At 66.6% G+C, this 55,301-nt stretch carries 58 protein-coding genes and 1 pseudogene (2 of these 59 cut by a window edge); 31 read left to right on the top strand and 28 right to left on the bottom strand.

Annotated features, from left to right (window positions below; translation table 11 throughout):
- Positions 1-661: the 3' portion of a pyrroline-5-carboxylate reductase family protein gene (locus F9929_RS20365; protein ID WP_152048381.1), read on the top strand. Its footprint begins 140 nt before the window's first position; the window shows 661 of its 801 coding nt (coding positions 141-801); its start codon lies beyond the left edge, outside the window; it ends in the stop codon at positions 659-661.
- A 25-nt stretch (positions 662-686) separates the two neighbouring features.
- A complete protein-coding gene (locus F9929_RS20360) occupies positions 687-1,295 on the top strand; it encodes a dimethylsulfonioproprionate lyase family protein (protein WP_152048380.1) in 609 nt (202 codons plus the stop codon).
- Between the two features lie 16 nt (positions 1,296-1,311).
- Here F9929_RS20360 and purU read toward each other — a convergent pair whose 3' ends face one another.
- The 7 genes from purU to F9929_RS20325 all read right to left on the bottom strand — a co-directional run bounded on the left by purU (position 1,312) and on the right by F9929_RS20325 (position 10,212).
- Complete coding sequence (purU, locus tag F9929_RS20355) at positions 1,312-2,196, bottom strand: formyltetrahydrofolate deformylase (RefSeq protein WP_152048379.1); 885 nt, start codon at positions 2,194-2,196, stop codon at positions 1,312-1,314.
- A gap of 56 nt (positions 2,197-2,252) precedes the next feature.
- The gene (locus F9929_RS20350; protein WP_152048378.1) at positions 2,253-3,653 is read right to left on the bottom strand and encodes an L-serine ammonia-lyase; all 1,401 of its coding nucleotides are present in this window, start codon (positions 3,651-3,653) and stop codon (positions 2,253-2,255) included.
- A 36-nt stretch (positions 3,654-3,689) separates the two neighbouring features.
- Positions 3,690-4,964 (bottom strand): serine hydroxymethyltransferase, encoded by a 1,275-nt coding sequence (gene glyA, locus F9929_RS20345; RefSeq protein WP_152048377.1) that lies wholly within the window; start codon positions 4,962-4,964, stop codon positions 3,690-3,692.
- Positions 4,965-4,992: 28 nt separating this feature from the next.
- Positions 4,993-5,547 carry a sarcosine oxidase subunit gamma gene (locus tag F9929_RS20340; RefSeq protein WP_152048376.1) on the bottom strand — a complete coding sequence of 185 codons (555 nt, stop codon included), beginning with the start codon at positions 5,545-5,547 and terminating at the stop codon, positions 4,993-4,995.
- A 21-nt stretch (positions 5,548-5,568) separates the two neighbouring features.
- Positions 5,569-8,559 carry a sarcosine oxidase subunit alpha gene (locus F9929_RS20335; protein WP_152048416.1) on the bottom strand — a complete coding sequence of 997 codons (2,991 nt, stop codon included), beginning with the start codon at positions 8,557-8,559 and terminating at the stop codon, positions 5,569-5,571.
- A gap of 83 nt (positions 8,560-8,642) precedes the next feature.
- A complete protein-coding gene (locus tag F9929_RS20330) occupies positions 8,643-8,945 on the bottom strand; it encodes a sarcosine oxidase subunit delta (RefSeq protein WP_152048375.1) in 303 nt (100 codons plus the stop codon).
- Between the two features lie 13 nt (positions 8,946-8,958).
- Entirely contained in the window at positions 8,959-10,212 is a 1,254-nt protein-coding gene (locus tag F9929_RS20325) for a sarcosine oxidase subunit beta family protein (protein ID WP_152048374.1), read from the bottom strand.
- 124 nt (positions 10,213-10,336) lie between these two features.
- On the opposite strand from F9929_RS20325, the gene F9929_RS20320 reads away from it, so the two are divergent.
- Complete coding sequence (locus tag F9929_RS20320) at positions 10,337-11,332, top strand: GlxA family transcriptional regulator (protein WP_235919470.1); 996 nt, start codon at positions 10,337-10,339, stop codon at positions 11,330-11,332.
- Positions 11,333-11,364: 32 nt separating this feature from the next.
- On the opposite strand, the gene F9929_RS20315 is transcribed toward F9929_RS20320, so the two are convergent.
- The 12 genes from F9929_RS20315 to F9929_RS20260 form a co-directional block, all read right to left on the bottom strand.
- Positions 11,365-12,105 (bottom strand): SH3 domain-containing protein, encoded by a 741-nt coding sequence (locus tag F9929_RS20315; RefSeq protein WP_152048372.1) that lies wholly within the window; start codon positions 12,103-12,105, stop codon positions 11,365-11,367.
- 50 nt (positions 12,106-12,155) lie between these two features.
- Positions 12,156-12,542, bottom strand: a complete 387-nt coding sequence (csgH, locus tag F9929_RS20310; protein ID WP_152048371.1) for a curli-like amyloid fiber formation chaperone CsgH — start codon at positions 12,540-12,542, stop codon at positions 12,156-12,158.
- A gap of 10 nt (positions 12,543-12,552) precedes the next feature.
- Positions 12,553-13,281: a hypothetical protein gene (locus F9929_RS20305; protein WP_152048370.1), complete on the bottom strand. Its 729-nt coding sequence runs from the start codon at positions 13,279-13,281 to the stop codon at positions 12,553-12,555.
- Positions 13,282-13,522: 241 nt separating this feature from the next.
- The gene (locus tag F9929_RS20300) at positions 13,523-14,620 is read right to left on the bottom strand and encodes a hypothetical protein (RefSeq protein ID WP_152048369.1); all 1,098 of its coding nucleotides are present in this window, start codon (positions 14,618-14,620) and stop codon (positions 13,523-13,525) included.
- Between the two features lie 799 nt (positions 14,621-15,419).
- Positions 15,420-16,661: a CsgG/HfaB family protein gene (locus tag F9929_RS20295; protein WP_152048368.1), complete on the bottom strand. Its 1,242-nt coding sequence runs from the start codon at positions 16,659-16,661 to the stop codon at positions 15,420-15,422.
- A gap of 75 nt (positions 16,662-16,736) precedes the next feature.
- Positions 16,737-17,309, bottom strand: a complete 573-nt coding sequence (locus F9929_RS20290; RefSeq protein ID WP_193227849.1) for a curli assembly protein CsgF — start codon at positions 17,307-17,309, stop codon at positions 16,737-16,739.
- Between the two features lie 358 nt (positions 17,310-17,667).
- Positions 17,668-17,895 carry a hypothetical protein gene (locus F9929_RS20285; RefSeq protein ID WP_152048366.1) on the bottom strand — a complete coding sequence of 76 codons (228 nt, stop codon included), beginning with the start codon at positions 17,893-17,895 and terminating at the stop codon, positions 17,668-17,670.
- A 169-nt stretch (positions 17,896-18,064) separates the two neighbouring features.
- Positions 18,065-19,312: a Gfo/Idh/MocA family protein gene (locus tag F9929_RS20280; RefSeq protein WP_152048365.1), complete on the bottom strand. Its 1,248-nt coding sequence runs from the start codon at positions 19,310-19,312 to the stop codon at positions 18,065-18,067.
- A 34-nt stretch (positions 19,313-19,346) separates the two neighbouring features.
- Positions 19,347-20,168 carry a sugar phosphate isomerase/epimerase family protein gene (locus F9929_RS20275; protein WP_152048364.1) on the bottom strand — a complete coding sequence of 274 codons (822 nt, stop codon included), beginning with the start codon at positions 20,166-20,168 and terminating at the stop codon, positions 19,347-19,349.
- A complete protein-coding gene (locus F9929_RS20270; protein WP_152048363.1) occupies positions 20,165-21,331 on the bottom strand; it encodes a dihydrodipicolinate synthase family protein in 1,167 nt (388 codons plus the stop codon). The genes F9929_RS20275 and F9929_RS20270 overlap by 4 nt, the downstream gene beginning before the upstream one ends.
- A 14-nt stretch (positions 21,332-21,345) precedes the next feature.
- Positions 21,346-22,506 carry a Gfo/Idh/MocA family protein gene (locus F9929_RS20265; RefSeq protein WP_193227848.1) on the bottom strand — a complete coding sequence of 387 codons (1,161 nt, stop codon included), beginning with the start codon at positions 22,504-22,506 and terminating at the stop codon, positions 21,346-21,348.
- Positions 22,507-22,668: 162 nt separating this feature from the next.
- On the bottom strand, positions 22,669-23,352 hold the full coding sequence (locus F9929_RS20260; protein ID WP_152048362.1) for a TetR/AcrR family transcriptional regulator: 684 nt from the start codon (positions 23,350-23,352) through the stop codon (positions 22,669-22,671).
- A 121-nt stretch (positions 23,353-23,473) separates the two neighbouring features.
- On the opposite strand from F9929_RS20260, the gene F9929_RS20255 reads away from it, so the two are divergent.
- The 6 genes from F9929_RS20255 to F9929_RS20230 are packed head-to-tail and all read left to right on the top strand — an operon-like array spanning position 23,474 to position 29,789.
- A complete protein-coding gene (locus F9929_RS20255; protein WP_152048361.1) occupies positions 23,474-24,757 on the top strand; it encodes an ABC transporter substrate-binding protein in 1,284 nt (427 codons plus the stop codon).
- Between the two features lie 4 nt (positions 24,758-24,761).
- Entirely contained in the window at positions 24,762-25,721 is a 960-nt protein-coding gene (locus F9929_RS20250; protein ID WP_235919468.1) for a carbohydrate ABC transporter permease, read from the top strand.
- Positions 25,711-26,592: a carbohydrate ABC transporter permease gene (locus F9929_RS20245; protein ID WP_152048360.1), complete on the top strand. Its 882-nt coding sequence runs from the start codon at positions 25,711-25,713 to the stop codon at positions 26,590-26,592. The genes F9929_RS20250 and F9929_RS20245 overlap by 11 nt, the downstream gene beginning before the upstream one ends.
- A 16-nt stretch (positions 26,593-26,608) precedes the next feature.
- Entirely contained in the window at positions 26,609-27,619 is a 1,011-nt protein-coding gene (locus tag F9929_RS20240) for a Gfo/Idh/MocA family protein (RefSeq protein ID WP_152048359.1), read from the top strand.
- Positions 27,616-28,689 (top strand): Gfo/Idh/MocA family protein, encoded by a 1,074-nt coding sequence (locus F9929_RS20235; protein WP_152048358.1) that lies wholly within the window; start codon positions 27,616-27,618, stop codon positions 28,687-28,689. The genes F9929_RS20240 and F9929_RS20235 overlap by 4 nt, the downstream gene beginning before the upstream one ends.
- Positions 28,690-28,712: 23 nt before the next feature.
- Positions 28,713-29,789, top strand: coding sequence for an ABC transporter ATP-binding protein (locus F9929_RS20230; RefSeq protein WP_152048357.1), 1,077 nt, complete (start codon positions 28,713-28,715; stop codon positions 29,787-29,789).
- A 45-nt stretch (positions 29,790-29,834) separates the two neighbouring features.
- Here the strand turns inward: F9929_RS20230 and F9929_RS20225 are convergent, their stop codons facing one another.
- Complete coding sequence (locus tag F9929_RS20225) at positions 29,835-30,926, bottom strand: NADH:flavin oxidoreductase/NADH oxidase (RefSeq protein ID WP_152048356.1); 1,092 nt, start codon at positions 30,924-30,926, stop codon at positions 29,835-29,837.
- Between the two features lie 87 nt (positions 30,927-31,013).
- Here F9929_RS20225 and F9929_RS20220 point away from each other — a divergent pair, with 87 nt between their 5' ends.
- The 8 genes from F9929_RS20220 to F9929_RS20190 all read left to right on the top strand — a co-directional run bounded on the left by F9929_RS20220 (position 31,014) and on the right by F9929_RS20190 (position 35,894).
- On the top strand, positions 31,014-31,349 hold the full coding sequence (locus tag F9929_RS20220; RefSeq protein ID WP_235919466.1) for an ArsR/SmtB family transcription factor: 336 nt from the start codon (positions 31,014-31,016) through the stop codon (positions 31,347-31,349).
- 115 nt (positions 31,350-31,464) lie between these two features.
- Positions 31,465-31,713 (top strand): AbrB/MazE/SpoVT family DNA-binding domain-containing protein, encoded by a 249-nt coding sequence (locus tag F9929_RS20215; RefSeq protein ID WP_152048355.1) that lies wholly within the window; start codon positions 31,465-31,467, stop codon positions 31,711-31,713.
- A 5-nt stretch (positions 31,714-31,718) separates the two neighbouring features.
- A complete protein-coding gene (locus F9929_RS20210) occupies positions 31,719-32,105 on the top strand; it encodes a type II toxin-antitoxin system VapC family toxin (protein ID WP_152048354.1) in 387 nt (128 codons plus the stop codon).
- A gap of 76 nt (positions 32,106-32,181) precedes the next feature.
- Entirely contained in the window at positions 32,182-32,358 is a 177-nt protein-coding gene (locus F9929_RS24170; protein ID WP_193227847.1) for a hypothetical protein, read from the top strand.
- 261 nt (positions 32,359-32,619) lie between these two features.
- Entirely contained in the window at positions 32,620-34,119 is a 1,500-nt protein-coding gene (locus F9929_RS20205) for an FAD-binding oxidoreductase (protein WP_152048353.1), read from the top strand.
- Positions 34,116-34,529 carry a DUF4383 domain-containing protein gene (locus F9929_RS20200; RefSeq protein WP_152048352.1) on the top strand — a complete coding sequence of 138 codons (414 nt, stop codon included), beginning with the start codon at positions 34,116-34,118 and terminating at the stop codon, positions 34,527-34,529. Before F9929_RS20205 ends, F9929_RS20200 begins: the two co-directional genes overlap by 4 nt.
- A complete protein-coding gene (locus F9929_RS20195) occupies positions 34,526-35,599 on the top strand; it encodes a hypothetical protein (RefSeq protein ID WP_152048351.1) in 1,074 nt (357 codons plus the stop codon). The genes F9929_RS20200 and F9929_RS20195 overlap by 4 nt, the downstream gene beginning before the upstream one ends.
- On the top strand, positions 35,583-35,894 hold the full coding sequence (locus F9929_RS20190) for a hypothetical protein (protein WP_235919464.1): 312 nt from the start codon (positions 35,583-35,585) through the stop codon (positions 35,892-35,894). Before F9929_RS20195 ends, F9929_RS20190 begins: the two co-directional genes overlap by 17 nt.
- A gap of 2 nt (positions 35,895-35,896) precedes the next feature.
- Here F9929_RS20190 and F9929_RS24330 read toward each other — a convergent pair whose 3' ends face one another.
- Both F9929_RS24330 and F9929_RS20180 read right to left on the bottom strand, forming a co-directional pair.
- Complete coding sequence (locus tag F9929_RS24330) at positions 35,897-36,616, bottom strand: hypothetical protein (RefSeq protein WP_210251367.1); 720 nt, start codon at positions 36,614-36,616, stop codon at positions 35,897-35,899.
- A gap of 115 nt (positions 36,617-36,731) precedes the next feature.
- A complete protein-coding gene (locus F9929_RS20180) occupies positions 36,732-37,370 on the bottom strand; it encodes a hypothetical protein (protein ID WP_152048350.1) in 639 nt (212 codons plus the stop codon).
- Between the two features lie 165 nt (positions 37,371-37,535).
- Here F9929_RS20180 and F9929_RS24165 point away from each other — a divergent pair, with 165 nt between their 5' ends.
- Positions 37,536-38,027 (top strand): PRC-barrel domain-containing protein, encoded by a 492-nt coding sequence (locus F9929_RS24165; RefSeq protein ID WP_193227846.1) that lies wholly within the window; start codon positions 37,536-37,538, stop codon positions 38,025-38,027.
- A 61-nt stretch (positions 38,028-38,088) separates the two neighbouring features.
- Here F9929_RS24165 and F9929_RS20170 read toward each other — a convergent pair whose 3' ends face one another.
- Positions 38,089-38,322, bottom strand: coding sequence for a hypothetical protein (locus F9929_RS20170; protein WP_152048349.1), 234 nt, complete (start codon positions 38,320-38,322; stop codon positions 38,089-38,091).
- 200 nt (positions 38,323-38,522) lie between these two features.
- The gene (locus tag F9929_RS20165) at positions 38,523-39,083 is read right to left on the bottom strand and encodes a hypothetical protein (protein WP_152048348.1); all 561 of its coding nucleotides are present in this window, start codon (positions 39,081-39,083) and stop codon (positions 38,523-38,525) included.
- Between the two features lie 261 nt (positions 39,084-39,344).
- Between F9929_RS20165 and repA the strand changes: the two genes are divergently transcribed.
- The 9 genes from repA (at position 39,345) to F9929_RS20120 (ending at position 49,607) form a co-directional block, all read left to right on the top strand.
- Positions 39,345-40,592: a plasmid partitioning protein RepA gene (gene repA, locus F9929_RS20160; RefSeq protein WP_152048347.1), complete on the top strand. Its 1,248-nt coding sequence runs from the start codon at positions 39,345-39,347 to the stop codon at positions 40,590-40,592.
- 82 nt (positions 40,593-40,674) lie between these two features.
- Entirely contained in the window at positions 40,675-41,724 is a 1,050-nt protein-coding gene (repB, locus tag F9929_RS20155; protein ID WP_152048346.1) for a plasmid partitioning protein RepB, read from the top strand.
- Between the two features lie 229 nt (positions 41,725-41,953).
- Positions 41,954-43,180, top strand: coding sequence for a plasmid replication protein RepC (repC, locus tag F9929_RS20150; RefSeq protein ID WP_152048345.1), 1,227 nt, complete (start codon positions 41,954-41,956; stop codon positions 43,178-43,180).
- A gap of 121 nt (positions 43,181-43,301) precedes the next feature.
- On the top strand, positions 43,302-44,144 hold the full coding sequence (locus F9929_RS20145) for an ABC transporter substrate-binding protein (protein ID WP_152048344.1): 843 nt from the start codon (positions 43,302-43,304) through the stop codon (positions 44,142-44,144).
- Positions 44,141-45,274: an LLM class flavin-dependent oxidoreductase gene (locus F9929_RS20140; RefSeq protein WP_152048343.1), complete on the top strand. Its 1,134-nt coding sequence runs from the start codon at positions 44,141-44,143 to the stop codon at positions 45,272-45,274. The genes F9929_RS20145 and F9929_RS20140 overlap by 4 nt, the downstream gene beginning before the upstream one ends.
- Positions 45,271-46,110 (top strand): ABC transporter permease, encoded by an 840-nt coding sequence (locus F9929_RS20135; protein WP_152048342.1) that lies wholly within the window; start codon positions 45,271-45,273, stop codon positions 46,108-46,110. The genes F9929_RS20140 and F9929_RS20135 overlap by 4 nt, the downstream gene beginning before the upstream one ends.
- A complete protein-coding gene (locus tag F9929_RS20130; RefSeq protein ID WP_152048341.1) occupies positions 46,107-46,835 on the top strand; it encodes an ABC transporter ATP-binding protein in 729 nt (242 codons plus the stop codon). The genes F9929_RS20135 and F9929_RS20130 overlap by 4 nt, the downstream gene beginning before the upstream one ends.
- Positions 46,832-47,785 carry an ABC transporter substrate-binding protein gene (locus tag F9929_RS20125; RefSeq protein ID WP_152048340.1) on the top strand — a complete coding sequence of 318 codons (954 nt, stop codon included), beginning with the start codon at positions 46,832-46,834 and terminating at the stop codon, positions 47,783-47,785. The genes F9929_RS20130 and F9929_RS20125 overlap by 4 nt, the downstream gene beginning before the upstream one ends.
- Positions 47,786-48,206: 421 nt before the next feature.
- Complete coding sequence (locus tag F9929_RS20120; protein ID WP_152048339.1) at positions 48,207-49,607, top strand: FAD-binding oxidoreductase; 1,401 nt, start codon at positions 48,207-48,209, stop codon at positions 49,605-49,607.
- 64 nt (positions 49,608-49,671) lie between these two features.
- On the opposite strand, the gene F9929_RS20115 is transcribed toward F9929_RS20120, so the two are convergent.
- The gene (locus tag F9929_RS20115) at positions 49,672-50,283 is read right to left on the bottom strand and encodes a LysE family translocator (protein ID WP_152048338.1); all 612 of its coding nucleotides are present in this window, start codon (positions 50,281-50,283) and stop codon (positions 49,672-49,674) included.
- A 122-nt stretch (positions 50,284-50,405) separates the two neighbouring features.
- On the opposite strand from F9929_RS20115, the gene F9929_RS20110 reads away from it, so the two are divergent.
- Positions 50,406-50,633 (top strand): hypothetical protein, encoded by a 228-nt coding sequence (locus F9929_RS20110; protein ID WP_152048337.1) that lies wholly within the window; start codon positions 50,406-50,408, stop codon positions 50,631-50,633.
- Positions 50,630-50,941: a type II toxin-antitoxin system RelE/ParE family toxin gene (locus F9929_RS20105; protein ID WP_152048336.1), complete on the top strand. Its 312-nt coding sequence runs from the start codon at positions 50,630-50,632 to the stop codon at positions 50,939-50,941. Before F9929_RS20110 ends, F9929_RS20105 begins: the two co-directional genes overlap by 4 nt.
- Positions 50,942-50,996: 55 nt before the next feature.
- Here F9929_RS20105 and F9929_RS20100 read toward each other — a convergent pair.
- Positions 50,997-51,407 (bottom strand): annotated as a pseudogene (locus F9929_RS20100) (inorganic phosphate transporter); the annotation flags it as partial.
- A gap of 147 nt (positions 51,408-51,554) precedes the next feature.
- Here F9929_RS20100 and F9929_RS20095 point away from each other — a divergent pair.
- Both F9929_RS20095 and F9929_RS20090 read left to right on the top strand, forming a co-directional pair.
- Complete coding sequence (locus F9929_RS20095) at positions 51,555-52,430, top strand: glycerophosphodiester phosphodiesterase family protein (RefSeq protein WP_193227845.1); 876 nt, start codon at positions 51,555-51,557, stop codon at positions 52,428-52,430.
- Positions 52,427-53,188 (top strand): inositol monophosphatase family protein, encoded by a 762-nt coding sequence (locus F9929_RS20090; RefSeq protein WP_152048334.1) that lies wholly within the window; start codon positions 52,427-52,429, stop codon positions 53,186-53,188. Before F9929_RS20095 ends, F9929_RS20090 begins: the two co-directional genes overlap by 4 nt.
- 40 nt (positions 53,189-53,228) lie before the next feature.
- Here the strand turns inward: F9929_RS20090 and F9929_RS20085 are convergent, their stop codons facing one another.
- Together F9929_RS20085 and F9929_RS20080 are read right to left on the bottom strand one after the other, a co-directional pair.
- Positions 53,229-53,690 carry a chemotaxis protein CheW gene (locus F9929_RS20085; protein ID WP_152048333.1) on the bottom strand — a complete coding sequence of 154 codons (462 nt, stop codon included), beginning with the start codon at positions 53,688-53,690 and terminating at the stop codon, positions 53,229-53,231.
- Between the two features lie 21 nt (positions 53,691-53,711).
- Positions 53,712-55,301: the 3' portion of a methyl-accepting chemotaxis protein gene (locus tag F9929_RS20080; RefSeq protein ID WP_152048409.1), read on the bottom strand. Its footprint extends 345 nt past the window's final position; the window shows 1,590 of its 1,935 coding nt (coding positions 346-1,935); its start codon lies off the right edge, out of view; the stop codon is at positions 53,712-53,714.

Raw genomic sequence — 55,301 nt, 5'->3', positions numbered from 1 at the left:
GCTCCCTATCGGCAACGCCCATCGCACGATCGACAACGCAGAGCTGGCGGCGCGCTCCGACGTGATCGTCCTGTCCGTGCGTCCCGACCAGTTCGGCGACATCGACATCGATGCGGCGGGTAAGCTCGTGATCTCCGTGATGGCCGGCGTTCCCGCTCGCGCCATTGCCGAGCGCACGGGGGCGGCGCAGGTCGTGCGCTCCATCCCGAACGCCGCCGCCGCGATCAAGCGTTCCTTCACGCCCTGGTTCGCGCTGGAAACCGTGACGCCGGAGAACCGCGCGCTGGTGCAGCAGCTCTTCGAGTCCTGCGGCACGGCGGCGGAAGTCTCCGACGAAAGCCATATCGACTATTGCGCCGGAATGACCGGCACGGGCGCGGCCTTTCCGGCGCTGCTCGCCGAAGCGCTCGTCGCCCATGCCGTGTCGCAAGGCCTGCCCCGGCCCTTCGCCGAAAAGGCGGCCCGCAGCCTTCTCACCGATGCCAGCCAGTTGTTCGCCGGCCCGGACGGCGACACGGCCCGGATCGTCAAGGAGATGATCGATTATCGCGGCATGACGGCAGCCGCGCTCCAGACCATGCTGGACCAGGGCTTCAACCAGGCGGTCGGCGCTGGGCTCGACGCAGGCCTCGCCAAAGGCGCGGCGATGGCGGCCGGTTGAAACGCGGGGAGGGAGGAGAACGGCGATGACAGAGCGCAGCCCGGAAATGGCCGAGTTCATCGAAAGCCTCGCCGAGGCCTTTGCGGCGGCGGAGGTCGACCCGCAATCGAAGGCGGCGCTGGCGCGGATCTTCGCGGCCCTCGAAACACCCGCCCCGGCGGGCGACCGCGCACCCCAGCGCCTGCCCGTCTGCACCCATCTCGGCGAAGCCTTGAGCATCGCCCGCGAAGCCTCGCCTTCCATGAAGACGCTGGCGGATGCCTTCGCGGCGGTGGAGCCGTCGATGAACTGGATGCGCCGTTCGTCCGGCGGCCCGCATTCCAGCGAGAACTGGCCGGACGGTCACGCCAACGCCACCATCCTCGGCCCGGCCGGGGTGGAGAACCGCAAGGATCTGTCGATCGGCGTGTCGCTTCTGGCGCCGAACGTGCGTTACCCCGACCACCATCACGGCCCGGAGGAGGTTTATCTCCTTCTGTCGCCGGGCCGTTTCCAGCATGGGGAATCGGGCTGGTTCGAACCGGGGACAGGCGGCACGCTTTATAACGAGCCGCATATCCGCCACGCCATGGCCTCCGACGAAGCCCCGCTCCTGGCGATCTGGTGCCTTTGGATGGACAAGGCGGCGGCCTGAAGAAGCCGCCTCCGTTTCACCCCATCCGCTCGGAAGCGTATTCGTCCGGGGACGCCGGAAACACCACCGTCCGGTCGCCGTTCAGGAAGACCCGGCGGTGGATATGCGCGTGGATCGCGCGCGACAGAACCTGCGCTTCCACATCCCGGCCGATCGACACGAGATCGGAGGCGCTCTGCGCGTGGGTGATGCGGGCGACGTCCTGCTCGATGATCGGCCCTTCATCCAGATCCGCCGTAACGTAATGGGCCGTCGCGCCGATCAGCTTCACGCCGCGCGTATGGGCCTGCTTGTAGGGGTTCGCCCCCTTGAAGCTCGGCAGGAAGGAATGGTGGATGTTGATGATGCGGCCCGACATGCGGCGGCACATCTCGTCCGACAGGACCTGCATGTAGCGCGCCAGCACGATCAGCTCGGTGCCCGAACTTTCCGCGATGTCGAGAATGCGTGTCTCCGCCTGGGGTTTGTTTTCCTTGGTCACGGGCACGTGGTGGAAGGGAATGTCGTGGTTCACCACGACCTTCTGGTAGTCGTGATGGTTCGACACGACGCCGACGATGTCGATCGGCAGCGCCCCGATGCGCCAGCGATAAAGGATGTCGTTGAGGCAGTGCCCGAAGCGCGACACCATAAGCAGCACCTTGGTGCGCTTCAGCGGATCGTGGAAGGCGAAGTCCACCGACAAGGGCCGGGCGATGTCCGGGAAGTTTGCCTCGATCTCTTCCAGGCTGACGCCGCCTTCGGAGCGAAAGCCGATCCGCATGAAGAAGCGGTCGGCCTCGCGGTCGATGAACTGCGCCGAGTCCACGATGTTGCAGTCCCGATCCGCCAGATAAGCGGCGATGGCGGCCACGATGCCGCGCTTGGACGGGCAAGAGGCCGTCAGGACATATTCGGACATGGACGAACCCTTCGGGGGAGAAAGCGCGCGGGAAGCTTGAGGCAAAAGGCTCGAGGTCAGCATTCCGGCAGGTTCACCGCGAGCCCGCCGAGACTGGTTTCCTTGTAGCGGTGGTCCATGTCGCGCCCGGTCTGGCGCATGGTCTCGATGCAGGCGTCGAGCGGCACGAAATGGAGGCCTTCCGCCTTCATCGCGAGCGAGGCGGCCGTCACCGCCTTCACCGCGCCGAACGCGTTGCGCTCGATGCAAGGCACCTGCACGAGACCTTTCACGGGATCGCAGGTCATGCCGAGGTGATGCTCGAGCGCGATCTCGGCGGCGTTCTCCACATGGGCGGGCGTCCCGCCCATCAGCGCCGCGAGGCCTGCCGCCGCCATGGCGGAGGCCGAGCCGACCTCGCCCTGGCACCCGACTTCCGCGCCCGAAATCGAGGCGTTGCGCTTGATCAGGCCGCCGATCGCCGCCGAGGTCAGGAGAAACTCGCGCATATGCGCCTTGCCGGCCTCGGCGTGGAAATGGCGGAAATATTCCATCACCGCCGGCACCACGCCCGACGCGCCGTTGGTGGGGGCCGTCACGACGCGCCCGCCGCAGGCGTTCTCCTCGTTCACCGCCATGGCGTAGACCGACAGCCAGTCGTTGGCGATCAAGGGCTGGAAGACGTTGCGGGCGGCGTCCGCCTGGAGCCGGTCGTGGATGGCCTTGGCGCGGCGGCGCACGTTCAGCCCGCCGGGCATCACGCCTTCCTGCCGGATGCCGCGCCGCACGCAGTCGCGCATGGCGTCGGCCACCGCGTCGAGCCGCGCGTCGAGTTCGCTCGGGGACAGGAACACGAGTTCGTTGGCGCGCTGCATTTCCGCGACGCTCTTGCCGGAGCGCTCGGCCATCGAGAGCATCTCGGCTGCGGAAGCGAAGGGATAGGGCACCGTTTGGCCGGGCTCGGCCGGGGCCGCCACGTCGCGGCGCTGCAGTTCCTCCTCGTCCACCACGAAGCCGCCGCCGATCGAATAATAAACGCGCCGGAGCAGCATCTGCCCGTCGCGGTCGAGCCCTTCCACCGCCATGCCGTTGGCGTGGCCCGGCAGCGGCTTCTTGCGGTCGAACACGAGATCGCGCGCCGGCTCGAACTGGTAGACCGGGTGTCCTTCGGGCTGGACGGTGCCGGTGCGCGCCACCTCGCCGACGATCTCGTCCACCCGGTCGGGATCGACATTGGCGGGCACATAGCCGCACAGCCCGAGCACCACGGCGCGGTCCGTGGCGTGGCCGACGCCGGTGAAGGCGAGCGAGCCGTGGAGCGTGACGCGCAGCCGCGTCACCACCGCATCGTGCGGGCGTGGCCAGCTTCCGCTTTTCAGTTCGTTGAGAAAGCGCGCGGCGGCCGTCATCGGCCCCATCGTGTGCGACGACGAGGGACCGATGCCGATCTTGTAGAGATCGAAGACGGAAAGAAACATGAAGGGTCGATGCCTCCGGCCGCTGCGTTGGATCGTTCAGCGATAGATGGGGAAGCGCCCGCAGAGTTCACGAACTTCAGCGAGAACCGCCGCTTCCACGGCGCTGTCTCCTTCCGGGCCGGCCACTGCGAGGGCGTCGAGAACCTGGAGGATCAGGGCGCCGACCTTGCGGAACTCGGCCTCGCCGAAACCGCGCGTCGTGCCCGCCGAGGTGCCGAGCCGCACGCCGGACGTCACCGCCGGCTTCTGCGGGTCGAAGGGGATGGCGTTCTTGTTGCAGGTGAGGCCGGCGCGCTCCAGCGCCTTTTCGGCGTCCTTGCCGGTGACGTTCTTCGGCCTCAGATCCACCAGCACCATGTGGCAGTCGGTGCCGCCCGACACGATGTCGAGACCGCCGGCGACGAGCGCATCCGACAGCGCCCGCGCGTTGGAAACCACCGATTGAGCATAGGTCTTGAAGTCGGGGCGCAGCGCTTCGCCGAAGGCCACGGCTTTCGCCGCGATCACGTGCATCAGCGGGCCGCCCTGGTTGCCGGGGAAAACGGCCGAGTTGAACTTCTTAGCCAAAGCCTCGTCGTTGGTGAGGATCATGCCGCCGCGCGGCCCCCGCAGCGTCTTGTGGGTGGTGGTGGTCACCACATGGGCGTGCGGCAGCGGGTCGGGATAAATGCCGGCGGCCACCAGCCCGGCATAATGGGCCATGTCCACCATCAGATAAGCGCCGATCTCGTCGGCAATAGCCCGGAAGGCGGCGAAATCGATGTGGCGGGGATAAGCGGAAGCGCCGGCGACGATCAGCTTCGGCCGAGTTTCCAGCGCCTTGGCGCGCAGCGCGTCGTAGTCGATGAGCTGGTCGCTCTCGCGCACCTCGTAGGACACGACCTCGAACCACTTGCCCGACATGGTGACGGGCGAGCCGTGGGTGAGGTGGCCGCCATGGGCGAGCGACATGCCCATGATGCGGTCTCCGGGCTGGAGCAGGGCCAGGAACACGGCCTGGTTGGCCTGCGCGCCCGAATGCGGCTGGACGTTGACGAAGCCCGCTCCGAACAGCTCCTTCGCCCGCTCGATGGCGAGCGTCTCGACCTCGTCGACATATTCGCAGCCGCCATAATAACGGCGCCCCGGATAGCCCTCGGCATATTTGTTGGTGAGAACCGAGCCTTGCGCCTTCAGGACATCGGCCGACACGATGTTCTCGGAAGCGATCAGTTCGATCTGGTTCGCCTGCCGGTCGAGCTCGCGGGCGATGGCGTCGGCGATGGCCGTGTCGCCGAGAGGAGCCTCAAAGGCGAAGTTCAAGCTATCCATGGGGTCCCCCGGAGCGCGAAATGATGGATCAGTGTTCGGTAGCGATCTCGCGGCCGACCGCCGCCAGAAGGCCCCAGACATGCGATGCGAAAGACTGCCAGACCTCGATCCGGTAGTGGTGGGCCGAGTGCTTGACGAGAACCGCTTGCGCCTTGTCGAGGATCGTGCGCGTCGCCGATCCCTCCGGCATGGCGTCGAGATCGAGCACGCAGAAGGAGGACAGCGCCAGCGTCGCGTCCGAGCCCCTCACGTCGATACCGATCTCGCGATGGCTGACATCCACCAGGCTGTGCGGACCGCTGAGGCCGACGGCGAAGCGTTTGCAGATCGCGTCCACCTCATTGGCGGGGGCGAGAAGATACCATTCGTCCGGGCCGAGGCAGATCGCGGTGCGCCCGTCCGCGGAGTGGACGCCGCCGATGGTTTCGGGCAGCGCGACCCCGAAGACCTCGCCCGCCGCCGCCCGGCTTGCCGCCCGGACGCGCAAGGAGAAGCGGGCCTGATCGGGCGCGAGCGAGACCGCGAACCGATCCGCGACGCTCGGCAGCCGCGTGCCGGAAAGCGTCTTCCATTCCTGCAACATGGGTGTCGCCTCCCTTTCGTCTTACGCGGCCAGCCGCTTGTTTTCCGGGTCGTAGAAGATGCAGCCGCCGATCACCGCCGCGTGGGTGGCGTCCGTCATGGGCACGTAGATCGTCTCGCCCTGCTTCGTCTTGCCCCCTTCGATCACCGCCATGGCGATGGAGCGGCCGAGCGTTTCCGACCAGTAGGAGGATGTGACGTGGCCGATCATGCGGCGCGGCAGCGGACCGTCCGCTTCCGCCGTGATCTGCGCGCCTTCTTCCAGCACCACCTTCGGGTCGGCCGTCAGGAGACCCACAAGATGCTTGCGGTTGGGCTTCAACATATCGACACGCTGCAACGAGCGCTTGCCGACGAAGTCCGGCTTCAGCTTGCCGACCGCCCAGCCGAGGCCCGCGTCGTCCGGCGTCAAGGTGCCGTCCGTGTCCTGGCCGACGATGATATAGCCCTTCTCGGCGCGAAGGACGTGCATGGTTTCCGTGCCGTAGGGCACTATGCCGTATTGTGCCCCGGCTTCCCGGATCGCTTCCCACAAGGCCCGGCCGTAGCGCGCCGGCACGTTGACCTCGAAGCCGAGTTCGCCGGTGAAGCTCACGCGGAAAAGCCGCATCGGCACGCCGCAGATGCGCCCTTCCCCGACCGCCATGTGCGGGAAGGCTTCGGCCGAGATGTCGATGCCCTCGACCAGGGGCTCCAGGACTTTCCGCGCGTTCGGGCCGTTCAGGGCGACCACCGACCATTGCTCGGTGGTGGAGGTCAGCCACACGTCGAGATCCGGCCATTCGGTCTGGAGATAGTCCTCCATCATGTTGAGAACCCGCGCCGCGCCGCCCGTCGTCGTGGTGACGTGGAAGCGATCGCTCGCCAAACGCCCGATCACGCCGTCGTCGCGGATGAAGCCGTCCTCGCCGAGCAGCACGCCGTAGCGGCAGCGGCCGGGCTCCAGCTTCGTCCAGGCATTGGTATACATGCGGTTCATGAAGGTCGCCGCGTCCGGGCCGACGATCTCGATCTTGCCGAGCGTCGAGGCGTCGAACATGCCGACGCTTGCCCGCGTCGCCTTGCATTCGCGGTTGACGGCGGCGTGCATATCCTCGCCCGCCTTCGGGAAGTAGCGCGCCCGGCGCCAAAGCGAGACCGGCTCGAACACCGCGCCGGCGGTCTCGGCCAGCGTGTCGATCGGCGTCTTGCGCGTCACCTCGAAGAGTTCGCCGCGATTATAGCCCGCAAACGCCCCGAAGGTCGTCGGCGTATAGGGCGGGCGGAAGGTGGTGAGGCCGACCTGCGGGGCCGGACGCCCAAGCGCGTTCGAGGCGATCTGCAAGCCGTTGATGTTGGAGGTCTTGCCCTGGTCGGTCGCCATGCCGTTGGTGGTGTAGCGCTTGATGTGCTCCACCGAACGGAAACCCTCGCGCACCGCGAGACGGATGTCTTTCGCCAGAACGTCGTTCTGGAAGTCGACGAAGGCCTTGGCGAAGGAGGAGTTGCGGTCGGTCGGCAGGTCCAGGCAGGTTTCGCCCTCCATCGGCCCTTCCTTCTCGACGGAGAAGGCGGGAACGGAAGCGGAGCGCCCGACAGTCTCGGCCGCAGCCGCGCCGGCCTCCGCGCCATCGGCGAAGGCTGCGGCGAGGCCGAAATGACCGGCCCCCGCGCCGACGCAAGCGCAGTCCTTCGTCGAGCGACCCGGCAGGAAGGTCTGCATCTCGGCGTTCCAGTCGAGCTTGCCGCCCGTATGGGAGAAGAGATGAAGGCTCGGCGTCCAGCCGCCCGACATCAACAGCGCGTCGCAATCGACCCAGCGCCCCGCGCCGACGCGCCCTGAGCCGTCCACCGGATTGACCCGCACCTTGGAAACGCGAAGCCGCCCCTTGGTGTCCGTCACCGTGCCGCCAATGAGCGTCTCGATGCCCAAGGACCGCGCTTCCATCAGGAGGTGCTCGGCGACCTTGCGGCGCGTGTCCACGAGGATCGGAACGATCGTGCCCGACCGCGCCAGATCGAAGGCGGCGGCCCAGGCGCTGTCATGCGAGGTGACGACGGCGGCGCGCGTGCCCACCTTCACGCCGTAGCGGTTGAGATAGGAGCGCGCCGCGCCCGCCAGCATCACGCCCGGACGGTCGTTGCCGGCAAAAACCAGCGGCTTCTCGATGGCGCCCTGCGCGAGGATCACGCGGGCCGCGCGCACCTTCCACATGCGCTCGCGCGTGGCTCCCGCCGGCACGTCGGCGCGGTGGTCGGTGAGGCGCTGGCAAAGGCCGAGGAAGTTCTGGTGATAGAAGCCGATCGCCGTGGTGCGGGTGAGCACCGTGACGTTCGGCATGTCCGCGAGCGCTTGCAGCGTCTCGGTCAGCCACGTCCAGGCCGGGCGGCCGTCGATGGCGACATCGGGCTCCGACAGGAGCCAGCCGCCGGCTTCGGCCTGCTCGTCGACGAGCATGACCTTCGCTCCGCTTCTGGCCGCCGCGAGAGCCGCCGACAAACCGGCCGCGCCCGCGCCGACGACAAGCACGTCGCAATGGGCGAAGCGCGAAGCATAGTTGTCGGGATCGGTCTCGGACGGCGAAACGCCGAGGCCCGCCGCGCCCCGGATCACCGGCTCGTAGACCTTGTTCCAGAAGCTCTTCGGCCACATGAAGGTCTTGTAGTAGAAGCCCGCCGAGAACAGCATGTAGAGGCTGTCGTTCACCGCGCCGACATCGGTTCGCAGGGACGGCCAGCGGTTCTGGCTATTGCCCTTGAAGCCTTCGAAGATCTCGGCGACGGTGGCGCGCGTGTTCGGCTCGAAGCGCCCCGCGCCCCGGTCCGTGCCGATCAGCGCGTTCGGTTCTTCGCAGCCCGCCGACAGGATGCCGCGTGGGCGGTGATACTTGAAGGACCGGCCGACGAGATGGACGCCGTTCGCCAGAAGCGCGGCGGCGAGCGTGTCGCCTTCGCGCCCTTCCAGGCTCTGGCCGTCGAAGGAAAAGCGCACGGGCTTCGCGCCGGACGCGCGGCCTTTGCCGGACACGCGCATCGCGCCGGTGCGGCCCACCGAGGCGCTGGCGGGATGCGCCGTGGAAACCGCCCCGGCCGGGGCGTCGGTCACGCGATATTGGCTCATGCGCCCGCTCCTTCGCTGGCGGCCACGACCGGGCGCGGTTCGCCGGCCTTGTAGGTGGTCTCGAACTTGTCCGTCACGGTGTCGCGGATCGCGTTGAAGAAGCGCCCGCACCCATGGATGTGGCGCCAGCGCTCATGATGACGCCCGCGCGGATTGGAGCGCACGTAAAGATGGTCGCGCCAGTCGTCGTCGCTCAAGGATGAGGGGTCGAGGGGCCGCGCGATATGCGCTTCGCCGGCATAGGCGAATTCGACCTCGGGGCGCGCGGCCTGGCAATAAGGGCAGGTGATCAGCAGCATCGGGTCCGCTCCTTCAGTGCGCGACGGCGGCGGCGGCGGCTTCGTCGATGAGACGGCCGGTCCTGAAACGATCGAGGGTGAAAGGCGCGTTGATCGGGTGCGGCTCGTCGCGCGCGATGGTATGCGCGAAGACGTGGCCCGAACCCGGCGTCGCCTTGAAGCCGCCGGTGCCCCAGCCGCAATTGACGTAGAGCCCCGGCACCGGCGTCTTGCCGATGATCGGCGAGCGGTCCGGCGTGACATCGACGATGCCGCCCCATTTGCGCAGCATCCGCATGCGGGTGAACATCGGGAACACTTCGCAGATGGAGGCCAGCGTGTGCTCGATCAGCGGCAGCCCGCCGCGCTGCGAATAGGACACGTACTGGTCGGTGCCAGAACCGATCACCAGCTCGCCCTTGTCGGACTGCGAAAGATAGGCGTGAACCGTGTTCGACATCACGACGCAGGGGAAGATCGGCTTCACCGGCTCCGACACCAGCGCCTGGAGCGGATAGCTTTCCAAGGGCAGGCGCACATCGGCCGAGCCCATCACCACGGAGGTGTTGCCGGCGGCCGAGACCGCGACCTTCTTGGCCTTGATGAAGCCCTTGGCCGTTTCGACGCCCGTCACGCGGCCGGTCGCGTCTCGCCGGATGCCGAGAACCGGGCAGTTCTGGATGATGTCGACGCCGCGCGCCGCCGCGCCCCTGGCATAGCCCCAGGCCACCGCGTCGTGCCGGGCGACGCCGCCCCGGCGCTGCAGGGCCGCGCCCACCACCGGATAACGGGCATTGGCCGCGATGTTCAGCGGCGGGCAATATTCCTTGGCTTCCGCCGCCGTCAGCCATTCGTTGTCGATGCCGTTCAGGCGGTTGGAATGGATGTGGCGCTTGAAGACCTGCTCGTCATGCACCGTATGCGCCAGCATCATCACGCCGCGCTGCGAGAACATCACGTTGTAGTTCAGCTCCTGGGACAGGCCTTCCCAGAGCTTCATGGCGTGCTCGTAGAGATGCGCCGACTCGTCGTAGAGATAGTTCGAGCGGATGATCGTGGTGTTGCGGCCGGTATTGCCGCCGCCGAGCCAGCCCTTGTCGATCACGGCGACATTGGTGATGCCGTGCTCCTTGGCCAGATAATAGGCCGCGCCGAGGCCGTGCCCGCCGGCCCCGACGATGATCACGTCATATTCGGCCTTCGGCTCGGCATCGGGCCATTGCGGCTCCCAGGTCTTGTTTCCCTTCAGCGCCTTGGCGATCAGGACGGGCAGCGAGAAGTGGGTCATGGCGCGCTTCCATCGGCAATGACCGGCAAATTATCGCCTGCCCGTCTTGCGTCGCAGAACGGATGCGTCAGACTAACGGGATATTTGCGCCACCCGGAAGAAGTGTCCGATGCCCTCTCCCGCCATGCCCAGGCCCCGCGCGCCCTCGCAGGCGCGGCTTCGCGTCGGCTTCATCCTGGCGCGGCGCTTCACGCTCTGCGCCTTCGCCAATTTCGTGGACGTTCTGCGGCTCGCCGCCGACGAAGGCGACCGCTCGCGCCCCATCCTGTGCGAATGGTCGATCCTGTCGGACACGATGGAGCCGATCGCGTCGAGCTGCGGCGTGGTGGTGCAGCCGACGGCGCGGCTCGGCGACCCGAAGAGCTTCGACTACATCGTGGTGGTCGGCGGCTTGATGCAGGAAATCCCGAACCTCGCCCCGGCGACGCTCGCTTATCTGCAGCGGGCGGCGCGCGAGCACGTGCCTTTGGCGGGCGTTTGCACCGGGGCCTTCATCCTGCACCGCGCCGGGCTGATGGACGGTTATCGCTGCTGCGTAAGCTGGTTCCACCATGCCGATTTCCTGGAGCAGTTCGATGGCTTACGCCCGGTTGCCGACCAGATCTTCATGGTGGACCGCGACCGCCTCACCTGTTCGGGCGGCGCAAGCTCGGCGCATCTGGCGGCCTGGCTCGTGGAAAAGCATGTCGGGATCGGGCCGGCGCGCAAGAGCCTTCAGATCATGATCATCGACGAGGCGCTCAGGGGCGAGAAGCCGCAACCCGCCACCCCGATCGATGTCTCGTCCAGCGACGACGCGGTGCGCAAGGCCATTCTCCACATGCGGCAGAACGTGGAAACGCCGCTTTCGGTGGAGGAACTTGCCCGCCGGCTCGGTCTGTCGCGGCGCAGCCTGGAGCGCCATTTCGAGAAGGCGGTCGGCCGCTCGCCGAGCGCCTACTATGTCGCGCTGCGGCTCGATCAGGCCGATCTCCTGTTCCGCACGAGCCGCCAGACGGTGGCGGCCATCGCCGCCGCCACGGGCTTTTGCGACGGCTCGCATCTGGCGCGCGCGTTTCGAACGAACGGACGGGCCATGCCGCAAAGGCCGGCGACATCCGCGCCGGCCTCGATGCCATGATGGGCCGCGAACCCGTCGCGGCGAGCCGTGCCTTATGAGCGGCAGCCGGCGGCGAAGGTTAGAACCGGCCAGCGTCCGTCGCGCACCGCGCGCTGCCTGATCCAGCCTTCGAAGGTGGAAACCTTGGCGCGGCACCAAAGGCCGTCCGAGGCGGTGGTGCAGCGATCCACCTGCACGCAGGTTCCGGCGGGAATGGTCGCCACGATGGCGGCGTCGGGCCGAGCCTCGGCGCGCGCGTTCAACCGCACCAGAACGCCCGCGCTCGCATTCGCGCCTTCCGTTGTTTCCTTCGGGGAGGCGAGATCGGCCGGGGTCGCGCAGGTCGCGGTGTAGCCGATATAGATGCAGGACTGCGCCGTGCGAACGGGCGCGGCGTCCGCCGGGGCGGCGGCGGGTGCGGCGGCCGCGAGGCGCTCGAACACCACGGGCAGCTTGTCGGCGGTGTCGCCGCTGATGCGGTTCTGGTTGCCGCCGAGGCGTGCCACCACGTCGCCCGTGCGTGACACCAGCCCGAGCTGGTTTTCCACGATGCGCCAGGATTCCAGATCGTTCATCGCGCCGCCGCAATGGGCGGAGGACAGGGAATAACCCTGCCCCTTGGCGTCGCGGCCGAGCGTCACGCGGCACGCGCCGCCATCGGCAAAGGCGGGGTCGAGCGTCTGCCAGTCGCCGGAGAAGGCGCGCACGAAATCGCTTTCACTCTGTGCCAGCGCCGGCATCGCCAGGCATCCGACGACGAAAGCAGCGAGCGCGCTGCGAAGCATCATCCGCATGGTTCGTTTCCCCTTGAGAATAGCGCCCGCCAGCCCCCCGGCGGCGGCGCCTAGATGCGGTTGTCGCCGACGACCAGCGTGTTGCGCGCCACTTCCGCGCCGTTCTCGCCCGTCAGCACGAGTTCCACCTCGAGCCTGTCGCCCGGCGCCATCGAAAGGCCCACCGTCGCAACGCTGGAGGATTTGCCCGCGTCGAGTGTCGCGGAGCCGCCTTGCGTGGTGCTCGAGCGTCCCGCCGGCCCGCTTTTCTCCACCCGCATGGTCGCCTCGAAGCGCCCGGCGGAAAGGGCGAGCGCCCGGCCCGAGATGCGAACGCCGTTCGGGGCAGCTTCCACGTCGATCACCGCGACTGCCGCCGCCGGTCCCGCCGCATGCGTGGGCGAGGAAGCGCTCATGAGCGCGACGGCAAGGGTTAAAGCACCGGCGAAGACCTTCATCGCGTCACCATTACCGGCCTGAACCGATGCCGGGCAGCGCGGTCTGCGTGATCTGCACGGAAGTGGCGTTGGAAATCACCTGGACGCCGGTCGGCAGTCCCGTCGCCCCGGACGCCACCGCGCTCGCGATCGCCGCGTTGGAACTTGCGTCCGACAGGCCGCTGCCGTTCTGCACGACGCTGACATTGGCGCTGCCTTCGACGTTGAGGCTGCGCGTGTTGTTGCTGCCGTTCTGGATCAAGGTGCCGCTGCCTTCGCCCGCGACATCGACGCTGCCGGTATTGCCGTCGCCGTTCTGGAGAAGCGTGCCGCGACCGCCGAGATCGCCGGTGACGGTCACCGTCCCGCGATTGCCCGCGCCGAACTGGCCGATGGCCGATTGCGAAAGGCCGTTGGCCCGGATGTTCGCGACGTTGCCGGCGCCACCGTTCGCGTTGTTCTGTTGAAGGCCGACATTGGCGCCGCCTCCGTTGACGATCACGCTCGCCACGTTGCCGTCGCCCGCTTGCCGCGCGATGTCGTCCGCGTCGATCGCGAGGATTCCGGACGTCGTGTCTGGCACCACGAGTTCGAGCCCGCCGATGGCGGAATTGCTGGCGTTGGATTGATCGACGCTCAACGTGTTGTTGGAGCCCGTTTGCTGGATGACCAGCAGATTGTTCTGCGCCGTGGCTACGCCGGTTCCGATCCAGACGGAACCGAATGCCAACAAGGAGACCGCAAGATCGACGCTTCTCATCAGCCTGCTCCTTGCAAAAATTACCCTAAGGGCGAACCAACAATATATTGAAAGAATGCCGAAACCGGAAGAACGTCGGGACCCGTTTCCAAGTCGACCAACCGGTTGCATACGGCGGAGATCGTAAGATATTTTCCCTATCCGCCACCGGGCGGAACGAGTTCGTGCCTTTTCAAGCCAATGAAAGGCCCGCCCCCATGAAGGAGGCAGGCCCGTTCTTGATCGCTCGATCAGCTAAGTCTTACTGGTTGACGTTGCTGACGTTGAAGGAGCCGACCTGCGTGACGACGGCCGTGTTGTTGTAGGAGGCGCCGCTGATGGTACCGACGCCGACATTCGCGGTGTTCTTGAAGCCGGTCTGGAACACGCCGACATCGTTGTTGTCGCCATTGACGGTCACGTTCGCCTTCTGACTCCGGTCGTACTGGGTGATGGCCGTCTCGTTCAGGCTGCCGCTGATCGACGCGACGATCTCATTGTCGGAGCCGGACTGATCGAAGCCGAACATGTTTTCGTTGCCGGTGACGGTGACATCCAGCTTGTTTCCGTAGCCGAACTGGGAAACGTCGTTGCCGTCCCCGAAAGCGGACTTGAACCCAGCGATGTTGAACTCGCCGTTCGAACCGTTGCGGTCGCCGCTGAAGGTCATCTTGGCGGTGTTCTTGGAGCCGAAGGTGTTGCCCTGATAGACGCTATCGACGACGTTGCTGTTTCCGGTCTGCGCGATCGTGAGCTCGTTGCCGGCGCCCCCGTAGTTGGCCTGATAGGTCGAGTTGATCCTGTTGCCGTCGCTGCCGCCCTGCGTGATCGTCAGTCCGTTGCTGTTCCCGTACTGCTCAACCTTGGCCACGACGTTGTTCGACATGGACTGGGTGATCGAGGCCGTGTTGGTGCCCATGAACGAGTTGTTCTTCTGGTGCACGTCCTCGACGATGTTGCCGTTGCCGGACTGGTTCACCGACAGCTTGTTGTTGCCGGCGTAGCCGAAGAACGAGCCGCTTTCCTGGAGAACGGTGCGGACATTGTTGCCGTTGCCGGTCTGCTTGATGTCCGCGCTGTTCTTGTATCCGTCCTGCTTGAAGCGGCCGTCCGCTGCGCCGACCTTCTGATCGTTGCCATCCTGGTCGATCGTCAGGGTGTTGTCGCTGCCTTCCTGAAGGGCGGCCCGTCCAACCGAACCGACCTCCGAGGAACTGGCCTGGTCCTGATAGATCGTGAGTTCGTTCCGCTTCCCGTCCTGCTTGGTGAAGGACTCGTTGCCGTTTCCGCCTGCGAAAGCGGCGCCGCTGAACATGGCGAGGGCGGCAGAGGTCAGCAATACTTTCTTAAGATTCGTCATTGTACTCTCCAGTTACAGGGCCCGGCCGTCCAAAGCATCGGGCAGGTTGAAATCATGCACTTCGCGGACCGGTCAAAACGATCGGGCCCCGCGATCTGCGGATCAAGCAAACCACCAGCGTTCGCAGCGATGAAGTACATCGCTCCGTTGTGTGTCGCGGTTCTCTAAATCCGCCTATCGTCAGACAAACCGATCCCGTTGGAACCAAGCGCTGCGCTTGGGCCCTGCGATCGTCTCACCCTTATTTTCTGGAAGTCTTGGACTTGGTCCCGCCTTCCCCCCTTCGGAGTTGGGAACGCCTCGTGAAGGCTTTTCCTCAATCTCCTTAACAAATGCTTTACTCTTTTCCCTGACCAAACGTCAACACAATCCATGCGCGACCCCGCCGTGATAGCGGTGTTAGAGTTAAGTTGTGTTCTTGCGGACACGCGTAAGCAAAGTCCTTGAAAGAGCACTTCCCGCCCTATCGACTGCGTCCGACCGAATCTATTCAAATTGTTCGCAAATTCGCAGCGGCTCTTGCTGCTTGAGCTAGGTTACGGGCTCGATTGCGAAATTTCCGACGCAAACTCGTCCGATTTCTGTCGCAAGGGCAGCACATCGCCGCCGCTCTCGGTGTTCCCGCAAGCGCTTCGGGCATCCGTCCGGTCGACTGCACATCGCGAAACGAGCAAATGACTTTTTTCGCCTGAAAATTTCGGCTGGTGATCGGAAAGGGCCGAAATGCGAAACGGCGTCGTTCCGATCAGGAAGACGACGCCGTTCGCCGATTCTCCGTAAGCCCGTACGAGCCCTCGGTTTAGCTCGGGAAGCCGGTGAGCGCGGCCATCTGCCGGTCGATGCTTTTCTCGTCCAGCTTGCCGAGCGCCGGTTCGTCCTGGCGCGGCGCGGGCGGCAGCGCGGGCGGCGCGTTGGATTGCGGCGCGCGCGGAACGGGGGCGGTGTCGGTGCCGTTCGGCACGAAGCCGACGCCGGGCACCTGTCGCACGCCCGACTGGCCGGCGGGCCGCGTCACGGCGCGCGGCAGGCCGTTGCCGCTGCCCGACCCGACCTCGCCCGGCATGATCCGCCGCACCGTCACCGGGCGCGGGCCGGTGGCGATGGTTTCGGTGATGCTGGCCGGATCGCGGGTCAGGGGGCGCGGCAGGTCGTCGGCGCCGGGCGTGATCTTGTCGCCGTAGGTCTGTGCCTTGTAGGCGTCGATATAGGCCGCGCCCGCCGCATGGTCGGCGAAGTTCCAAAGGCCGAGCTCGGCTCCCTCGACGATGAGGCTCAGCACGGCCATTTCCATCGCGGACTGCACGGCGATCTGTTTCGGCTCGTTATAGGTGGTGCCGGCTTCCGCTTCCAGGATATCGGTGAGCTTCACATAGCGGAACGCGCCGCCCTGCAGCGAATAGGAAGCCACGGCCTTGCGCGTCGTGACGCTGGTCAGCACTTCGCCGGTCTTGGTGGAAATGGCGCGCAGCGTGACCGTCACGACGTCGCGGGAATATTTCGTGTCGCCGCCGATGCCGAGGAAGCGGGCGCCGAGCCCGCCGGTCACGATGTTGGAATCGTAGCCGATGATGCCGCCCTCGATGATGATCCCCGCATGGAGAAGCGGCGGCAGGGCGCTCGCGTCGATCTGCGTTTCCTGGTTGTAGATGCGGCGCATCTCGGTGAGGATCTGGCGCTCGCGCAGGAGGTTGTCGAGTTCCTTGCGCTCCAGCACCGTGAACCAGCGGCGCTCGCCCGCATCCTGCAGCGCCTTGATCAGGATCGCCGCGCCGCCCTGCGTCACCGCGCGCGACAGAGACTGGACGTTCTCGCGTTCCTTGAACTGGCCCGTCAGGTCCTCGATGTCGTAGACCGCGAGCACGGTGCGTTTTTCGGGCGGCGGCACGCGGCGCAGGTCGTCGTTCGGACGGCTGACCTTGGCGACCACCGGCCGCGTGTCGATCCGCGACTCCTCGGTGACGCAACCGCCGAGCGTGAGAAGCGACAGGCCCGCGATGAACCCCCGCGCGGCCAGCGTGCGGCAGCGAAGCCTGGACGCCATGATATGTAGTCTCCCCTGATGACCGGCGCGTTCCCCAACGCTCGGTCGCTCGCTCGTCCGGTTACGGCTGGCTTTTCAATAGATGCCGCTGGCGTTGCTGCCCGACAGCGTCCCCGTGATGGCGGCGGCCGAGGACGAGGTGCCGGCGGTTCTGGCCAGCGAGTTCGCCGACGAGCCGGCGGTCAGCGCGGCATTGCCGTTGGTCACCAGTTGCGGGACGACGATTTCGGTCACCGTTCCGTCCGCCGCGTTGACGATCGTCAGGCGAATGGAGCCGCCCGTGCGATCGAAGGTCACCGTGGTGTCGCCGAACTGGACCGTGCCGTTTTCCTGCGGATTCTCGCCGAAGATCGCGTCCGTGACTTGCGCTGCCAGCGCGGAAAGCAGCCGCCCCTGCAACTGGCGCACGAAGAGGTCGGCATCGGATGTCGAGGTGCCGCCGGGATTGGTGCCCGTCGCGGTCGTGGGCTTCTTGAAATCGCTGGCGGTGGATTCGCGCTGGGCGCTCGCCAGACCCAGAAGATGCGCCGAATTCAACGGGCTGCCGCCGAAGGACGGATTGACCGGGCTGTAGATCAGTTCGCCCGCGAAGCCGGACGAGGTGATCAAGGTCAATCCCGCAATCGTCAAACCAATCAGCTTCGTCATTACACTCAACCCTCGAAATGTCGTCATTATCGATGAGGGGGCTGTATCGAAGCAAGCGGAAAGTGGAAAACGACAATTTGGACTAAGATTGTTGCAAAAATAGCCCTAGGGAAGATGCTTAACTCTTTGGACCAGACCAATTTCCGAAAACTTGAGTGAACCTCGCGAAGGGGAAGGTTAAGCAACTTTAGCAATTGATGAATTTGTCCACGGACCCTGTCGTTTGGACATGACGTTCTCGAAAATGGCTGGTCTGGTCGCGCGACTGTAACCTGTGGATGCGCCAAAGGAAATCGCTTTTCCGGCCGGCGCGGTCCCGATCAAAGGTGTGCCGGCCGTTCGAGGCGGCGGCGTCCCGTCACGTCCGGCCGCGCAAAGCCTGTTTTCCCATATACAGGAGATGGCGCGCCCCGTCGGCCACCGACACCTGCCCGACGGCGATGGATTCGGCCGCCACGCGCATGACGGCGCGATCGAACTCGTTGGCCCGGATGGGCGCCGGCGGCGGATGGGCGATGACCTTGTCGCGTAAGGAGGCGACATAGGTCACCGTCTTGCGCTCGGTGGGGTTCAGCCCGGCCTCCACCGCCTGGCCACGCCCGGAAGCAAGGGCACGCCGCGCTCGACGCCGAGAATCGAGCCTGCGGCCGGATCGTTCACGAAGAAAGAGATGAACCGCGCCGCCGCTTCCCCTTGGGTCGAGGTCGACGATCCGGCCGCCTTCCGGCGCGACGCGGCCGTGTTGCGCGCGCTTCTCAGCGCATGATCTCCGCCGACAACGGCTCGATCTGCACCGCGCCGCCACCGAGCGAGCTTTCCAGCGCCGCGAGCCCGCACAGCACCGACATCGCGCCCGCGCGCGAGCCGGCGCGCTGGCGCAGCCGGTCGTTGGAGCCCGGCTTGAAGATCATGTCGCGCATCCGGTTGTCGCCGCCATAATGCCCGCCCGGCTCGTGCGGCACCCAGATGCGATCGACGCCGCCGCCGAAGCTCTTCATCACCACGATCTCGTCCGCCGGCGGCACGCTCCAGGGCTGCTTCTCGTATTGCCGAAGCTCGATGCGCCCGCGATGGCCGTTGAAGGCGATATGGTGCCCTTCGATCGGCATGTAGGTGTTTAGCGAATAGGACACCTGAACGCCCGAGCGATAACGGATGGAGGCCGTCATCGTGTCGGGGATGTCGATGTCCTCGCGATAAACGCAGGCGTCCCGCACGTAGCCATCGACCTGCGAGGGCTCCTCGTAGAGCGCGTCCAGAAACGGATCGGCGGCCAGATCCATGTGGTAGTCGCATTCGGCCGCGTGGACGCAGGTGCGGCAGCGCTCGCCCCGGAACGGTCCGTTGCGGCCGTAATGAAGAAGCTGGCCGAAGCCCTTCACTTCCTCAGGGTCGGAATCGAGATACCAGTTCAGAAGGTCGAAATGGTGCGTCGCCTTGTGGACGAAGAGCGAGCCCGAATGGCGCGTGAACGCGTGCCAGCGGCGGAAGTAATCCGCCCCGTGCTGGTTGTCCAAGTACCAGTGGAAGTCGACGGAGGTGACGGTGCCGATGGCCCCTTCCTCGATCAGTTCCTTGATGCGCGCGGCGGTGGGCGAAAAGCGGTAGTTGAACGAGACGTCCACCCGCCGGCCCGTGCGCTTCTCGGCGTCGCGGATGCGGGCGATCTTCTCACGCGTCGTGGTCATCGGCTTTTCGGAGATGACGTCCGCCCCGCCTTCCAGCGCGCGCACCACGATGTCGTCATGCGTGTCGTCGGGCGTGCAGACGATCACCAGCGAGGGCTTCAGCTCGGCCAGCATCCGGTCGAAGTCGTCGTAGAGCGGGGCGGCCGAGCCGATCATCGCGCGGGCCCGTTCGGCCCGCATCAGGTTCACGTCGCAGATGCCGACGAGTTCCACGAACTCGCTCCATCCCGCCAGAAGCTCACGCCCCCACATGGTGGTGCCGCGATTGCCCGTGCCGACCAGCGCGTAGCGCGTGCGGCCTTTCTCGGTCTTCATTCTCGTTCTCCCGGCAGTCCTGTTCGGTCCCGCCTCAGCACACCGTCCGGTAGCGCTCGACGCAGGTTCGGATCACCTCGTCCACCGGACGCGCGCCCCATTTGTGCGAAAAGATCTCGACTTCCTGGGGCCCACCGAACCCGGCCGCCTCGATGCTCGCGCGAAAGGCTTTGAGGTCGATCACGCCGTCGCCCATCATGCCCCGGTCGTGGAGCGGGTCGGTGGTCGGCACCAGCCAGTCGCAGATGTGATGGGCGAGGATACGCCCATCCCGGCCCGCCCGCGCGATCTGCGCTTCGAGTTCCGGGTCCCACCACACATGGTAGACGTCCACGGCGACGCCGACGCCGTCTCCCAGCTTGTCGCAAAGGTCGAGCGACTGTTTCAGCGTGTTGATGCAGGCGCGGTCGGCCGCATAGGCCGGGTGCAGCGGCTCGATCGCGAGCGGCACGCCGGCGGCGCGGGCATGGGGCAGAAGCTCGGCCATGCCGTCCGCCACCATCGCGCGCGCGCCGGGGAGATCGCGCGAGCCCGCCGGCAGACCGCCCACCACCATCACGAGGCAGGCCGCGCCGAGCATTGCGGCTTCGTCCACCGCGCGGCGGTTGTCGTCGATCGCCGCGCGCCGCCCGGCCTCGTCGGGGGCGGGAAAGAAGCCGCCGCGACAATGGCCGGTGACGCGCATGCCGTTGGCACGCACGATGCGCGCGGCTTCCGCGATGCCGACTTGCCCCACATGCTCGCGCCAGGGCGAGATGGCGGTGACGCCGTGGCGAAGGCAGGCGTCCACGATGCCGCCGAACGTGCCGCCCTGCCGCACCGTCGCGAAATTGATGGAAAGACCCTCGACGCTCATGCCATCCCCCGCACCGCTAGGAACTGCTTCATCCGCCGCGCCGCTTCGTCCGGGTCAGCGAGCGTGTTGGCGCGGTCGGCGAGGCGGAAGAGTTCCGCGAAATGAAGGGTCGAGCGCGCGCTTTCCTGCCCGCCCACCATGGTGAAATGGTTCTGCAGGCCGTTCAGCCAGGCCAGAAACACGACGCCCGTCTTGTAGAAGCGCGTCGGCGCGCGGAAGATGTGGCGCGACAAGGCGACGGTCGGCTCCAGCGTGTCGTGGAACTCGTTCAACGAGCCACGCTTCAAGCTGGCGAGCGCGGCGGAGGCCGCCGGCGCGATCGCGTCGAAGATGCCGAGAAGCGCGTCGGAATGACTGTGCTCGTCGCCGGCGATCAGTTCGGCATAATTGAAGTCGTCGCCCGTATACATCCTGACGCCCGCCGGCAGGCGGCGGCGCATGGCGATTTCCTTTTCCTTCGACAGAAGCGAGATCTTGATGCCGTCGATCCGGGCGGCATTGGCCTCGATCATCGCGAGGCAGGTGTCCATGGCCGTATCGTGGTCGGGCGAGCCCCAGTAGCCTTGGAGCGCTGGGTCGAACATCTCGCCGAGCCAGTGGATGATCACGGGTCTCCGCACATTCGCGAGCACGCGGCCATAGACGTCGAGATAATCGTCCGGTCCCTTGGCGCTTGCCGCCAGCGCGCGGCTCGCCATCAGGATGACGCGCCCGCCCTCCCCTTCCACGAAGCCGACCTGTTCCTCGTAAGCCGACACGATGTCGGAAAGCGCCAGATCCGGGTTCGGCGCGAGGTGGTCGGTGCCCGCGCCGCAGGCGATCAAGGCGTCGTCGCGCGACTGGGCTTCCTTGAGTGACCGGCGGACCAATTCCTGCGAGTCGGTCCAGGACAGGCCCATGCCGCGCTGCGCCGTGTCCATGGCCTCCGCGACGCCGAGGCCGAGATCCCAAAGCCGGTGCCGAAAGCGTAAGGTGGCGTCCCAGTCGATCGCCGGCTCCAGCCACGGGTCGGAGTGCTTCAAGGGGTCGGCCACCACATGGGCGGCGGCATAGGCGATGCGGTCGAAATCCGCCGCGCGCCGGCGGTGGAGCGGGATGGGACTACCGGCAAGACGGTAGAACTCGATCTCGCCGTTGTCGATGGGAAGCCGAAGCTCGGTCAAGGCCGTGTCCTCCTTCAGGCCGCGAGCGAGCGCTTGGCGAGCGAGGGCACGTCGAGCCAGCGGCGCTCGCGCCAGGAGCGCAGGCCGAGTTCGGCGAGCTGCACGCCCTTCACGCCTTCCATCAGCCCGTAGGGCCAGGGGCCGTCCTCGGCGAGATGGCGCACGAACATCTCCCACTGCGCCTTGAAGCCGTTGTCGTAGGTGACGTTGTCGGGCACCTCGTCCCAGGTGCGGTAGAAGTCGATGGTCTGCGGCTGGTCCGGGTTCCACACGGGTTTGGGCGTGTTCACGCGGTGCTGCGTCCAGCATTTGGTGAGCCCGGCCACCGCCGAGCCGTGCGTGCCGTCCACCTGGAAGGTCACGAGATCGTCGCGGCGCACCCGCACCGCCCAGGAGGAGTTGATCTGCGCGATCGCGCCGCCTTCCAGTTCGAAGGTCGCATAGGCCGCGTCGTCGGCATCCGCCCGGTAGCTTTGCCCGCGCTCATCGACGCGCGTCGGGATATGCGTCGCGCCGAGGCACGACACGGCCTTCACCTCGCCGAAGAGGTTGTCCATGACGTAGCGCCAATGGCACAGCATATCGAGGATGATGCCGCCGCCGTCCGCAGTGCGGTAGTTCCAGGACGGGCGCTGCGCCGGCTGCCAGTCGCCCTCGAAGACCCAATAGCCGAACTCGCCGCGCACCGAGAGGATCTTGCCGAAGAAGCCCGAGTCGCGCAGCATCGCGAGCTTGCGAAGGCCGGGCAGGAAGAGCTTGTCCTGCACCACGCCGTGCCGGACGCCGGAGCGCTCGGCGAGTTCGGCGACGCGAAGCGCTTCCTCCATGTTGTCGGAGATCGGCTTCTCGCAATAAACGTCCTTGCCGGCTTGAATGGCTTTCGTCAGGAGCGCGCCGCGCATCTGCGTCGTGCCGGCATCGAAGAACAGCGTGTCTTGCCTGTTGGCGAGCGCGGCGTCGAGATCGGTGGTCCAGCGCTCGATGCCGTGACGCCGGGCGATCTCCTCGATCTTGGCCCCGTTGCGCCCGACAAGGATCGGGTCGAGCATCACACGCTCGCCGTTGGACAGAAGCACGCCCCCATGCGCCCGGATCGCCACCACGGAGCGCACCAGATGCTGGTTGTAGCCCATGCGGCCGGTGATGCCGTGCATGATCACGCCGATGCGTTTCATCGATGGTCCTCCCCTGGGGCGCGGTTCGCGAACCCCGATGCGGCACCCCTTCGCGGGATTTGTAACCGTTTGGTTATTTGTGGGGAAAAGCGCGGCGCCTTGTCAACCGCCTTTCGCTTGGAGCCTTCCGGTTTTTCGGAAGCCGGGTTCTCTTGGGCGCTCTCAGGCTCTCACGGAAGCCAGCACCGTCGCGACGATATGGTCACCCCACCGGTCGTTCTCGGCGCGCGACTGGAGATCGCGGCGGAAGATGGTGGACAGGGTGTAGCGGTTCGACTGGTGGAACCAGGCCAGCGAGGCGATGGTCATGTAGACGTTCACGGGGTCGAGCCCCGGCTTGAACACCCCCGCTTCCGTCCCCCTTGCGAGCACGTCCCGCAACTCGTCGATGAAGTTCGAATGCATCTCCGCGATGCCCGGCGACTGGCGCAGATAGCGCGCGTGGTTGAGGTTCTCGGTGGACAGGATGCTGAGAAATTCGGGGTGATCGAGATAATAATGCCAGGTGAAGAGGGCGAGCTCCGCCAAGCCGTCCGCGGGTTCCCGATGGGCGAGGTCGAGCCGGCGCTCGGCATGGCGGATATGCCGGTAGGCTTCCTCCAGAACGGCGAGGTAGAGGCCGTCCTTGTCGCCGAAATAATGGTAGATCATGCGCTTGTTGGTGCCGGCCCGCCGCGCCACCACGTCCACCCGCGCCCCCGCCAGCCCTTTTTCGGAAATCTCGCGCCGCGCCGCTTCCAGGATCGCGGCGCGCGTCCGCTCCGGGTTGCGCGTCGCCCGTTCGTCCCGCCCCTCCCCCCGCCGGCGGCCGGCGGCCGGTTCGGGCGTGTCTTCTGCCTCGCTCATTTTCGACTCTTGCTTGACAAGTTGGGGGATCGATGGTCACCCTTGTAACCAATCAGTTATAAGTCGGCAACAAGGCCGGCATCGGTCGGCCCCATCGCGGGCCGCCATCGGGAGGAATGCCATGACCGTGTCCGTCACCCGGAGAAGCGTCCTGCAAGGCGGCGCGGCGGCTTTGACGCTGGCGGCGTTCGGTGGCCGGCCGGCTTTGGCGCAGGCGCAGCGGCTGCGCTTTCTCTGGTGGGGCAGCCAGGAGCGCGCCGACCGCACCCGCAACGCCATCGCCGCCTTCAAGGGCGTTTCGCCCGACACCGAGATCGTCGGCGAGTTCGCGGGCTGGTCGGACTACTGGCCCCGCCTCGCCACGCAGGTCGCCGGCCGCAACGCGCCCGACCTCATCCAGATGGATTACCGCTACATCTTCGAATATGCCCGTCGCGGCGCGCTGATGCCGCTCGACGAAGCCGTCGGCAAGGCGCTGAAGATCGAGGATTTCGGGCAGGCCAACATCGACTCAGGCCGTGTCGACGGCAAGCTCTACGGCGTCAATCTCGGCGTCAATTCCTCCTCCATCTGCTTCAACGCCAAGATGTGGGAAGACAACGGGGCCGAGGCCCCCAAACCCGGACAGACCTGGGAACAGATCGGCGAAAGCGCCGCCACCTTCGCCAAGAACCGCAAGCGCCCCGGCGTCTTCGCGCTGGCCGATGCCGGGGGTGTCGAGCCGAGCTTCGAGCTTTGGCTGCGCCAGAACGGCAAGGCGCTCTACACGGATGGCGGCCTCGCCTACGAGCCGAAGGACGCGGAAGGCTGGTTCGCGCTCTGGGCGGGGCTTCGCGAGCGCAAAGCCTGCGTTCCCGCCGATATCCAGGCGCTCGACCAGTTGAGCATCGAGACCAATCCGCTGACGTCCGGTAAGGCGGCCACCGCCTTCATGCACTCCAACCAGTTCGTCGGCTTCCAAGCCCTCAACAAGGCCAAGCTGACGCTGGGTCCCTACCCGAAGCTCTCGGGCGAGGCTCCGTCGGGCCATTACCTGAAGCCTTCGATGCTGATCAGCTTGTCGGCCAACGCGCCGGCGGAAGCGGCGCTGCGCTTCGCCGATTTCCTCGTATCCTCGCCCGAAGGCGTCAAGGCGCTCGGCGTCGAGCGCGGCGTGCCGGCCTCGCAAGGAATGCGCGAAGGGTTGACCCCGCAATTGAACGAGGTCGACCGCGCCATGGTGGAATATATCGCGTTGATCACGCCCGATGTCGGCGCGCTTCCCCCTTCCCCGCCCCCCGGCGCGGGCGAACTCGCCTTTGTTCTGAAACGCCTGAACGAGGAAGTCGGCTTCGGGCGCAAGACGCCGGCCCAAGCCGGCGAGGACATGGTCCGGGAAGCGAATGCCATTTTGAAACGGGGCTGACGCCATGTCCCTCCCCATCGAGGCAGGGAGCCTGCCACGCGCTTCCGCGCCGCCGGCCGCAGCGTCGTCCGGCGCGGTTCGGCGGTCCTTGCGCCGCAACGTGCCCGCTTATCTGTTTCTTCTGCCCTGGCTGATCGGCTTCTTCGGCCTGACGCTCGGCCCCGCACTCGCCTCGCTCTACCTGTCCTTCACCAATTACGACCTGATCCGCTCGCCCGATTGGGTGGGCGCGGCCAACTACGTGCGGATCGCCACCGACGACCCGAAATTCGCGGCCTCGATGCAGGTGACGTTCATCTACGTCCTTTTGTCCGTGCCGTTGAAGCTCATCTTCGCGCTTCTCGTGGCGCTGGCCTTCAACCGGGGCTTGAAGGGCCTGCCGGTCTACCGGGCGATCTTCTATCTGCCCTCGCTTCTGGGCTCCTCCGTCGCCATCGCCGTCCTTTGGCGCCAGCTTTTCGCCTCCGACGGCTTGGTGAACCTCGTTCTATGGCAAGCTTTCGGCATCGAAGGGCCGAGCTGGATCTCCAACCCCGATTATTCGCTTTATACCCTGGTGGTGCTGGCCGTCTGGCAGTTCGGCTCGCCGATGATCATCTTCCTCGCCGGCCTTCGCCAGATCCCGACGGATATGTACGAGGCGGCCGAGATCGACGGCGCATCCAAGACGCGGCAGTTCTTCCGCATCACCCTGCCGCTCCTCACGCCGGTGATCTTCTTCAACGCCGTGATCCAGACCATCGACGCCTTCAAGGCCTTCACCCCGGCCTTCATCATCTCGGAAGGCACGGGCGGGCCGATTAACTCGACGCTCTTCTACACGCTCTACCTCTACCAGGAGGCCTTCGGCTTCCTTCGGATGGGCTACGCCTCGGCGCTCGCCTGGATTCTGGTCGCGATCGTCGCCCTGTTCACGGCCTTTTCCTTCCTGTCGGCTCGCTACTGGGTGCATTATGACGATTGACGCCGCGAGCGCCCTGCCGCCGCCCAAGCCCGCCACTCGCCGTTCCCCCTGGCGCTCCGCCCTGATCCACGCCGCGCTTCTGGCCGCGTCCTTCGCGATGCTCTACCCCATCCTCTGGATGATCTCCGGGTCGGTGCGCCCGCAGGACGAACTCTTCGGCACCTCGTCCCTGATCCCCTCCTCCGTGGATTTCGGCTCCTATGTCAGGGGCTGGACGGGGCTGCAGGTGAGCTTCGGGCAGTTCTTCTGGAACTCGCTCTTCATCTCGGTCTTCGCCACGATCGGCAACGTGGTGGGCTGCTCGCTCGCCGCCTTCGCCTTCGCGCGGCTGCGCTTCGGCGGGCGCAACTTCTGGTTCGCGCTGATGCTGGGCACCCTGATGCTGCCCTATCATGTCGTGCTGATCCCCCAATACATCCTGTTTCTGGAAATGGGCTGGGTGAACACCTCGCTGCCGCTGATCGTGCCGAAATATCTCGCCACCGATGCCTTCTTCATCTTCCTGATGGTGCAGTTCTTCCGCGGCATCCCGCGCGAGCTGGACGAGGCGGCGATCATGGACGGCTGCTCGCCCTGGCGGATCTACTGGCGCATCATGCTGCCCTTGTCGCTGCCGGTTCTGGCGACGGCCGCGATCTTCTCCTTCATCTGGACCTGGGACGACTTCTTCGGCCCGCTGATCTACCTCAACGACATCAACACCTACACGGTGCAGCTCGGCCTGCGCTCCTTCGTGGATTCCACCGGCTCGTCCGACTGGAGCTCCCTTTTCGCCATGTCCAACCTGTCGCTCGTGCCCGTCTTCCTGTTCTTCCTTTTCTTCCAGCGTCTTCTGATCGAGGGCATCGCCACGACAGGCATGAAGCGCTGAAGGGATGCACCATTCCATGACCATTCGTTTCGCCGCCATCGGCATCAACCACGACCACATCAACGGCCAGGTGAACTGCCTCCTCACTGAAAACGCCGAGTTCGTCGCCTTCTTCGCCACCGAAGACGACCTCGCGGCCGATTTCGCGACGCGCTACCCGCAGGCGAAACGCGTGGACGACCCGCGCCGCATCCTGGACGATCCCGCGATCGACCTCGTGGTGAGCGCCGCCATTCCCGCCGAGCGCGCCGGGATTGCGGAGGCCGCGATGCGGGCCGGCAAGGACGTGATGCTGGACAAGCCCGGCATGACCACGATGGACCAGTTGGAGCACCTGCGGCGAGTGCAGGCCGAAACGGGCCGCATCCTCTCGATCCTTTATTCCGAGCATTTCGAGAACCGCGCCACCGTGAAGGCCGGCGAACTCGTGAAGGCCGGCGCGATCGGGCGCGTCGTTTCCACGGCGGGCTTCGGCCCCCACCGCATCCGCAAGGCGGAGCGCCCCGCCTGGTTCTTCGAGCGCGACCGTTATGGCGGCATTCTGGTCGACATCGCCTCGCACCAGTTCGAGCAGTTCCTGTTCTTCGCCGATGCCGGCGACGCCGAAATCCTGTCGGCGCGCGTCGCCAACCGCGCCCATCCAGACCGCCCCGGCCTTCAGGACACGGGCGACGCGCATCTCGTGGCGGGCGATGTCACGGGCTTCATCCGCGTCGACTGGTTCACGCCGGACGGTCTGCCGGTCTGGGGCGACGGCCGCCTGTTCATCACCGGCACCGAAGGCGCGATCGAGCTGCGCAAATATGTCGATGTCGCGGGGCGGCCTGGCGGCGACCACCTGTTCCTGACCGATCGCCGGGGCGTGTCGCATATCGACTGTTCGAACGAGCCCCTGCCCTATGGCCGACAGCTCATCGCCGACATCCGCGACCGGACGCAAACGGCGATGCCGCAGGCCCATTGCTTCAAGGCGATGGAACTCGCCCTGCGCGCCCAAAGCATCGCCGAAGGAGGTGCCGCCCGATGACGAAGCGTTTCAATGTCGCCGTGATCGGCTGCGGCATCGGCCGCTCGCATATCGTGGAAGGCTATCTTCCCCATCCCGCCCGCTTCGAGGTGGTGGAGCTTTGCGACCTCGACGAGGCCCGCATGAACGCCGTCGGGAACGAGTTCGGCATCACCGGGCGCTCCAAGGACTTCGACGCGCTTCTCGCCCGCCCCGACATCGACATCATCGACATCTGCACCCCGCCCGCCCTGCATCGCGAGATGATCCTGAAAAGCCTCGCGGCGGGCAAGCACGTCGTCTGCGAGAAACCGCTCGTCGGCTCGCTCAAGCAAGTGGACGAGATCATCGAGGCGGAAGGCAACGCGCGCGGCCGCCTCATGCCAATCTATCAGTATCGCTACGGCGACGGCGCGATGCAGGCTAAACGCATCGTGGACGCGGGGCTGGCCGGCAAGCCCTATGCGGGTTCGGTGGAAACCTTCTGGAAGCGAACCGCCGATTATTACGACAATCCCTGGCGCGGACGCTGGCGCACCGAACTCGGCGGCGTCCTGATGACCCACGCCATCCACAACCACGACCTCGCGACCTTCCTGATGGGGCCGATCGCGCGGGTCTTCGCGCGCACCGCGACGCGCGTCAACGCCATTGAGGTGGAGGACTGCGTGTCCGCTTCCTTCGCGATGGAAAGCGGCGCGCTCGTATCCGCCACCGCGACGCTCGGCAGTCAGGACGAGATCAGCCGCCTCCGCCTTCATTTCGAGAACGTCACCTTCGAAAGCGGCACGGAAGCCTATTCGCCCGGCGACGGGCCCTGGCGCATCCTGCCGGCAAACGACGGGATCGCGGAGCGGATCGGGGAGGTGCTCGAGAACTGGGAGCCGGTCGGGCGGCGCTTCGAGGGGCAGATGAAGGCCTTTCACGACGCCCTTCTCGCCGGCGACCCGCCGCCCGTGACGAGCCGGGACGCCCGGCGCTCGCTGGAGCTCGTGTCGGCGATCTACCATTCGGCCGAAACCGGCGCCGATGTCGCGCTGCCGATCGGGCAAACCCATCCGAAATACGAGAGCTGGCAGCCGCAAGGCTGAGCGGCGGCAAGGGAGGATCGACAATGGCGACCAGCATCACCCTCGACCGCGTGAAGAAGAGCTTCGGCGGCTTCGACGTCATCCACGGCCTCGATCTCCAGATCGATCCGGGCGAGTTCACGGTCTTCGTCGGCCCGTCGGGCTGCGGCAAGTCCACGCTTCTGCGCATGATCGCGGGGCTGGAGGACATCACCGACGGCGAGCTTCGCATCGACGGCGAGCGCATGAACGAGGTGCCGGCCTCGAAACGCGGCATCGCCATGGTGTTCCAGTCCTACGCGCTTTATCCGCATATGAGCGTCTACAAGAACCTCGCCTTCGGGCTGGAAACGGCGGGCTACAAGAAGCCCGAAATCGCCGCGCGCGTTCAAAAGGCCGCCGACGTCCTCCAGATCGGACCGCTTCTCCAGCGCAAGCCGAAGGCCTTGTCCGGCGGCCAGCGCCAGCGCGTCGCCATCGGCCGCGCCATCGTGCGCGAGCCGAAAATCTTCCTGTTCGACGAGCCGTTGTCCAATCTCGACGCCGAGCTTCGCGTCCAGATGCGCGTCGAGATCGCCGACCTCCACCAGACGCTCGGCAACACGATGATCTACGTCACCCACGATCAGGTGGAAGCCATGACCATGGCCGATAAGATCGTGGTGTTGAAGGAAGGCCGCATCATGCAGGTCGGGCGTCCGCTCGATCTCTACAACCGCCCCGCCAACCGCTTCGTCGCCGGCTTCATCGGCTCCCCGAAGATGAATTTTCTGAGGGCACGCGTGGCGGAAGGCGATCCGTCGCGGCGAACCATCGACGTGTCGGGCCTGAAGCTGACGCTCGACCATCCGGTGGAAGCGCGGAACGACGAGGACCTCGTCTTCGGCGTGCGCCCCGAGCACCTTCGCCCCGGCGAAGGCCACAAAGGTCTCGGCCAGGCCCATGTGCAGCTCGTGGAACATCTCGGCGGCTCGACGGTGGTTTATACGAAGACCGACACCGGCGAGACCACCACGGTGCTTCTCGACGGCCAGCAGCCGATCCGCTCCGGCGAAACCATTCCGCTCAGCTTTGACCCGTCGCAAAGCCACCTTTTCCGCGAAGATGGCCAGCGCATCTGACGGCATCGGCCGCCGCATTTTCGCGGCAGCCGAACGGAATCGACCTCAAGCGGCGCGGTAACGCTCCAGCCAGTGGGCATAAGGGGCGGGAAGCGTCCAGGCAGCCTTGTCGACGCCAAGCTCGATCGCCGCCTTGTAGGGCCAGTGCGGGTCGGCGAGAAGCGGGCGGCCGAGCGACACGAGGTCGACCTTCTCTTCCGCCACCAGCGCGTTCGCGCCGGCCGGGTCGCTGATGAACCAGCTCGTGGTCACCGGCAGGCCGGTTTCGCGGCGAACGCGCGCGGCGATCGGCGCCATGAAGTTCGGTCCCCAAGGGATGTTGGCGCTTTGCGTCGAGAAGCCGATGCTGACATCGATGAAGTCGAGCCCGCCGGCTTTGAACCGCCGCACCATCTCGATGCCTTCCTCGAGATCGTCCGATCCGTCGAACTCGGTGACGCCGAAGCGCGCCGTCAGCGGCAGGTTTTCCGGCCAGACCTCGCGCACCGCCGCCAGCGTTTCGAGGAGGAAGCGCGCCCGGCCATCGAACGAGCCGCCATAAGCGTCCTCGCGCTTGTTCGACCAGGTGGAAAAGAAGCTCTGCGCCAGATAGCCGTGGGCGAAATGGAGTTCCAGCCATTCGAAACCGGCGTCGCGAGCGCGCCGGGCGGCGGCCACGAAGTCGGCCTTCACCCGGTCGATCTCCGCCGTATCCATCGCCTTCGGCACCTTGGACAAGCCGCCGCCGAACGCGATGGCGGAGGGCGCGATCGTGTCCCAGCCGCGCGGGTCATCGGCGGCGATGTGGTCGTCGCCTTCCCAAGGGCGGTTGGCGCTGGCCTTGCGGCCGGCATGGGCGATCTGGATGCCGGGCACCGCGCCTGCCGCCTTGATGGCCGCGACCGCGCCGCGCCACGCTTCTCCCTGCTCGTCGTTCCAAATGCCGGCGCAGCCGGGGGTGATGCGACCTTCCGGCGAAACGGCGGTGGCTTCCGCGATGACGAGCGCCGCGCCGCCGCGGGCAAGACCGGCGAGATGCACGCGGTGCCAGTCGTTGATGAGGCCGTTCTCGGCCGAATACTGACACATCGGCGACACCACGATGCGGTTTCGCAATTCCGCATCTTTCAGGCGGAACGGCGTGAACAAAGAGGACATGAAAGAATTCCCGGATTGGGCCGGCGGGGATGGCCGGCTTTATTCGATAGTTCGAAAATAGTCGAACATTGAGCCGGCGACAAGCCCGTGCTAGTTTGGCCTGTGCGCACGATACGTCACCCCCCGATCGAAGACATCGCGCTGACCGCGGTGCTCTACGCCCTCAGCGACCCCGTTCGCCTCTGTGTCGTGCGGCAACTGGCGCGCGACGGCGAAGCGACCTGCTCGGCGCTCGATGGCGGGCGCCCGAAATCCTCGATGTCTCACCATTTCCGCGTGCTGCGCGACGCCGGGCTCGTCCGAACCCGCACCGACGGCCCCGCCCACATGAACGAGCTTCGACGCGGCGACATCGAAGCCCGCTTCCCCGGCCTTCTCCAGGCGGTGCTGGCGGACGGATCGGATACCGACATCGCGCCTTGAACTGGCCGCCCGGTAGGTGGCTTGTCTTCCCAATCTGCATCGGAAATGCCATTCTGCCCCTCCGGCACGGGAATGGTTCCCGCGTGAAGGCATCGTCCGGTCGGAGAAGTGCACCATGGTTGCGACCAAGGGCAAGATCGTCGAAGGGGGACGGGTGATCCTTCCCGCCGCCTTCCGCAAGTCCATGGGCATCGCCAAGGGCGATACGGTTCTGATGGAACTCCATGGCGAGGAGGTTCGCATTCGCCCCGCGCGCTCCGCCATGAAGCGCCTTCAGGAAAAGCTGCGCGCTTATGCACCGGAAAGCGGCCACGTGTCGGACGAGCTGATCGCCGACCGCCGCCGCGAAGCGGAAGAAAACTGACGCGAATGCCGGTCGTCCTGGATGCGTCCGCCGTCCTGTGCCTGCTTTTTTCCGAACCGGGCGCGGATAAGGTCGCAGCCCATCTTGGTGAAGCGAGCATCTCGGTGGTCAACTATTCGGAAGTCCTCGCCAAGCTCGTGGACCGGGGGCTGGATGCCGAGGAGGCGATCGCCGATCTCGCCGAACTCGACATGGTGGTGGTGGCCGTGGATCAGCGGATCGCCGAGGAAGCGGCACGTCTTCGATCCCTCACCAGAACGGCGGGCTTGTCTCTTGGCGACCGCTTCTGCCTGGGTCTTGCCCGCCATCTCGCCGCACCCGTGCTGACCACTGACCGCGCCTGGAAGGACATCGCCGCCGCCAGCAAGGTGACGGTCGAACTCGTGCGCTGATCGCCGGCGTTGCGGGTGTTCCGCGCGCGAAACGGTCGGCCTTATGCCGACTCTTTGAAAATGGAGACTGGAAAGCGTGAGCGGCGACGAGAGGGCCGACGGCGGGAAGGCCGAGACGGTGGAGGAGAAGACCGCCCGGCTGAAGGCGGCGCGGTTGCAGGCCGAGCGCGACAAGCACGCCCGCACGGATCGCGCCTTCCGCAAGGCGGCGGCGCGGCGCAAGATATTGGGCGACGATAAGCCGGCGAAGTGACGGCCGGACGCCCCTCCCCTTCCCCAAACGCCTTGCGCGAACGCCCCTTTCGGGCGTGGCTTCGGCGGCCCGCGCCGGTTGACTCGGGGCCGAGTTCCATGGAACCCCTTGGCAGGTCTTCAGGTGGGCAAGGACCGGCTTTCCGATCGGCGGCGCAGCGCTGGCGCCGGCTCGGTGAGCGCGCGTCGGGAAGGGGGAGCGGATGATCGAAGGCTTGCCCGGAAAACACGCGAGGGCGTCGAAGCCCATGCGGTGCCGCCCATGAGCAAGGGCACCAGAGCGCTCACCCGCCGCACCCTTCTCGTCGGCGGCGGCGCGGTTCTGGGCGCCGGCCTCGTCGTCGGGCTCGGGGCGGAACCGGCGGTCTTCGGCCGCCCGCCCGACGCCCCTCCCCCCGGCCCCGACATCCTGAACGACGCCAGCGGTCTCAGCCCCGTGAAGGTCGCGCGGCACGTCACCGTATCGGATTCGGGCGACGCGGCGCTCGCCGCGCTTCGCCGGGAACTCGGCGACGCCAAGAGCGCCGGACGGCCCTTCATCGCCAGCGCCGCGCGCCATTCCATGGGCGCGCAGAGCTTGGCTCATGAGGGCACTGCAGTCACGCTCCACCAGAACGCGGCCGAGATCGACACCGCGAACGAACTCTACCGCGTGCCGGCGGGGGCGCGCTGGATCGAGGTGATCCGCCGCCTCGACGCCGCCGGCTGGTCGCCGACCGTGATGCAGTCCAACAACGATTTCGGCGTGGCCAGCACCTTTTGCGTCAACGCCCATGGCTGGCCGGTCGCCCACGGCCCCTTCGGCTCCACCGTTCGCTCGCTGCGTCTTTTGACCGCCTCCGGCGAGGTGGTGGAATGCTCGCGCGAGCGCGAAGCCGATCTCTTCCGCGCCACGATGGGCGGCTATGGCCTGACCGGCGTGATCCTCGACCTCGATGTCGCGATGACGCGCAACATGCTGCTCCAGCCGCGCTTCGAGACGATGCCGGCGGCGGAGTTCGGCACCCGCTTCATCGAGGCGGCGAAGGACCCCGTCGTCCGCATGGCCTATGGCCGGCTCGACGTGACGCTGTCCTCCTTCTTCGAAGAAGCGCTTCTCGTGTCCTATCGCCCGGCCTCGGAGGAAGGCACCCTACCGGAAGCGGTCGGCTCGGGCTTTCTCAGCCGCGCCTCGCGTTACGTGTTTCGTGAGCAGGTCGGCTCGGACGCCGTGAAATCGCTGCGCTGGGGGATCGAGACACGCGTCGCGCCCAAGCTCTACGGCGGGGCGACGCGCAACAGCCTTCTCAACGAGCCGGTGGCGACGCTCGACGACGGCGATCCGTCGCGCACCGACATCCTCCACGAATATTTCGTGCCCCCGGAGCGCTTCGCCGATTTCGTGGCCGCCTGCCGCGAGGTGATCCCCTCCTCTTATCAGGACCTTCTCAACATCACGCTGCGCTTCGTCGCCGACGATCCCGACAGCCTGCTGCGCTACGCGACCGGGCCGCGCATCGCGGCGGTGATGCTGTTTTCGCAGGAAATGAGCCTTCGAGCCGAACAGGACATGGACCGCATGACGCGCGAGTTGATCGAGCGGGTGCTGGCGCTGGGGGGCACCTATTACCTGCCCTACCGCCCCCACGCGACGCCGGACCAGTTCCGCCGCGCTTATCCCGACCACGCCCGTTTCGCTGCCTTCAAGCGCAGCGTCGATCCCGCCCTCACCTTCCGCTCCCCGTTCTGGGACCGTTACCTTGCCGAGGACGCCGCCACGTGACGAAGCTTCGCCTTCTGTGTTTCGCCTATGCCGCCGCGCTCCTCGGGGCGGCGAGCCTCAACTACGTGCCCGGCCTGACGGATGCGGAAGGCCGCGCCTTCGGCATCTTCGCGCTCGACATCTATGACGATCTTCTTCACCTCGCCTCCGCCCTTTGGGCGCTGACGGCCGGGCTCCTGTCGCATCGCGCGGCGCGCTCGTTCCTCCTCCTCTTCGGCACCCTCTACCTCGCCGATGGTCTGCTCGGCCTCGCGACGGGCTCGGGGTATCTCGATCTCGGCATCCTGAACTACGGCTTCCAGGACCTGCCCTTCGGCTTCAAGATCCTCGCCAACCTGCCGCACATCACGCTCGGCGGCGTCGCGCTCGCCGCAGCCCTTCTCGACAAGCGGCGCGGGTTCGCGGCGTGAAGCGCCGCTGGAAATTCGCCACCGGCCTCGGCCTTCTTCTTCTGGCAGTGCTCGGCCTCGTCGGCGCGCCGATCGCCATTGTCGAGACCGCCTGCCGGGGCGAGTCGGCGGGGGAGGCTTACCAACCGATCATCACGGACGCCGCGTGGCAAAGGCCGGAAGCACGCACCTTTCTCACCTATCCCGAATGGCACATGGTCTATGCCTACGAGGATTTGGCAAAGGTGCTGGAGCGCGGCGACGAGCACGATTTCGGCTACCTCCGCGCGATGGCGTCCTTCTGGTCCTCCTACTGCGCCCTCAACCGCGAGGCCGACGCGCATGGCGGGGCCGACGGGGCGACGCGGCAGATGATCTACACGATCGGCACGAGCTTCGACCTCGAGTTGGGGCTGAAGGCGCTCTACGAAAACACGCTCGGGCGGCTCGCGACCTTGGTGCGGGGACCGGAAAAGGTGCCGCAGGATCAAGTCGCGGCCGAAATGGCCCGGCAATATGGCGCCTTTCTCCACCAGACGCCGTGGTACAAGTTTCCCTTCGCGGAATGGTCGGACCGGCTTTGGACAGCGCCGGTGACGGGCGGGCTCCGCTCGTGGGAGCGCCGGCTGGCGCTCGGCGGCGAATGGAGCGCCAAGCAGTTCTATGCCGGGGCGATCGAAAGCGCCGTCGCGGCGACCGGCCAGGACCAGTTGCGCATTCGCAGCGTCGTGCGTGGCCTGTCCACTGACGCGCTGGCCGCCATTCCGGGCGTCGCGGTGGTGGCGGAAAGCGAGAAAGGCACGGTGATCGAAACCGACCGCTACGCCGCCTTCACCGCGATCCTGAAGACCCTCGCCGATGCGGGCGCGACCGTGGTGGAGATCGCCGGCAATGACGACATCATGCTGTCCACCCTGCAGCCGCCCTCCCCGCCTCCCCTCTCCGATGGCGTCCGGGCGGTATACTCTTTTGATGCGCGGGAAGGCGGGACGCGGCGGGTGCTGGTGCTCCTCAAGGTCGCCGCCTTGTCGGATATTTTGCGCGCGGCGGCGGGGAGCGGCGTGACGGTGGAGCATGTCTTCGATTATTGAGCGCCGCATCAAAGGCGCGGCGCGGGTGCTTGGCATCGCGAGCCTCATCGCCGGCGGTTGGATGCTGGCCAATGCCGCGATCTTGGCTGCCACCGAAAAGGCCGACGCGGTTCTCGTTCTCTTCGCCGGACCGGTCGGCTCCTTTCCGCTGCCGCCCGGCGTCGCCATTCTGGACTGGGATGGCCGCTCGGGGCGCTTCGTCGGCACTGAGCCCGGCTATGTCGCCGATCTCTATCGCTCGGGCGCGCTTCTGGTTCTGCCTGCGCGCGGCGGCGGGTGCGTGGCGTTTCGTTAAGGTTAATTCGCTTTTGCCGCCCGCCGCTCCATCGCTTCGCGCGCGAAATGCTCGATGCTTTGTCGACCGCTCGGATCGACGGCGGCAAGGAAGCGCCGAAGCTCGGCGGGCTCGGAATGGAGGGTCGCTTCCACCATGCGGGCGAAATCCTCTCCCGTCACTTCCGCGCTGCCCCGGACCATGGAGCGTTGCAGCACGACATGGGCGGCGACTTCCAGAACCGCGCGGCGGTAAGGGCCGGCGAGAAGGCGGTCCAGATCGCGCGCCGTGATCGGAAATGAAAAGGACGTGCTGAAGAAGCCGGAATCCACCGGCAGGGAATAGATCAGCCGCCCCGCCACCTCGTCCACATGCGGCTCGTAGCCATCGCCCATGCGGCGAACCGGGGGCGGGTGGCTTCGCTCATAAGCGCAGAAGATTTCGACAAGCGCGGCCGAGGGCGGGCCGAAGACCTGCACCAAGGCGTGGAACATCGCGACATGCCGGCGCTGGAGGTTGTCGTATTCGGTCCAGCCCGGCTTGCCGCGCCCGCCCGGATAACCGCCGCGCCCTTCGGCGATGCCGGCGCTCGACGCCAGATGGACAAGCCGGGCGAACAGGTCGGCGGGCGTTCGCGGCAACGGCTCGTCGCCGGAGAATGCCTCCGCGAAGAAGGCGCGGGGTTCAGGCGGCAAGGGCGCGATCAGGTTGGCGAAGGCAGCGCGTTCTTCCGCCGAGGGCATGGCAGGCTCCAGGGGCTTCGGGCGGCGGAAAAACTGGCGAAGCGAAAACCTCATCGCGGCCGATCGTGCCACGGATGACGGATCGGCGTCACGCGCGAACCACAGATGCCTCCGCTCACCGCAGGAGGCCGTCCAGCGCGAAGGCATCCCAGCCGTCGAGCCTCGGCTTCGATGCGGGCTCGTTCTTCTCCCGTGCCGGGCGAGCGGTTTTTTTCGCGCCCCTGCCGGCTCTGGTTTCAGCGGCGCGGGCGCTGGCGCGGCGGCGGTTCTCAACCGCAGCCTCCCGGTCCTCCTCGCGCCAGATGGCGGGCTGGTCGCGGTCGGCGAGATCCTCGATATGGCGCGGATCGAAGACGTGGAAGGTGACGGCCTTTTTGCGGCCGCGCAGTTTCACGGTTCTGGTGCCGGCGCTTTGCAGGCGGCCGTCCTTGGTCCATTTCAGCCGCTCACGCGGCGCGATCGCCAGGATGTCGTCGACTTCCCGCGGCAACATGGGAAGGGCCTCGATCCCTTGAAGCGCGCCTTCCACCGCGTCGCGGCCCGCCACGAACCGCTCTTCGTCGCCGTCCGGGACGGCGAAGCGGATCGTGCCCTGCGCCACAGTGAGGAACGGGCGGGAAGGCCAGGACAAACGCGCGCGGATTTCCTGTTCGATGCCCTTGGCGCGCACAGCCGAGCCGAGCGCGGCGGCGCTCGGAAAGGGCCATTCGGCAATCAGAAGGGACGCGGCGTTGCCGCCCGGCTCGGTGGTCATGCCGCTTCAACGCCGATCCCGCCCGATCTTTCCCTTTGGAGTCCTCGTCAAAGGAGGCCGTCGCGAAAAAGCGGGTGCGACATTTGGAACCCTCCCCCCGGTCCCGCCCTTACTCAGCCGACAACGGCGCCGCTGGCGTCACCGACCCTTGTTCCAGGAGTTCTCATGAAGACCCGCATTCTCGCCGCCTGCCTCGCCACCGTTTTCGCGGCGCCCGCCGCTTTCGCGCAGCAGACGACGGTGACGCCCGGCGCCGCGCCGACGCAGACCACCGCGCCCGGCACCACGACCGCCGCGCCCGCGACAGCCGCCGCCGGCGGTCCCTTCTACACCGTGCAGGCGCCCGCCGCCGGACAGATGGCGATGAGCCATCTGGCGAGCGACATCGAGGGTTTCGACGTCTACGGCGCGAACAACGAAAAGATCGGCGAGATCGAGGATCTTGTGGTCAACAGCGACGGTCGCGTCGCGGCCGCCGTGATCGAGGTCGGCGGCTTTCTCGGTGTGGGCGAGAAGAACGTTCTGGTGAACTTCGACGCCCTTCAGATGCGGATGGAAGGCAACGAGATGCGCGTGTCGATCGACGGCATGACCAAAGATTCGTTGACCAATGCGCCGAACACCGATCTGAAGGCGGAGTTCCCCGATCACGACTGATCGGCATTTCCTAGATTTCGGAGGGCGCGTCTCGGGAGCGAGGCGCGCCTTTTTCGTTTGTTCAGAAGGATCGCCGCCGCAGGACGTGGACATTGCTCATGTCCGGCTCGGGCACCGGTTCGACCTGCTCCAGCTTGTCGCGGTTGAGAAAGTCTTCCAGGATTTCCGCCGCCCGTGCCGCGAGATCGGAGGTCAGGCGCGTTTGCGATTTTGCGGCCCCGGCTGCTTCGCGCGCCGCGAGCCTGAGTTCGACCAGCGTCATCCACGCTTCTGTTTGAAAATCGGGATCGTGCATCCATCATCTCCCCTCGCTTGGCCGTATCGAACCATCGAAATGAGGCCTCGGTCCGGCGAGGCCATGGAATGCTGTGGATTGGCGTTCCGCCGAAGGCGACGTTCCGCGCGCTGCTTCGATCATGGGCCGGAACGAAACGCCGTGTCATCCGATGAATCGCTACTTGGCTAACCTAGCGGAAGGCGGCGACATCGAGCGTCTCAGGAACCCGGATCGTAGATTGCCGTCGCGATCACCTTCACGGCGCGCGTTTCCGGCGGCACGTCGAGCCGGCGCGACAGGGTGAGCGTGAACTTCGGCTCCTCGCGCGAGCGAAAGGAGGTCGAGGACACGCCGGAGGGTGAGGGAAGGTCCTCCAGCTTTTCCCAGCGCGCCGCAAATTCCGGGGAAGCGATGACCGCCTCGATCGACGACGCGAAGTCGCCCTCGCCCTGGCCGACGACGTGGCAGATCGGAAGGGCGTCGGACACGGTCAACACGAAGCCGGCCTTCGGTGAGACCGGCACCTTCCAATGCTTGAGACCGCGCCGCAACTCGGGCGGCGGCAGAGCGGAGGGCGGAACCTTCGCCAAGCTCGTCACCCGGTTGCCGAGGCCGATGGCGGCAAGGAACGGGCCCGGTCCGTCGTTCCAGCTCGCCGGTTGGAGCGCCCAGGCTTCGCAGCCGCGCAGAGCCGCCGCGAAGCCGGTTTCGTGGGCGGGGTCGGCTTGTGCCGGTGCGGCCGACATGAGCAAAGCAAGGAGGAGAACGGCTCGTTTCATAACGGCGGGCGACCTCATGTTCGGGCGCGATCAAGCGCTTTTCGCAGCGCTCCCCACGCTCTCGCAGCCTGCGTTGACACCTGTCAACGACCGGCATTGGATGAATCACTGGCTGCCCCTTGACTCGAATCGGATAAGAGTCGCTAACTCGTTAAAGTTACGCTTAAGGGCCGCAGTTTTGCCTTCTCGCGTAACCCGCGTGAGACCGGCGCAAGTCACGAATCGTAGACGCGGATCGTGGCGCGCGGCAAGCGCGGACGAATGACGAGGACGGGCAGCGTGAAGGCTGAAGCGAAACGAGACAGGCGGCCGCGAACCGCCGACGAACAGATCGCCGAGGATGCGAAGCTCTTGTCGAGCCAGCTCTCGGCCATGCGCACGCGGCTGTTTCCGCCGACCGCCTCGAAGAGCCTGCGCTCTTTCACCTCTGGCGAAGCGGCGAAGCTCATCGGCGTGTCGGACGGGTATCTGCGCCAGCTTTCCATCTCGGGCGAGGGGCCGCAACCGGAAATCGGGGCAGGGGGCCGCCGCTCCTATACGCTGGCCGATATCGCGGCTTTGCGCCAGCACCTCGCCGGCCAGCACGAGCCGGGCAGCGCCAAGGCGCGGACATACTTGAAATGGCGCGACGAGGCGGCGGGCGAGCACTTGCAGGTCATCGCCGTTACCAACTTCAAAGGCGGCTCCGGCAAGACCACGACGGCGGCGCATCTGGCGCAGCACCTCGCCTTGAAGGGCTATCGCACGCTGGCGCTGGATCTCGATCCGCAGGCCTCCTTTTCCGCGCTGCTCGGCTATCAACCGGAACTGGATCTCACCGGCAACGACACGCTTTACGGCGCGATCCGCTACGACGAGAACCGCGTGCCGATGTCGGCGGTGATCCGGCCGACCTATTTTCACGGGCTCGATCTCGTGCCCGGCAATCTGGAGCTTCAGGAGTTCGAGCACACGACGCCGCGCCAGCTCGCCGAAGGGGCCGGGGACGGCACGCCCTTTTTCGCGCGCGTGCAGGAGGCGATCGCCTCCGTTGCCGAGAACTACGACGTCGTGGTGCTCGACTGCCCGCCGCAGCTTGGCTTCCTGACGCTCGGCGCGCTTTGCGCGGCGACCTCCGTGGTGGTGACGGTGCATCCGCAGATGCTGGATGTCGCCTCCATGAGCCAGTTCCTGTTCATGACCTCGGACCTTTTGTCCGTGGTGCGGGAGGCCGGCGGCACGCTGAATTTCGACTTCCTGCGCTATCTCGTGACGCGCTACGAGCCCCATGACGGGCCGCAGGCGCAGATCGCCGGATTTCTGCGCGCCCAGTTCGGCGACCGCGTCCTCACCCATCCGATGGTGAAGTCCACCGCGATCTCGGATGCCGGCCTCACCAAGCAGACGCTCTACGAGGTCGCTCGCGAGAACTTCTCTCGCCTCACCTACGACCGCGCCATGGAAGCGTTGACCGCTGTCAACGGCGAGATCGAAGCGCTCGTCATCGAAGCCTGGGGGCGGAGCGCATGAGCGGGGCTTGCGGAAAATCTATCCCCGCCTGGGCCCCGTCGCTTTCAATGCGGCGGACGGAACCAAGAAGGAGGGTTGATTCGTGAGCAAACGCAAGGACGAGCTTCGCGCCCTTCTGTCAAGCACCGGCCCGAAGGCGGAGGACGAACGCGCCCCGGAAATCAAGAGCATCGAGGGGTTGCAGCCGGCGCCCGAGCCACGACCGGAACGCGCCACTTCCGGCGCGGTGAAGGCGATGGGCCTCGCGCTCGGCAATTTGCGCGGCGGCGCGGAGGAAGCGCGTGCCTTGCGCGAAAGCCTCGCCAAGGGCGCCCATGTCGTGGAAATCGACCCGGCGCTGATCGAACCGGCCTTTCTGTCGGACCGGCTGTCGCGGGCAGGGGACGGCGACGAGAGCTTCGAGGCGCTGAAGGCCTCCATCGCGGAAGGCGGACAGGAAGTGCCGGTGCTCCTCCGCCCGCACCCCGATGCCGCCAAGGCCGCGAGCGGCCGCTACCAGACGGCTTATGGCCATCGCCGCATCGCCGCGCTCGCCGCGCTGGGTCGCAAGGTGCGCGCCGTGGTGCGCCCCTTGAGCGACGAGGAACTGGTGATCGCGCAAGGCAAGGAAAATTCCGAGCGGCGCGACCTGTCCTTCATCGAGCGGGCGATGTTCGCCAAGGCGCTGATCGCGCGCGGCTTCGAGCGGCGCACGGTGCAGGCCTCGCTGGCGCTGCACAAGGCCGAACTGACGCGGCTTCTTCAGGTCGCCGAGGCGATCCCCAGCCACTTCGCCGCCGCCATCGGCCCCGCGCCGAAAGCGGGCCGCCTGCGCTGGATGGCGCTTGCCGAACTCATCGCGACGGAAGCGGGGCATGAAAAGGCGCAGGACGAGATCACGCGTCCGAGTTTTGGGCAAGCGGCGAGCGACGAGCGCTTCGCCATGCTGCTCGCCCGGCTGACGCGCACTTCGCAAAAAACGCGGGGGGGAAGCGAAACCCTGACGGGGGAGGGGGGCGCGCGCATCGCTGCGCTGCGTCGCTCGACCAAGGCCGTCACCATCGAGATCGCGGCGAAGGATTTCGCCGATTACGTCGCCGCCGAGTTGCCCGCCCTCTACGCCGCCTTTCTGGCGCGAAACAAGGACGGCTGACACGACATCACTCATTCCGAGACGGGCAACATAAGCCCGCCGGATGAACCGACCCGCAACCAGCCCGCAAAGGAGCGATATCGAGGAAAAGAAAAAGGCCCCCAGAACGTCACCGCCCGGAAGCCTCTCAAGATGTAGCAATCCAAGAGAATCATTTCCGGGACTCGAAGTCAAGAGTCCGGTCCGTTCCGGAAACGCCTCCGCTTTGCCTCGATTCGGCGTGTGACCCATGACCGGACGACAATGGAGTTCGCCTTTCGGCGCGCGGCCGCTTTCGGCTGCCCCGATGCTGGCGGAAATGACCTTGCGCGCGCGCCAGGATGCGGCGGCGCGCGACCAGATGAACGGGGAGGGCGGCGGCGGCAACGACATGGCGCTCGCCGACAAATGGCAGTTCCTGCGGGCGCTCACGGAAGCGCGGGCGCGCTTCGGCCTGTCGGACCGCACCATCGGCGTTCTGGAAGCGCTTCTGTCCTTCCATCCCGGCAAAAGCGTCGACGGCGCTCGGGCCGTCGTGGTGTTTCCCTCCAATCGCGAATTGTCGCTGCGCTCGCGCGGCATGGCGGCTGCGACGCTGCGCCGGCATCTGGCGGCGCTGGTGGACGCCGGCCTCGTGCTTCGCCGCGACAGCCCGAACGGCAAGCGCTTTCGCCGTCCCGGCATGGATGGCGAAGCGGAGGAGGTCTTCGGCTTCGATCTCTCGCCAGTGGCGGTCAAGGCGGGCGAGGTCTTCGAGGCGGCGGAGGAGGAACGCCGCCGCTTCCGCGCCGCCGCGCGTCTGCGCTCGGCAATCTCGCTTCTTCGCCGCGACATCGCCAAGGTGATCGAGGCGGCGCTGACCGAGAGCCGCGCCGGCCCGTTCGAAAACTTCGCCGCGCGCCTCGCCACGATGGTCCCATCCCGCCGCGCGGAGCTGGCCGATCTGACCGCGATCGAAGCGGACCTGACGCGCCTCTGCGCTGAAGTGGAAAACGCATATCTTTCCGCACTATCGGAACAGGAAATGAGCGCCAATGAGCGCGAAACCGAGCGTCACCATGAGAATTCAAACGAAGAACCCAATCTTGAATCAATCGGCCACAGACTTGGAAAAAAGGCGGAACCGGCTGAGCCCGACATCGAAGGGCAGGGGCGGCGCCAACCGGGGGCCGATCTCGGCACCGTGCTGAGGCTCTGCCCGGACATTGCCGACTATGCCAAGGACGGCATTCACGATTGGGGAGCCCTGCAACGGGTGGCGCAACTCGTGCGCGGCTTTCTCGGCATCTCGCAGCCCGCCTGGAAGGCCGCCGAGGACGCGATGGGCGGGGTGCAGGCTTCCATCGTCGTTGCCTGCATTCTCCAACGCGCGTCCCGCATCCGCTCGCCGGGCGGTTACCTGCGCGACCTGACGGAGCGCGCGAAAGCGGGGCGCTTCACCGTGGAGCCGATGCTGCGGGCGCTGGATGGCGGGTGAGGGCGGTGCAAATTTATTCCAGGAGAGGGCGGATCGACGCGGTGTGCGTTCTTTCACCGACCGGGCGCGGTGGATATATCTGTCCATACGACGAGTGGATAATCGGGCGAGGCGAGGCGGTTTGCGGATAGGCACTCACCCGAACAACCTGCATCTGACGCTGGCGGCCCGCTGGCCCGGAGCCTTCGCGGATCTCGGCGCGCGCTTCGTGTTCTATCCCGAAGGGCGGGACACGGCGGCGCTTCTGGCACGAGGCGAGATCGATGCGGGGGGCACCGGCTCGACGCCGCCGATCCTGGCGGCCGAGGCGGGGCACGCTGTCGCCTATCTCGCGGCATCCGCGCCCCGGCCCGCCAATGGCGCGATCCTCACCCGCGCGAATGGGCCGGTCCGCGATGTCGCCGATCTGAAAGGGCGGGCGGTGGCGCTGGTGGACGGCTCGTTCCTGACCTTTCTTCTCGCCCGCAGCCTGGAAGGGGCGGGCTTGGGGTTGGGAGACGTGATCCGGCGCGACCTGTCTCCCGACGCTTCGCGGCAGGCTTTGGCGTCCGGGGAGGTCGCTGCCTGGGTGGCGATGGCTCCGCATCTGGAAGAAGCGCTCGGCGACGGGCAACATCGCATGCTTGGCCCGCGCGGCTCCGGCATCGCCAACCGTTCGCTGTTCTGGACGCTGAAAGGGCGGGAACTGGACGGCGAGGAGCGTGCCGCCTTTCTCCACGGCTTGCAGCGCCTCGGCGAGGCGATCGCCGCCGATCCCAGGCGCGCGGCGGCCTACTTGAGCGAAGGCAAGGGAGAGGCGGAACGGCGCGCCTGGACGCGCGTCGTCGCGGGGCGCGACTGGCGGATCGAACGGCCGAGCGCCGCGATCCATGCCGAGCAGAACGAGGAAGCGGACACGCTGTTACGGCACGGCGTTTTGTCCGCCCCGGTGCGGATCGCGCGGACGGGCGAGGGGGCAGGTTGAACGTTCTTTGGTATATGTGTGCGCCCGACGGCGCTTATCCGTGGAAGCGCGAGGGCTCGCGCGCGGTGGACTACGGCTATTACCGCCAGCTCGCCCAGGCCTACGATCACCTCGGCTATACGGGCGCGCTGTTCGCCACCGGCGCGCACGATGTCTGGGCGCTGGCCGGGGCGCTTCTGCCCTATGCGAATCGCATGAAGTTCCTGCTGGCCTTTCATCCCGGCCTCGTCGCCCCGACGCTTCTGGCCAAGATGGCGGCGACGTTTCAGGAATTTTCCGGCGGCCGCCTTCTTCTCAACGTCGTGTCGGGCGATGCCAAGATGCTCGGCGCTTACGGCATGGCGTTGCCGCACGACGAGCGCTATGCCATGGCCGAAGAATATCTGCGGATCTGGCACCGCTTGATGGCCGGCGAAACCGTGACGTATGACGGCCGCTATTTCCAGACCGTGGACGCGAAGCTCGCCCTGCCGGCGGGCTCCAGCATCGCGCCGCCGCCGCTCTGGTTCGGCGGGTCGTCGGATGCCGCGATCGAAGTTGCCGCGCGGCAGGTCGACACGTATCTCTCCTGGGGCGAAACGCCGGCGCAGATGGGCGAGAAGGTCGAAACCGTGAAACGCGCGGCGGCCGCCCATGGGCGCGAGCTTTCCTACGGCATCCGCTTGTACGTGATCGTCCGGCGCACCGACGCGGAAGCCTGGGCGGCGGCGGCCGATCTCTACGCCGAAATGGATGCGGCGGCGATCGCGGCCAACGGGCGCTTCACGTCGGGCACCGATTCCGTCGGGCAACAGCGCATGAGCGCCATGCATGGCGGGGTGAAGCCGGCAAACCTTCGCGATCTGGAAATCGCGCCGAACCTTTGGGCCGGCATCGGCCTCGTGCGGCCTGGCCCCGGCACGGCCATCGTCGGCTCGCCCGACACGGTGATCCGCACGCTGGAAGCCTATCGGGCGGTCGGGGTGGAAACCTTCATCCTGTCCGGGATGCCGCTTCTGGAAGAAGCCTGGCGCTTCGGCGAACTGGTTCTGCCGCGCCTCGACGTGGAGCGCGCCGCGCCCGTCGCCAAGCAGTTCACCTGGTCGACTTTGTTCGACCGCGACCCGAATGCCGGGCAGGGGAGCGCATGAGCCGGATCGGCGTCGCGAAGAACCCGCCCGCCGGAGCGGGAAGGGAGACCGCACCGTCAGCCGGTGCCAAACGCGCGCGCCGCTTTGGCTCGCTCTCGCGCCTCGTGTCGCCGCTCGCCATCCTCGCCCTTTGGCAGGGGGCGAGCGCGTCCGGCCTTCTGTCGCCCTTTATCCTGGCCTCGCCGGCGACGATCGCGGGAACGGCGGTGGATCTGGTCGCGGGGGGCACGCTTCTGCCGGGGCTTCTCGTGTCTTTCGGGCGCGTGGCGGCGGGCTTTTCGGTGGCGCTGGTGGTCGGGGTCGCGCTGGCGCTGGTGGCGGGCCTGTCGCGCCTTGGCGAGAGCGTGGTGGACCCGCCGATCCAGATGTTGAAGGCCATGCCGTTCCTCGGCCTCCTGCCGCTTTTCATTCTGTGGTTCGGCATCGGCGAAGCGCCCAAGATCGGCATGGTGGCCTTCGGCTCGGTGTTTCCGATCTATCTGACGCTGCATGGCGGCATTCGCGGCGTCGATGCGCGGCTGGTGGAAGCGGGGCGGACGCTCTCGCTCGGGACGCTGTCGCTCGTGCGACACGTGGTGCTGCCCGGCGCGCTGCCCTCGCTCTTGGTGGGCGTGCGCTATGGCCTCAGCGTCGCGTGGCTGAGCCTCGTGGTCGCCGAGCAGATCAACGCGTCGAGCGGCATCGGCGCGATCATCACCTATGCCCGCGATTTCCTCCAGACCGACGTGATCGTGGTCTGCCTTCTCGTTTACGCGGCGATGGGCCTTGCGACCGACGCCCTGGTGCGCGGCATCGAGGCTTATGCCCTGCGCTGGCGTCCTGAGGTGTCGCGATGAGCGCGGTTGTCGCGATCCGGGGATTGACGCGGCGCTTCAATGGGGACGCGCCGGTTCTCGACCGGATCGACCTTTCCATCCAGCCCGGCGAGTTCGTGGCGCTGCTCGGGCGCTCGGGGTCCGGCAAATCGACGCTGCTTCGGGCCTTGGCGGGGCTCGATCCGATCACCGGCGAGGGGATGACGCTGCCCGAACGGCGCGCCGTGGTGTTTCAGGAACCCCGGCTGATGCCGTGGAAAAGCGTGATCGATAATGTCGCACTGGGTGTACCCGGTGCGCGCGAAAACGGCGCGGCGGCGGCGGCGCTCGCCGATGTCGGCCTGTCGCACCGCGCGGGAGCCTGGCCGCTGCGCTTGTCGGGCGGCGAAGCGCAGCGGGCGGCGCTGGCGAGAGCGCTCGTGCGCGAACCGCAGCTTCTGCTTCTGGACGAGCCTTTCGCCTCGCTCGACGCGCTGACGCGGCTTCGCATGCAGGCGCTGGTGCGGGAACTCTGCCGGCGGCACCGCCCGGCGGTTCTCCTCGTCACCCACGATGTCGGGGAAGCGTTGGCGCTGGCGACCCGCATCCTCGTGCTGGAGGGTGGGCGCTTTCGCCGCGACGTGTCTGTCGGGGTCGATCATCCAAGACGCCGAACCGATCCGAGGCTGGCCAGCCTCGAAGCCGAGCTCCTCGCCGAACTCGGCGTCGGCGAAACAAACATCTTCGAGGGGGAAACACCGACATGACTTCGCGACGGCACATCCTGGCGGGCCTCACAGCCGCTTTTATCGGGCTCGGCACGGCTCTGCCGCAGGCAAGCGCGGCGGAAACCGTGCGGATCGGCTGGCTGCGCGGGCCGAACGACATCACGCTCGCCAAGGCGCGGGGCTCGCTCGAAAAGGCGCTCGCAGAAAAAGGCGTCACGGTGGAATGGTCCGGGCCGTTTCCCGCCGCCGCGCCCGCCTTCGAGGCGCTGAACGCGGGCGCGATCGACATCACCGCGGGAAGCTCGACCTCGGCCGTCGCGGCGCTCGCCGCCCGCGTGCCCCTCGCCATCTTCGGCTACCAGAAGATGGCGCCCGCCTCCGAAGGCATCGTGGCAAAACCCGAATCCGGCATCGCCTCGTTGCGGGATCTGAAGGGCCGCAAGGTCGTGGTGAATCGCGGCGGCACGGGCGAATATCTCCTGGTGCGGGGGTTGGAAACGGCGGGTGTGGATGTGGGCAGCGTCGAGCGCGTTTACCTGAGCCCCAGCGACAGCGGGCCGAGCTTCGTGCAGAACCACGTGGATGCCTGGGCGACCTGGGACCCGTTCCTCGAGATCGCGCAAGTCACCTATGGCGGCCGCGTGATCGCGGACGGCGCGGCGATCGGCTCCGACAACGCGGTGGTGCTGGTCGCAAGCCGAGACTTCGCCGACAAGCATCGCGACACGCTGCAAGCCGTGTTCGACGTCTTGAAGTCCGACAACGCGTGGGGAGTGGCCAACAGGGAGGAAGCGGGCGCGATCTGGGCCAAGGAAATGGGCCTTCCCGCCGCGCTCGGGCCCGCGGTCGGCGCGCACAACGCCGTGCCGACGACGCCCGTCGGCGAGGGCGACATCGCTGAGATCGACAGGATCGCCGGGTGGTATGCCGCCAACCGCATCATTCCGGCCAAGCCCGACATCGCGGCGGGAACCGTCTCGTTGCGCTAAGAACCGGGGACAGAACCTAGCGGAGGAGGGCTGATGAGGACTTTTCGTTCCTGGCAAGGCGCCGAGCGCAGTCCATGCAGCGCATGGGCGAGCATCGGCAACGGAGTCCGGGGGCGGAAAGGCCCGTCAGACCGACCCGTTGGGTTCTGTCCCCGGTTCTAAGAGCCTATTTGACAACCCGACCGGGTCAGCCCGCCGGGTCTTTTCCGTCCCCGTCCTGCGGACCGCCGATGCCGCCGGCATCACTTAAGTTTGGCGCCTCACGGGAACGAAGAATCCCTCGCCGGGCCTCAGCCGGCGAGTTGCCAAATAGGCTCTGCGGCGGTCGCATGGGCATCGGGGCCGCGATGGGTTAAGTTGTTGGAAACAAGCGATCCGGGGAACTCACGCGCCCGGATCGAACCGGAATGCAAGGCCCGTCATGCTTCAGCCTATCGCAAACCCGCCACGCACCGCCGAACTCGTGGCGCGGTTGCGCGATCTTCTCGGGGACCGATGCTCGACTTCCGTATCCGAGCGCGAGCATCACGGGCGGGGCGAGTCCTACCATCCGGTCGCGCTGCCCGATGCGGTCGTCTACCCGTTGTCGACGGCCGAAGTCAGCGCGATCGCGGCGCTTTGCAACGAGCATCGCGTGGCTCTCATCGCCTTCGGGGCGGGCACCTCGCTGGAAGGGCATGTGTCGGCGCTGTCCGGCGGTGTGTCGCTGGACTTGAGGCGCATGGACACCATTCTCGCCGTTCACGCCGAGGATCTCGACGCCACCGTCCAGGCGGGCGTGACGCGCAAAGCACTCAACGCGCATCTTCGCGACACCGGCCTGTTCTTTGCCATCGATCCGGGCGCCGACGCCACGCTCGGCGGCATGGCCGCGACGCGCGCTTCGGGCACGGCCGCCGTGCGCTACGGCACGATGCGCGAGAATGTCGTGGCGCTCACCGTGGTTCTGGCCGACGGGCGCGTGGTGAAGACCGCCTCGCGGGCGCGAAAATCCTCCGCCGGCTACGACCTGACGCGGTTGTTCGTCGGCTCGGAAGGCACGCTCGGCATCATCACCGAAGTCACCGTGCGCCTTCATGGCCAGCCGGAAGCCGTGTCGGCGGCGATCTGCACCTTTCCGGCGATCTCGGACGCCATCCAGACCGCCATCGAGGTGGTGCAAAGCGGCATTCCGGTCGGGCGGATGGAGTTTCTCGACCCGAACGCCATCGCGGCCGTGAACGCCCATTCCGGGCTCGATCTCGCGGTGCGCCCGACCTTGTTCTTCGAGTTTTCCGGCAGTCCGAGCGCCATGACAGAGCAGAGCGAGGCCGCGCGCGATCTGGCGCTTGGCAATGGCGGCGAGGGCTGGAGCTTCGCCACGAGCCCCGAGGACCGCTCGCGCCTTTGGCACGCCCGACACGAATTTCACTACGCCATCCAGGCCCGGCGCCCCGGCGCGACGGTCTGGGCGACGGATGCCTGCGTGCCCGTGTCGCGCATGGCCGAATGCATCGAGGCCTCGCTCGCGGACGCCGCCGGCGCGTCCTTTCCCCACGCCGCGGTCGGCCATGTCGGCGACGGCAACTTCCACATGAGCTACCTGATCCGCGCCGACGACCCGGCCGAACTCGCCGAGGCGCAAGCCCTCAACGCCCGCCTGATCGAGCGCACCCTGGCGTTCGGGGGCACCTGCACGGGCGAGCACGGCGTCGGCTACGGCAAGTCGAAATACCTCGTCGCCGAACACGGCACGGAAGCCGTCGACGTGATGCGCGCCATCAAGGCCGTCCTCGACCCGAACGGCGTGCTCAATCCGGGGAAGGTGTTGCCGGGGTTATGAAGGGGACAAAAGGTGTGTTGGAACAGCGGGTTATAAAAGTGGCATAAGTTTCATTATGGAACTATTATCGTGCTGCGATGGCCGCTGCTGCTAAGGCCATCGCACCCCCACTGATTTGGTTGATACGTTTAACTGCACGACTATTTTTCAAGACATGCCGCGCTTTGGAAGCGAGCAGCACCCATGAAAGATCAATCGCGATCAACGTGACAAGAAGTGTGGCGACGAGTTGAAGCCATCCCATCGTCGTCACGCCCTGCATGTCGATGATCGACGGTAAAAGGGTCAGATAAAAAATCATGTTCTTTGGGTTGCCGATGGCAACGGAAAGCCCCGAAAGGAAGGTGGTAACAGCATTTCTTTTCAGTGAAATACTACCTGATTCAATTTCCGGCTTGCTAGTGAATAAATCCCAAGCGAGGTAAAACAGATATAGAACGCCAACCCACTTAATGGTTTCGAAAATCAGACTGAATGTTGCTGCTAGAGCTGCAAGGCCAGCAATAGCAGCACTCAACCAAAGAGCCTCACCAAGCCAAATCGCGACCAAGAACGGTAAGACACCTCGCACCCCTCGCGAAAGGACGCGAGCGATAAGTGCGGCAACGGTTGGCCCTGGACTTATAGAGTCGGCGATCAAAGCACCGGCGAAGATGAGAAGAGCCATCATAGTCATGGGCGCACGGTAGCATATCGCAACGGTGAGATGCTGGTCTGGAACTCAAGGGTTGCGCATAAAACCAAACCGCTGATTACTCCTGGCTTCTTTCGTGCATCAATGACGTGCATAATGACGGCATGACCGAACTTCTTGAACAGGCGGTTCAAACCGCCCGCGCTCTTTCGCCTGGAATGCAGGACGAGATCGCCCGCATGGTGCTGGCCTATGCCGCCCGTGACGGAGCGGTTTATCAACTGACGCCTGAGGAGGAAGCCGACTTGATCGAGGCGGAGGCCGAGCTTGAGCGCGGCGAGATCGCGACGGACGCCGAGGTCGAAGCGGTGTTTTCGAAATACCGCCTTTGAGACTGCGATACAGCGCCGCCGCGCTTCGCCAGATCGATGCCGCCCTGTCCTTTGTCGGCGAGCGTTCTCCGCAAGGCGCAGCGTCTTTACGCAAGCGCATTCTTGCTGCCGCAGCCTTGGTGCAAGATCACCCCTACGCCGCGCAGGCGACCAGCCGGGCGAACACACGGCGCGTCGTGCTGGCCCCCCATCCTTACGTCCTGTTCTACCGTGTTGCGGCCGACGAGGTGTTCATCACGCGTTTCCGGCACACTGCCCGCAAGCCGCTTGAAGGGGTCGGCCGCAAGGAGCGAGTTGGCGGCCGGTGACGAGATGAAGGCGTACTTCGCCGAGCACGGCCTTTGAGGCTGCGTTCCGCGCGCTTCAGAAAATCTGGACGAACAGAAAATAAAGACCGCCGGCCAGCAGCATGGAGATGGGCAAGGCTGCGGAGGGTGGACATCTGGGGGCCCGAGCCGTTCGCCAGCATGGTGCCGGCGACGCCGGTGGACAGACATGCGTCGTGGACACCGGCAGGCCGTAGCCGTCCGCCAGCCCGATCGTCGCCATGGCCGTGATCTCGGCGGAAGCGCCCTGGCCGTAGATCAAATGCTGCTTGCCGATCTTCTCGCCGACGGTCACGACGATGCGCTTCCAGCCGATCGTGGTGCCCAGACCAAGCGCGAAGGCGACCGCTACCTTCACCCAGGTCGGGATGAAGCGCGTGCCGGCATCGAGCGAGCCCTTGTAGGCACCAGGCTTGTCGGCCTCGCCGGATGACAGGCCAACTTCCTTGCCGGTGGGGCGAGGCGCGACCCTGGTCCTACCCTATGACAGTTCGACATCGCCCATCCGGGGCCGCCGAATGCCGCGCCGTCATCAAGGCTACACGCAGCCGAGGGCATGAGGACGCCAACCGCCGTCGTTTTGGAAAAGCCGCCGATGTCCTCCCTCCTTCGCGCCGCCTCGCCCCCCTCGCCCGTCGAGACCGCCTTGTCGCCGCAAAATCCATGCGTTCTGGTGATCGCCCATCGCGGCGTCTTCGACCGGGCCCCCGAGAATTCGGTTGCCGCGCTGGAGCGGGCCGTGGCGCTCGGCGTCGACATGATGGAACTCGACACGCAGGCCAATCGCGACGGCACGCTTCTGGTTGTCCACGACGACACGCTGGAGCGCACCACCACGGGAGGGGGGCCCGTCGCTGCCTCAAGCGATGCCGACCGGGGCCGTTTGCGCCTGCGCGCCGGCGAAGGCGGCGGGGACGCGCCGGCCACGGACCATCCGCTGCCGACCCTGGCCGAAATGCTGGAAGCCGCGCGCGGGCGCATTCTTCTCAACATCGACACCAAGCATCCGCGCGACCTGCCCGCCGTGGGCCGTCTCGTTCTCGACATGGGGATGGAGGGGGAAGTGATCGTGAAGGCGGAGGTCGATCCCTCGGCCCCGCGCTGGCCCGCGGAGGACTTTCCCTTTTTCGGGCAGATTCCCTTCATGCCGGTGTTCAAGCTGCAATCCGGCCGCGCGAAAGCGCAGGTGGAGGCCGTCGCGCGGATCGCCCCCGCCATGATCGAATGCCATTTCGACAGCCTCGCCGCGCTCCACGAGGCGCGCGGGGCCCGCGAGGCCGCCGGCATCCGGCACTGGGCCAACAGCCTCGATTGTTCCCATAGCCTCGATTTCAGCGACAGCCGTGCCGCCGAGGACCCGGAGGCGGTCTGGGGCGCGCTGCTTGACACGGGTTGCGGGGCGATCCAGACCGACCGCGCCGAAGCCCTGATCGCCTGGCTCGGTACCCGCCACCGGAGCGCCGCGCGATGAACGCCGAAGACCTGATCGCCCGTCGCGAAGCCGCAGCCGCGGTCGTGGCCGAGGCCGCGCGCGCCGCGCTCGCCTTTTTCGAGCGCCGCAACGAGCTCGGCATCGACGTGAAGCGCCCGCGCGACTTCGTGACGGAGGCCGACCGGACGATCGAACGGCAGGTGCGCGCCCTCCTCCACGAGCGTTTCCCGGGCGAGGCGGTGGTGGGCGAGGAGGAAGGCGGCGAGGCGGCGAGCCGCTACTGGATCGTCGATCCGATCGACGGCACCTCGAATTTCCTCGCCGGATCGCCGCTTTGGGGCGTGTCGTTGGGCTATGTGGTGGACGGCGAGCCGGTGGTCGGCGCGGTGGAAGCGCCGGTCCTGCGCGAAGCGCTGGCCGGGGCGAGCGGCTGCGGCCTTATCTTCAACGGACAGGCGCACGACGCCCGCTCCCGGCCGCCGAGCCTCGGGCTGGTGTCGCTCGGCGACAGCGCCGACGACGATTTGACCGAGATGATCGACCTTTATTCGCGGGTGCGCCGGGCGGGATGGTACGCCCATTCCTACCACTGCACCTCCGTGTCGATGATGTTCGCCGCGCTCGGTCGGCTCGACGGCCATCTCCAGCCGACCACCACCATGTGGGACATGGCGGGGGGCGTCGTTCTGTGCCGCGAAGCCGGGCTCCTCGTGGAAACGCAAGATCGCGGCGCGGGCGATCACGGCGTTCGGGGCGGAACGCCGGAACTGATGGCGGCGCTGTCGCGGAACGCCTGATCCCGGCTTCAAACGGGCGAAGCCGGGCCCGCCGGAAGGCTCAGGCCGCGAGGCGCTCGTCCGGCACGAGCGCGTCCACGGCGATCATGGAGATCATCCGCCCTTCGAAGGTCATCACGCCGCGCACAAAGGAATGGGTGCGGGTCGAGGCGATTTCGGGGGTCGGCTGCAGGAGGTCGTCGTCGGCCGAGATGATGTCCGACACGCCGTCCACCAGAAGGCCCACCAGTTGCTGGCCGCGTTCCACCACGATGATCACGGAGCGCGGCGTCGTGCGGATCGGGTCGAAGCCGAGCCGGTCGGACAGGTCGATGATCGGCAGGATCGTGCCGCGCAGGTTGATGACGCCCACCACGAAGCCCGGCGAGTGCGGCAAAGGCGTGGCCGTGGCGAAGCCCCGGATCTCCCGCACCTGCATGATGTCGATGCAATATTCCTGCTCGCCGATGCGAAAGGCGATGAGTTCGCGCATGCCGTTATGTTCGCTTGCCGTGGCGTTCATTGTCGCCTCCTCCTCGACCGCTCAGAACTCTTTCCAGTCGTCCGGGGCGACGGTTGCCTTGAGAGCGGCCCCTCCCCGTCCAACGGTCCGCATCTGCGGCACGGCGTTGCTGGGCGCGGTGAGAGCCTTGGCCACCTTGTGAGCGGGCGACAGCGGCGCTTGCCCGCCCGTGGCCGCCTTGGTGCGGAAGTTCTCGACCAGCGTCGCGAGCTGCTCGGTTTCGCCGGACAGCGACTGCGCGGCCGCCGTGGTTTCCTCCACCATCGCGGCGTTCTGCTGCGTGACCTTGTCCATCTGGTCGGCGGCGGTGGAGACTTCCTTCAAGCTCACCGCCTGTTCGCGGGCCGAATGCGCCATCTGGGTGATGACCTTGGCGACGCCGCCCACTTGGGTCACGATCTCCTCCAGTGAGCGGCCCGACGCCGACACGAGTTCCACGCCGTGGGCCACCTGCTGCGAGGAGGTGTGGATCAGGCTTTTGATCTCCTTGGCCGCTTCCGCCGAGCGCTGGGCGAGCCCCCGCACTTCCTGCGCCACCACCGCAAAGCCCCGTCCCGCTTCGCCGGCGCGCGCGGCTTCCACGCCCGCGTTCAAGGCGAGGAGATTGGTCTGGAAGGCGATTTCGTCGATCACCGAGATGATGCGCCCGATCTTTTCGGAAGACTGCTCGATCTCGCTCATCGCGGCCACCGCCTCGGCCACCACCGCGCCGCCCTTTTCGGCTTCCATCTGGGCGAGCGAGGCGGCCGAGCGCGCGTCGTCGGCGCTTTGGGCCGTCGTATCCACGCCGCGCACCACTTCCGACAAGGCCGCGACGGTTTCCTCCAAGCTCGCCGCCTGCTGCTCGGTGCGTTGCGACAGGTCTCCCGCCGCCACCGTGATCTGGTTCAGGCCGACGCGCATCGATCCGACCGCGCCCACCACCGAGCCGATCGTGTCTTCCAGTTGCGCGACGGATTCGTTGAACTGCGCCCGGATCGGCTCGAATTCCGGCGCCACTGCTTGCGTCATCCGCACCCTCAGATCGCCCGCCGACAGGTCGCGGAAGCCTGCTTCCACGGCATGCACGAAGAGCTTCAGGTCCTCGGCCTTGGCGTTGTCGATCGCCGACTGGCGGTCGCGCTGGCTGGCCTGCGCCTGGCGCGCGGCGCTGGCCTCGCCTTCCAGCCGCTTGTTCTCCACGGCGGCGTCCTTGAACACCTGCACGGCCTTCGCCATCGCGCCGACCTCGTCGCGGCGATCCTGGCCATCGATGGAAACGGAAAGATCGCCGCCGGCGAGCCTCGCCATCCGGTCGCCCAGAAGCCGGAGCGGCCCCGTGATGCCCTTGGCCGACACGAACATGGCGCCGCCGATGCCGAGCAGCATACCGGCGAGCGTCCCCGCAAGGGTCATGAAGATCGTGCTGCCGGCGTCGCCCTCCAGCGCGGTGGAGCGGCTCTTGTTGTCGGCGATGAGCTTGTCGCCGAGAGACACCGACTGCTTCATGTAGTCTTCGATCGCGCCGTCCATGCCCGTCAGAACGGTGCGCGCCGCGTTGTCGTCGTCCTTGATCGCGAGCGCGGCGCCCTGCCGGGCCTGTTCCGAAACCCGCGCGAAGGTCGCCGACAG

The sequence above is a fragment of the Aureimonas psammosilenae genome (assembly GCF_009176975.1).
GTDB lineage: Bacteria > Pseudomonadota > Alphaproteobacteria > Rhizobiales > Rhizobiaceae > Plantimonas > Plantimonas psammosilenae.
Note: the sequence above shows the minus strand (reverse complement) of the source record. Positions and strands in the feature narration are given on the sequence as shown.

Coding starts and splice junctions, on each gene's coding strand:
- F9929_RS24330 (WP_210251367.1), bottom strand. CDS start 36,616: ATGCCCTCGGCGGAAGAACGCGCTGCCTTCGCCAACCTGATCGCGCCC.
- F9929_RS20130 (WP_152048341.1), top strand. CDS start 46,107: ATGAGCGCGGTTGTCGCGATCCGGGGATTGACGCGGCGCTTCAATGGG.
- F9929_RS20280 (WP_152048365.1), bottom strand. CDS start 19,312: ATGAAGACCGAGAAAGGCCGCACGCGCTACGCGCTGGTCGGCACGGGC.
- F9929_RS20180 (WP_152048350.1), bottom strand. CDS start 37,370: ATGACCACCGAGCCGGGCGGCAACGCCGCGTCCCTTCTGATTGCCGAA.
- F9929_RS20120 (WP_152048339.1), top strand. CDS start 48,207: ATGCTTCAGCCTATCGCAAACCCGCCACGCACCGCCGAACTCGTGGCG.
- F9929_RS20245 (WP_152048360.1), top strand. CDS start 25,711: ATGACGATTGACGCCGCGAGCGCCCTGCCGCCGCCCAAGCCCGCCACT.
- F9929_RS20335 (WP_152048416.1), bottom strand. CDS start 8,559: ATGCGCGTGTCCGGCAAAGGCCGCGCGTCCGGCGCGAAGCCCGTGCGC.
- F9929_RS20360 (WP_152048380.1), top strand. CDS start 687: ATGACAGAGCGCAGCCCGGAAATGGCCGAGTTCATCGAAAGCCTCGCC.
- glyA (WP_152048377.1), bottom strand. CDS start 4,964: ATGGATAGCTTGAACTTCGCCTTTGAGGCTCCTCTCGGCGACACGGCC.
- F9929_RS20315 (WP_152048372.1), bottom strand. CDS start 12,105: ATGCGGATGATGCTTCGCAGCGCGCTCGCTGCTTTCGTCGTCGGATGC.
- F9929_RS20090 (WP_152048334.1), top strand. CDS start 52,427: ATGAACGCCGAAGACCTGATCGCCCGTCGCGAAGCCGCAGCCGCGGTC.
- F9929_RS20190 (WP_235919464.1), top strand. CDS start 35,583: ATGTCTTCGATTATTGAGCGCCGCATCAAAGGCGCGGCGCGGGTGCTT.
- F9929_RS20290 (WP_193227849.1), bottom strand. CDS start 17,309: ATGACGAAGCTGATTGGTTTGACGATTGCGGGATTGACCTTGATCACC.
- F9929_RS20215 (WP_152048355.1), top strand. CDS start 31,465: ATGGTTGCGACCAAGGGCAAGATCGTCGAAGGGGGACGGGTGATCCTT.
- F9929_RS20330 (WP_152048375.1), bottom strand. CDS start 8,945: ATGCTGCTGATCACCTGCCCTTATTGCCAGGCCGCGCGCCCCGAGGTC.
- F9929_RS20260 (WP_152048362.1), bottom strand. CDS start 23,352: ATGAGCGAGGCAGAAGACACGCCCGAACCGGCCGCCGGCCGCCGGCGG.
- F9929_RS20305 (WP_152048370.1), bottom strand. CDS start 13,281: ATGAGAAGCGTCGATCTTGCGGTCTCCTTGTTGGCATTCGGTTCCGTC.
- F9929_RS20325 (WP_152048374.1), bottom strand. CDS start 10,212: ATGACCCACTTCTCGCTGCCCGTCCTGATCGCCAAGGCGCTGAAGGGA.
- F9929_RS20265 (WP_193227848.1), bottom strand. CDS start 22,506: ATGAAACGCATCGGCGTGATCATGCACGGCATCACCGGCCGCATGGGC.
- F9929_RS20300 (WP_152048369.1), bottom strand. CDS start 14,620: ATGACGAATCTTAAGAAAGTATTGCTGACCTCTGCCGCCCTCGCCATG.
- F9929_RS24165 (WP_193227846.1), top strand. CDS start 37,536: ATGAAGACCCGCATTCTCGCCGCCTGCCTCGCCACCGTTTTCGCGGCG.
- F9929_RS20255 (WP_152048361.1), top strand. CDS start 23,474: ATGACCGTGTCCGTCACCCGGAGAAGCGTCCTGCAAGGCGGCGCGGCG.
- F9929_RS20095 (WP_193227845.1), top strand. CDS start 51,555: ATGTCCTCCCTCCTTCGCGCCGCCTCGCCCCCCTCGCCCGTCGAGACC.
- F9929_RS20230 (WP_152048357.1), top strand. CDS start 28,713: ATGGCGACCAGCATCACCCTCGACCGCGTGAAGAAGAGCTTCGGCGGC.
- csgH (WP_152048371.1), bottom strand. CDS start 12,542: ATGAAGGTCTTCGCCGGTGCTTTAACCCTTGCCGTCGCGCTCATGAGC.
- F9929_RS20320 (WP_235919470.1), top strand. CDS start 10,337: ATGCCCAGGCCCCGCGCGCCCTCGCAGGCGCGGCTTCGCGTCGGCTTC.
- F9929_RS20240 (WP_152048359.1), top strand. CDS start 26,609: ATGACCATTCGTTTCGCCGCCATCGGCATCAACCACGACCACATCAAC.
- F9929_RS20170 (WP_152048349.1), bottom strand. CDS start 38,322: ATGCACGATCCCGATTTTCAAACAGAAGCGTGGATGACGCTGGTCGAA.
- F9929_RS20165 (WP_152048348.1), bottom strand. CDS start 39,083: ATGAAACGAGCCGTTCTCCTCCTTGCTTTGCTCATGTCGGCCGCACCG.
- F9929_RS20295 (WP_152048368.1), bottom strand. CDS start 16,661: ATGGCGTCCAGGCTTCGCTGCCGCACGCTGGCCGCGCGGGGGTTCATC.
- F9929_RS20210 (WP_152048354.1), top strand. CDS start 31,719: ATGCCGGTCGTCCTGGATGCGTCCGCCGTCCTGTGCCTGCTTTTTTCC.
- F9929_RS20275 (WP_152048364.1), bottom strand. CDS start 20,168: ATGAGCGTCGAGGGTCTTTCCATCAATTTCGCGACGGTGCGGCAGGGC.
- F9929_RS20110 (WP_152048337.1), top strand. CDS start 50,406: ATGACCGAACTTCTTGAACAGGCGGTTCAAACCGCCCGCGCTCTTTCG.
- F9929_RS20350 (WP_152048378.1), bottom strand. CDS start 3,653: ATGTTTCTTTCCGTCTTCGATCTCTACAAGATCGGCATCGGTCCCTCG.
- F9929_RS20225 (WP_152048356.1), bottom strand. CDS start 30,926: ATGTCCTCTTTGTTCACGCCGTTCCGCCTGAAAGATGCGGAATTGCGA.
- F9929_RS20235 (WP_152048358.1), top strand. CDS start 27,616: ATGACGAAGCGTTTCAATGTCGCCGTGATCGGCTGCGGCATCGGCCGC.
- repC (WP_152048345.1), top strand. CDS start 41,954: ATGACCGGACGACAATGGAGTTCGCCTTTCGGCGCGCGGCCGCTTTCG.
- repA (WP_152048347.1), top strand. CDS start 39,345: ATGACGAGGACGGGCAGCGTGAAGGCTGAAGCGAAACGAGACAGGCGG.
- purU (WP_152048379.1), bottom strand. CDS start 2,196: ATGTCCGAATATGTCCTGACGGCCTCTTGCCCGTCCAAGCGCGGCATC.
- F9929_RS20205 (WP_152048353.1), top strand. CDS start 32,620: ATGAGCAAGGGCACCAGAGCGCTCACCCGCCGCACCCTTCTCGTCGGC.
- F9929_RS20125 (WP_152048340.1), top strand. CDS start 46,832: ATGACTTCGCGACGGCACATCCTGGCGGGCCTCACAGCCGCTTTTATC.
- F9929_RS20115 (WP_152048338.1), bottom strand. CDS start 50,283: ATGACTATGATGGCTCTTCTCATCTTCGCCGGTGCTTTGATCGCCGAC.
- F9929_RS20340 (WP_152048376.1), bottom strand. CDS start 5,547: ATGTTGCAGGAATGGAAGACGCTTTCCGGCACGCGGCTGCCGAGCGTC.
- F9929_RS20250 (WP_235919468.1), top strand. CDS start 24,762: ATGTCCCTCCCCATCGAGGCAGGGAGCCTGCCACGCGCTTCCGCGCCG.
- F9929_RS20085 (WP_152048333.1), bottom strand. CDS start 53,690: ATGAACGCCACGGCAAGCGAACATAACGGCATGCGCGAACTCATCGCC.
- F9929_RS20135 (WP_152048342.1), top strand. CDS start 45,271: ATGAGCCGGATCGGCGTCGCGAAGAACCCGCCCGCCGGAGCGGGAAGG.